At 62.0% G+C, this 57,671-nt stretch carries 47 protein-coding genes, 1 tRNA gene and 3 pseudogenes (2 of these 51 running past the window's edge); 25 read left to right on the forward strand and 26 right to left on the reverse strand.

Going from position 1 to position 57,671, the window contains the following annotated elements; genetic code table 11:
• From M2334_RS05080 to M2334_RS05090, 3 genes are all read right to left on the reverse strand, one after another.
• Positions 1 to 639 carry the beginning of a methyl-accepting chemotaxis protein gene (locus tag M2334_RS05080; RefSeq protein ID WP_264595365.1) on the reverse strand. It extends 774 nt beyond the left edge of the window, so the window shows 639 of its 1,413 coding nt (coding positions 1-639); its start codon is at positions 637 to 639; its stop codon lies beyond the left edge, outside the window.
• Between the two features lie 91 nt (positions 640 to 730).
• Positions 731 to 1,654, reverse strand: a complete 924-nt coding sequence (locus M2334_RS05085) for an EamA family transporter (RefSeq protein ID WP_181560322.1) — start codon at positions 1,652 to 1,654, stop codon at positions 731 to 733.
• Positions 1,655 to 1,679: 25 nt separating this feature from the next.
• Positions 1,680 to 3,203 (reverse strand): fumarate hydratase, encoded by a 1,524-nt coding sequence (locus M2334_RS05090; RefSeq protein WP_264594070.1) that lies wholly within the window; start codon positions 3,201 to 3,203, stop codon positions 1,680 to 1,682.
• A gap of 172 nt (positions 3,204 to 3,375) precedes the next feature.
• Here M2334_RS05090 and M2334_RS05095 point away from each other — a divergent pair, with 172 nt between their 5' ends.
• Positions 3,376 to 3,621, forward strand: coding sequence for a GlsB/YeaQ/YmgE family stress response membrane protein (locus M2334_RS05095; protein WP_181560320.1), 246 nt, complete (start codon positions 3,376 to 3,378; stop codon positions 3,619 to 3,621).
• A gap of 134 nt (positions 3,622 to 3,755) precedes the next feature.
• Here the strand turns inward: M2334_RS05095 and M2334_RS05100 are convergent, their stop codons facing one another.
• The 4 genes from M2334_RS05100 to M2334_RS05115 form a co-directional block, all read right to left on the reverse strand.
• Positions 3,756 to 4,634 (reverse strand): arylamine N-acetyltransferase family protein, encoded by an 879-nt coding sequence (locus M2334_RS05100; protein WP_264594071.1) that lies wholly within the window; start codon positions 4,632 to 4,634, stop codon positions 3,756 to 3,758.
• Positions 4,635 to 4,650: 16 nt separating this feature from the next.
• Complete coding sequence (locus tag M2334_RS05105; RefSeq protein ID WP_264587636.1) at positions 4,651 to 6,528, reverse strand: ABC-F family ATP-binding cassette domain-containing protein; 1,878 nt, start codon at positions 6,526 to 6,528, stop codon at positions 4,651 to 4,653.
• Between the two features lie 69 nt (positions 6,529 to 6,597).
• The gene (locus M2334_RS05110) at positions 6,598 to 7,017 is read right to left on the reverse strand and encodes a VOC family protein (protein ID WP_264585528.1); all 420 of its coding nucleotides are present in this window, start codon (positions 7,015 to 7,017) and stop codon (positions 6,598 to 6,600) included.
• A 166-nt stretch (positions 7,018 to 7,183) separates the two neighbouring features.
• Complete coding sequence (locus M2334_RS05115; protein WP_264594072.1) at positions 7,184 to 7,738, reverse strand: DUF3617 domain-containing protein; 555 nt, start codon at positions 7,736 to 7,738, stop codon at positions 7,184 to 7,186.
• Positions 7,739 to 7,967: 229 nt separating this feature from the next.
• On the opposite strand from M2334_RS05115, the gene uvrB reads away from it, so the two are divergent.
• The 10 genes from uvrB to M2334_RS05165 all read left to right on the forward strand — a co-directional run bounded on the left by uvrB (position 7,968) and on the right by M2334_RS05165 (position 20,908).
• A complete protein-coding gene (gene uvrB, locus M2334_RS05120; RefSeq protein WP_264572290.1) occupies positions 7,968 to 10,163 on the forward strand; it encodes an excinuclease ABC subunit UvrB in 2,196 nt (731 codons plus the stop codon).
• A gap of 288 nt (positions 10,164 to 10,451) precedes the next feature.
• Positions 10,452 to 11,645 (forward strand): efflux RND transporter periplasmic adaptor subunit, encoded by a 1,194-nt coding sequence (locus tag M2334_RS05125; RefSeq protein WP_264585525.1) that lies wholly within the window; start codon positions 10,452 to 10,454, stop codon positions 11,643 to 11,645.
• A 98-nt stretch (positions 11,646 to 11,743) separates the two neighbouring features.
• Positions 11,744 to 14,884 carry an efflux RND transporter permease subunit gene (locus M2334_RS05130; protein WP_264573348.1) on the forward strand — a complete coding sequence of 1,047 codons (3,141 nt, stop codon included), beginning with the start codon at positions 11,744 to 11,746 and terminating at the stop codon, positions 14,882 to 14,884.
• 131 nt (positions 14,885 to 15,015) lie between these two features.
• Positions 15,016 to 16,257 (forward strand): DUF445 domain-containing protein, encoded by a 1,242-nt coding sequence (locus M2334_RS05135; protein ID WP_264604923.1) that lies wholly within the window; start codon positions 15,016 to 15,018, stop codon positions 16,255 to 16,257.
• Between the two features lie 87 nt (positions 16,258 to 16,344).
• Positions 16,345 to 16,731: a DUF2946 family protein gene (locus tag M2334_RS05140; protein WP_413716137.1), complete on the forward strand. Its 387-nt coding sequence runs from the start codon at positions 16,345 to 16,347 to the stop codon at positions 16,729 to 16,731.
• 67 nt (positions 16,732 to 16,798) lie between these two features.
• Positions 16,799 to 17,269, forward strand: coding sequence for a copper chaperone PCu(A)C (locus M2334_RS05145; RefSeq protein ID WP_264594075.1), 471 nt, complete (start codon positions 16,799 to 16,801; stop codon positions 17,267 to 17,269).
• Positions 17,256 to 17,879 (forward strand): SCO family protein, encoded by a 624-nt coding sequence (locus M2334_RS05150; RefSeq protein WP_264594076.1) that lies wholly within the window; start codon positions 17,256 to 17,258, stop codon positions 17,877 to 17,879. The genes M2334_RS05145 and M2334_RS05150 overlap by 14 nt, the downstream gene beginning before the upstream one ends.
• Positions 17,880 to 17,919: 40 nt before the next feature.
• Positions 17,920 to 19,923 (forward strand): TonB-dependent receptor family protein, encoded by a 2,004-nt coding sequence (locus tag M2334_RS05155; RefSeq protein ID WP_264594077.1) that lies wholly within the window; start codon positions 17,920 to 17,922, stop codon positions 19,921 to 19,923.
• A 149-nt stretch (positions 19,924 to 20,072) separates the two neighbouring features.
• On the forward strand, positions 20,073 to 20,633 hold the full coding sequence (locus M2334_RS05160) for a type 1 glutamine amidotransferase domain-containing protein (RefSeq protein ID WP_264571009.1): 561 nt from the start codon (positions 20,073 to 20,075) through the stop codon (positions 20,631 to 20,633).
• 5 nt (positions 20,634 to 20,638) lie between these two features.
• On the forward strand, positions 20,639 to 20,908 hold the full coding sequence (locus tag M2334_RS05165; RefSeq protein ID WP_181560308.1) for a hypothetical protein: 270 nt from the start codon (positions 20,639 to 20,641) through the stop codon (positions 20,906 to 20,908).
• A 59-nt stretch (positions 20,909 to 20,967) separates the two neighbouring features.
• On the opposite strand, the gene M2334_RS05170 is transcribed toward M2334_RS05165, so the two are convergent.
• A complete protein-coding gene (locus M2334_RS05170) occupies positions 20,968 to 21,267 on the reverse strand; it encodes a hypothetical protein (RefSeq protein ID WP_264594078.1) in 300 nt (99 codons plus the stop codon).
• A gap of 120 nt (positions 21,268 to 21,387) precedes the next feature.
• On the opposite strand from M2334_RS05170, the pseudogene M2334_RS05175 reads away from it, so the two are divergent.
• Positions 21,388 to 21,510: pseudogene (locus M2334_RS05175) on the forward strand (transposase); the annotation flags it as partial.
• Positions 21,511 to 21,640: 130 nt separating this feature from the next.
• On the opposite strand, the gene M2334_RS05180 reads toward M2334_RS05175, so the two are convergent.
• A complete protein-coding gene (locus M2334_RS05180; RefSeq protein WP_264604924.1) occupies positions 21,641 to 23,080 on the reverse strand; it encodes a L,D-transpeptidase family protein in 1,440 nt (479 codons plus the stop codon).
• A gap of 97 nt (positions 23,081 to 23,177) precedes the next feature.
• Complete coding sequence (gene parE / locus M2334_RS05185) at positions 23,178 to 25,157, reverse strand: DNA topoisomerase IV subunit B (RefSeq protein WP_264573341.1); 1,980 nt, start codon at positions 25,155 to 25,157, stop codon at positions 23,178 to 23,180.
• A 352-nt stretch (positions 25,158 to 25,509) separates the two neighbouring features.
• Between parE and M2334_RS05190 the strand changes: the two genes are divergently transcribed.
• A complete protein-coding gene (locus tag M2334_RS05190; protein ID WP_264571006.1) occupies positions 25,510 to 26,361 on the forward strand; it encodes an outer membrane protein in 852 nt (283 codons plus the stop codon).
• A gap of 111 nt (positions 26,362 to 26,472) precedes the next feature.
• On the opposite strand, the gene M2334_RS05195 is transcribed toward M2334_RS05190, so the two are convergent.
• Positions 26,473 to 27,174: a GcrA family cell cycle regulator gene (locus tag M2334_RS05195; RefSeq protein WP_264604925.1), complete on the reverse strand. Its 702-nt coding sequence runs from the start codon at positions 27,172 to 27,174 to the stop codon at positions 26,473 to 26,475.
• Between the two features lie 134 nt (positions 27,175 to 27,308).
• On the opposite strand from M2334_RS05195, the gene M2334_RS05200 reads away from it, so the two are divergent.
• Entirely contained in the window at positions 27,309 to 28,148 is an 840-nt protein-coding gene (locus M2334_RS05200) for an ABC transporter permease (protein WP_181560303.1), read from the forward strand.
• A 45-nt stretch (positions 28,149 to 28,193) separates the two neighbouring features.
• Here the strand turns inward: M2334_RS05200 and hspQ are convergent, their stop codons facing one another.
• Entirely contained in the window at positions 28,194 to 28,589 is a 396-nt protein-coding gene (hspQ, locus tag M2334_RS05205; RefSeq protein ID WP_264571004.1) for a heat shock protein HspQ, read from the reverse strand.
• A 143-nt stretch (positions 28,590 to 28,732) separates the two neighbouring features.
• Here hspQ and M2334_RS05210 point away from each other — a divergent pair.
• Positions 28,733 to 28,822, forward strand: a tRNA-Ser gene (locus M2334_RS05210).
• A gap of 226 nt (positions 28,823 to 29,048) precedes the next feature.
• Complete coding sequence (locus M2334_RS05215) at positions 29,049 to 29,312, forward strand: hypothetical protein (protein ID WP_264604926.1); 264 nt, start codon at positions 29,049 to 29,051, stop codon at positions 29,310 to 29,312.
• A 48-nt stretch (positions 29,313 to 29,360) separates the two neighbouring features.
• Here M2334_RS05215 and M2334_RS16715 read toward each other — a convergent pair.
• Positions 29,361 to 29,432: pseudogene (locus tag M2334_RS16715) on the reverse strand (hypothetical protein); the annotation flags it as partial.
• A 3-nt stretch (positions 29,433 to 29,435) separates the two neighbouring features.
• Here M2334_RS16715 and M2334_RS05220 point away from each other — a divergent pair.
• Positions 29,436 to 29,750: a hypothetical protein gene (locus M2334_RS05220; RefSeq protein WP_264604927.1), complete on the forward strand. Its 315-nt coding sequence runs from the start codon at positions 29,436 to 29,438 to the stop codon at positions 29,748 to 29,750.
• Positions 29,751 to 29,939: 189 nt separating this feature from the next.
• Here M2334_RS05220 and M2334_RS16720 read toward each other — a convergent pair.
• The 5 genes and pseudogenes from M2334_RS16720 to M2334_RS05245 all read right to left on the reverse strand — a co-directional run.
• Positions 29,940 to 30,335, reverse strand: a pseudogene (locus tag M2334_RS16720) (recombinase family protein); the annotation flags it as partial.
• A complete protein-coding gene (locus M2334_RS05230; RefSeq protein WP_264604929.1) occupies positions 30,332 to 30,637 on the reverse strand; it encodes a hypothetical protein in 306 nt (101 codons plus the stop codon). The pseudogene M2334_RS16720 and the gene M2334_RS05230, both read right to left, overlap by 4 nt.
• A gap of 187 nt (positions 30,638 to 30,824) precedes the next feature.
• Positions 30,825 to 32,279 carry a type IV secretory system conjugative DNA transfer family protein gene (locus tag M2334_RS05235; RefSeq protein ID WP_264604930.1) on the reverse strand — a complete coding sequence of 485 codons (1,455 nt, stop codon included), beginning with the start codon at positions 32,277 to 32,279 and terminating at the stop codon, positions 30,825 to 30,827.
• A 71-nt stretch (positions 32,280 to 32,350) separates the two neighbouring features.
• Positions 32,351 to 33,112 (reverse strand): hypothetical protein, encoded by a 762-nt coding sequence (locus M2334_RS05240; RefSeq protein ID WP_264604931.1) that lies wholly within the window; start codon positions 33,110 to 33,112, stop codon positions 32,351 to 32,353.
• 111 nt (positions 33,113 to 33,223) lie between these two features.
• On the reverse strand, positions 33,224 to 33,655 hold the full coding sequence (locus M2334_RS05245; RefSeq protein WP_264604932.1) for a hypothetical protein: 432 nt from the start codon (positions 33,653 to 33,655) through the stop codon (positions 33,224 to 33,226).
• A 185-nt stretch (positions 33,656 to 33,840) separates the two neighbouring features.
• On the opposite strand from M2334_RS05245, the gene M2334_RS05250 reads away from it, so the two are divergent.
• The 6 genes from M2334_RS05250 (at position 33,841) to herA (ending at position 44,348) form a co-directional block, all read left to right on the forward strand.
• Positions 33,841 to 34,731, forward strand: coding sequence for a hypothetical protein (locus M2334_RS05250; protein ID WP_264604933.1), 891 nt, complete (start codon positions 33,841 to 33,843; stop codon positions 34,729 to 34,731).
• Between the two features lie 502 nt (positions 34,732 to 35,233).
• Positions 35,234 to 38,023 (forward strand): class I SAM-dependent DNA methyltransferase, encoded by a 2,790-nt coding sequence (locus tag M2334_RS05255; protein ID WP_264604934.1) that lies wholly within the window; start codon positions 35,234 to 35,236, stop codon positions 38,021 to 38,023.
• Complete coding sequence (locus M2334_RS05260) at positions 38,020 to 40,071, forward strand: DEAD/DEAH box helicase (protein ID WP_264604935.1); 2,052 nt, start codon at positions 38,020 to 38,022, stop codon at positions 40,069 to 40,071. Before M2334_RS05255 ends, M2334_RS05260 begins: the two co-directional genes overlap by 4 nt.
• Entirely contained in the window at positions 40,064 to 41,290 is a 1,227-nt protein-coding gene (locus tag M2334_RS05265) for a GIY-YIG nuclease family protein (protein WP_264604936.1), read from the forward strand. Before M2334_RS05260 ends, M2334_RS05265 begins: the two co-directional genes overlap by 8 nt.
• A complete protein-coding gene (locus M2334_RS05270; RefSeq protein ID WP_264604937.1) occupies positions 41,287 to 42,621 on the forward strand; it encodes an SIR2 family anti-phage-associated protein in 1,335 nt (444 codons plus the stop codon). The genes M2334_RS05265 and M2334_RS05270 overlap by 4 nt, the downstream gene beginning before the upstream one ends.
• Complete coding sequence (gene herA / locus M2334_RS05275) at positions 42,618 to 44,348, forward strand: anti-phage-associated helicase HerA (protein ID WP_264604938.1); 1,731 nt, start codon at positions 42,618 to 42,620, stop codon at positions 44,346 to 44,348. Before M2334_RS05270 ends, herA begins: the two co-directional genes overlap by 4 nt.
• Positions 44,349 to 44,612: 264 nt before the next feature.
• On the opposite strand, the gene M2334_RS05280 is transcribed toward herA, so the two are convergent.
• From M2334_RS05280 to M2334_RS05305, 6 genes are all read right to left on the reverse strand, one after another.
• Positions 44,613 to 44,783, reverse strand: a complete 171-nt coding sequence (locus M2334_RS05280) for a hypothetical protein (RefSeq protein WP_264604939.1) — start codon at positions 44,781 to 44,783, stop codon at positions 44,613 to 44,615.
• Between the two features lie 261 nt (positions 44,784 to 45,044).
• The gene (locus M2334_RS05285; protein ID WP_264604940.1) at positions 45,045 to 46,337 is read right to left on the reverse strand and encodes a relaxase/mobilization nuclease domain-containing protein; all 1,293 of its coding nucleotides are present in this window, start codon (positions 46,335 to 46,337) and stop codon (positions 45,045 to 45,047) included.
• Complete coding sequence (locus tag M2334_RS05290) at positions 46,334 to 46,702, reverse strand: hypothetical protein (protein WP_264604941.1); 369 nt, start codon at positions 46,700 to 46,702, stop codon at positions 46,334 to 46,336. The genes M2334_RS05285 and M2334_RS05290 overlap by 4 nt, the downstream gene beginning before the upstream one ends.
• A gap of 9 nt (positions 46,703 to 46,711) precedes the next feature.
• Positions 46,712 to 47,050 (reverse strand): hypothetical protein, encoded by a 339-nt coding sequence (locus M2334_RS05295; RefSeq protein WP_264604942.1) that lies wholly within the window; start codon positions 47,048 to 47,050, stop codon positions 46,712 to 46,714.
• Positions 47,051 to 47,372: 322 nt separating this feature from the next.
• The gene (locus M2334_RS05300; RefSeq protein ID WP_264604943.1) at positions 47,373 to 49,754 is read right to left on the reverse strand and encodes an arylsulfatase; all 2,382 of its coding nucleotides are present in this window, start codon (positions 49,752 to 49,754) and stop codon (positions 47,373 to 47,375) included.
• A gap of 430 nt (positions 49,755 to 50,184) precedes the next feature.
• Positions 50,185 to 53,298, reverse strand: coding sequence for a TRCF domain-containing protein (locus tag M2334_RS05305; RefSeq protein WP_264594083.1), 3,114 nt, complete (start codon positions 53,296 to 53,298; stop codon positions 50,185 to 50,187).
• A 573-nt stretch (positions 53,299 to 53,871) separates the two neighbouring features.
• On the opposite strand from M2334_RS05305, the gene xth reads away from it, so the two are divergent.
• Both xth and M2334_RS05315 read left to right on the forward strand, forming a co-directional pair.
• Positions 53,872 to 54,681 carry an exodeoxyribonuclease III gene (gene xth / locus M2334_RS05310; RefSeq protein WP_264604944.1) on the forward strand — a complete coding sequence of 270 codons (810 nt, stop codon included), beginning with the start codon at positions 53,872 to 53,874 and terminating at the stop codon, positions 54,679 to 54,681.
• Positions 54,678 to 55,172 (forward strand): cupin, encoded by a 495-nt coding sequence (locus M2334_RS05315; RefSeq protein WP_264594085.1) that lies wholly within the window; start codon positions 54,678 to 54,680, stop codon positions 55,170 to 55,172. The genes xth and M2334_RS05315 overlap by 4 nt, the downstream gene beginning before the upstream one ends.
• 59 nt (positions 55,173 to 55,231) lie before the next feature.
• Here the strand turns inward: M2334_RS05315 and M2334_RS05320 are convergent, their stop codons facing one another.
• Both M2334_RS05320 and M2334_RS05325 read right to left on the reverse strand, forming a co-directional pair.
• Positions 55,232 to 56,320, reverse strand: a complete 1,089-nt coding sequence (locus tag M2334_RS05320) for an ATP-dependent DNA ligase (RefSeq protein WP_264606037.1) — start codon at positions 56,318 to 56,320, stop codon at positions 55,232 to 55,234.
• Between the two features lie 1,066 nt (positions 56,321 to 57,386).
• A protein-coding gene (locus tag M2334_RS05325; RefSeq protein WP_413716431.1) for a UdgX family uracil-DNA binding protein crosses the window boundary here: on the reverse strand, positions 57,387 to 57,671 show its final stretch. It continues 1,140 nt past the right edge of the window; only the last 285 of its 1,425 coding nucleotides appear in the window; its start codon lies off the right edge, out of view; it ends in the stop codon at positions 57,387 to 57,389.

Here is a 57,671-nt window from a genome sequence, read left to right on the forward strand (position 1 = left end):
CGCGACCAGCGCGGCGATCTCGCCCGAGGCGGCATGGGCACCATTGGCCTTTTCCGCGCCCTGAGCGATTCGATCGAGCATGGTCTGCGCTTCACTGCGCAACTCGCGGATGGACCCTTCGATCTGCTGCGTGGCGAGGGCCGTCTCCTGCGCCAGCTTCTTCACTTCCGCCGCCACCACCGCAAAACCCCGTCCGGCGTCGCCGGCGCGGGCGGCCTCGATAGCGGCGTTGAGCGCCAGCAAATTGGTCTGGCCGGCAATGCCGCTGATCACCTTGCTGGTGTCACTCACGCTGGCAAGGGCGAGATTGAACCCATCCAGCCGCTCGTGAATGCGGGATACCTGATCGATCAGATCCAGCACATTCTGCGAGGCGGAGGCGAGCTGCGTGCTCGAATCATCGACCACCTTGCGCGCGGTGCTGGCCTGCGCGCGGGCCTGATCGGCATTGTCGCCTACGTCATCGCCCATCTGGCCCAGCGCGATCGCGGCATCTTCGAGCGTTTCGAGCATGGATGCCTGATCGGTCACGCGGTCGGCCAGCTCGGCAATGTCCACCTGCAGGTCGAGCGTGCGCAGGCCGAGCGCGCCGGTATGCTCGGCGACATGCAAGATCGTCGTTTCCAGCCGGTTCGTCATGTTCACGCGCTTTTGTCTCCCGCTCGACGGGCGGTTTAGGAACAAGCGGTTAAAATGACGTTGTGCAGTGCGGTATTAGTGGCGCGTCGCCCTAATCTCGGGCGCCGAGCAGCGCCAGCACCACCGCGCTCACCACCAGCAGCAGGCCGATCACTTCGCTCCGGCGCAGGCGCTCGCGCAGATAGAAATGCGCAAAGCTGAGCGTGAAGACGACCTCGCTCTGGCCGACGATCCGCACCAGCGCTACCGGTGCCGTCGCAAAGCCGGTGAACCAGCAGGCCGAGCCGAGTGCGGAGAGAAAGCCGACCTGACCCGAGACGCGCCATGTCTCGAACACCCTGCGCACCTGTTCCGGCTCGCGCCACAGCAGGTAGCCGCCCTGCATCACCGTCTGCAGGGCAACGGTGATGACCAGCACCGTGAGCGCTGCGGAAATAGGGTCGGGCGTGGTCACATCCATCGTCGCGCGCCGAATGGCGATCGCGGTGAGCGCGAAGAAGAAGCCGGATGCGATGCCGTAGCGCGCAGCGGGCTGGCCGAGCGCTCGCAGAAAATCGCCCGCGCTCATCCGCTTGCCGCCGGTCGAGAGCAGCATGACGCCCACCACGCCAATGGCGATGCCGATCCAGGCCAGCAGGCTCAGCGTTTCGCCGAGCAGCAGGATGGAGAGCAGGGCGCCCTGCGCGGCTTCCGTCTTGGAGTAGGCGGTGCCGACGACGAAATTGCGATGATGGAAGGCCATCAGCAGCAGGTTCGTCGCCAGTATCTGCGCCAGCCCGCCCAATGCGCTATAGATGACGGTGGCGCTGGAGAAGGCCGGGAACAGCCCGTCCCGCAGCAGGGCGTGATAGCCCAGCATCAGCACCGCCGCGAAGGGCAGGCCGTAGAGATAGCGCACAAGGCCAGCGGCATTCACGGACATCATCTGCCCGACGCGCCGTTGCACGGCCGTCCGCCACGCCTGAAGCAGGCCGGCCAGCAGCGTCGCCGGCAGCCAGATCGGCGAAGAAATCAACGCTGCGCCCTATGCCGGGTCAGGTTCATGCTTTCTCCAGCAGGCCTTCCCGGGCGATCTTCTCCTGCCAAACGAGCGGCGCGAGCTGGTGGACGTTGTTGCCTTCGCTATCCACCGCGACGGTGACGGGGAAGTCCTGCACCTCGAACTCGTAGATCGCTTCCATGCCCAGATCCTCGAAGCCGACGACCTTGCTGCCCTTGATCGCCCGCGCGACGAGATAGGCCGCGCCGCCGACTGCCATCAGATAAGCGCTCTTGGCCTCCTTGATCGCCTCGGTCGCCGCCGGGCCGCGCTCGGCCTTGCCGACGCAGGCGAGCAGGCCCTGGTCGAGCATCATGCGCATGAACTTGTCCATGCGGGTCGCGGTCGTGGGGCCAGCCGGGCCGACCACTTCCTCGCCGACCGGATCGACAGGGCCGACATAATAGATGACGCGACCCTTGAACTCGACCGGAAGTTGCTCGCCGCGCGCCAGCATGTCCTGAATGCGCTTGTGGGCGGCATCGCGGCCGGTGAGCATCTTGCCGTTGAGCAGCAGGCGGTCGCCCTGCTTCCAGCTCTGCACCATCTCGGGCGTGAGCGCATCGAGATCGACGCGGATCGCTTCGGCGCTCGGCTTCCAGTCCACCTTGGGCCATTCATCGAGCTTGGGCGCTTCCAGATAGGCCGGGCCGGAGCCATCGAGCGAGAAATGCGCGTGGCGCGTGGCGGCGCAATTGGGGATCATCGCCACTGGCTTGCCAGCGGCATGGCAGGGCGCATCGAGGATCTTGACGTCGAGGATCGTAGCAAGCCCGCCCAGACCCTGGGCGCCGATGCCGAGCGCGTTCACCTTGTCGAAAATCTCGATGCGCAGCGCCTCGATGTCCGTCTGCGGCCCGCGCGCCTTGAGGCTGGCCATGTCGATCTGCTCCATCAGCGCCTTCTTGGCGAGGTGGACGCAATGCTCGGCCGTGCCGCCGATGCCGATGCCGAGCATCCCCGGCGGGCACCAGCCGGCGCCCATTTGCGGCAGCATTTCAAGCACCCAGTCGACGATATTGTCAGCCGGGTTCATCATCTTGAACTTGGACTTGTTCTCGCTGCCACCACCTTTGGCCGCGACATCGACATGGACATGATGGCCCGGCACCATTTCGACATGCAGCACGCAGGGCGTGTTGTCCTTGGTGTTCCGCCGCGTGAAGGCGGGGTCGGCCAGCACGGATGCGCGCAGCTTGTTCTCGGGGTTGAGATAAGCGCGACGCACCCCCTCGTCGACGACCTCCTGCAGCGACTTGCTGGTGTCGTCGAGGCGGCAATCCATGCCCCATTTCACGAACACGTTGACGATGCCGGTATCCTGGCAGATCGGGCGATGGCCCTCGGCGCACATGCGGCTGTTGGTGAGGATCTGCGCGATGGCGTCCTTGGCCGCCGGCCCTTGCTCCGCTTCATAGGCCGTGCCCAGCGCGCGGATATAATCCATCGGGTGATAGTAGCTGATGAACTGAAGCGCATCGGCGACGCTTTCGATCAGGTCGGCGGTCTTGATGGTCACGGTCATGGCGCGCGTGAGACTCCCGGCAAATGGCAAGGAAAGGCGGTTTGGATGCCGGGCGCTATACGCCTTTGCCCTGCGCAGGCAAGCGCTCGACGCCGTTGCGGCGCGCGCCGATCCGCGCAATAACCGCTCAGCGGCGCGCGCTCATGACGCCGCAGGCAGGAAGGATGCATCAATGTTCCGGATCATCGGCTATATCGTCGTCGGCCTCATCGTTGGCGTCTTCGCGCGCTTCTTCTATCCCGGCGCCGTGGACCTCGGCTGGATCGCCACGATCCTGCTCGGCATCGGCGGTGGCATCATCGGCGGCTTCGTCGCGGGGCTGATGGATGGCAAAAGCGGCAACTTCCGCCCGGTCGGCTTCATCGGCTCCGTGCTGGGTGGGATGCTGCTGATCTTCATCGTGCGATCATTGAGCTAGGCGCGGTCAAGCCTAGGAACCGCCTTGTGTTCCTGTGAAAACAGGAACCCAGGGCGCAACCGCTGTGCCCCGAGGCCCTGGGCTCCTGCTTCCGCAGGAGCACCGCAACATTGAGACCGGGGCAAACTCGCTTATCATCCGCCGCCTTCATGGCTCTTCGGCGCGAACAGGGGCAGGCTCGTTACGTCGTCCGACGAAAGTGTGAGGCCGAAAACCTCCGCCAGCGTTGCCCGATACTCTTCCGGAGCGGCAATATCTCGGATTTCGCGGGTAGACCCCCGCGCGATCGAGAAACTCCGCTCGGTCAGCGCGGCAAAGCCGTCGGGCAGGACGATGCTGACAATGTGCAGGGTCGTAAAGCGCGAGTCCGCACGCGTGGAGGTCCAGTGGTTGCACTGCTCCAGATCGACCGGTGCCACCGGATCGAGGTGGAACGCATATTGCGGTTGCCAGTCGTCGGTCTCAGCGCTGCGCCCGTCGGTGGAGGCCGTCGGGCCGGCGCGCTCCAGCAGCCATTCGCCGAGGACGTCGCCGGGCTGGCCGGTCCGGCGCAAGCGATGGCTGGCCCCGTCGGGCGTCGTGGCCTCGGCGCCGTCCTGCAAGGGCAGGGGCGGCACGAAACTGCCGCCGAATCCGGCATCGGCTACCCAAGGCTGGCCTTCGATCTCGAGCAGCAACAGCGTATGCGTGCGCGGCGGGATGTCGCCGGGCGCCGCGCCGAGCAACACCCGCGCGAGCAGCGGCCTGGCCGGCAGGCCAAGCGTGCCCAACATGTCGGCAAACAGCCGGTTCTGCTCGAAGCAATAGCCCCCGCGTCGCCGGGTGATGAGCTTGTCGAACACGCTGTCCCCATCGATCAGGATCGGGCGGCCCAGGCGGACATCCAGATTCTCGAACGCGATGCGCCGGCGCTGCGCCGCCTGAAGAATGGCCAGGCCCTCCGCATCGAGTGCCGGCGCGGACTCAAGGCCGAGGCGGGCCAGATAGGCGTCGAGGCGGGCGGCGGCGGTCATGGCAGGCTCGCCCCGGTCAGGCCGCGTCGAGGCTATCGAGCGCCTCGCTGGCTTCCATCCAGCTCTGTTCGGCCTGTTCGATGGCGCCGTCCAGCTTGGCGCGCCGCTGCATCAGTTCGCTCATCGTCCGGTCCTTTTCCTGCGGGCCAGCCTTTGCCGGATCGAACAGGGCGAGATCGATCCGCGAGCGCTCGGCGGTGAGATCGGCCAGCGCTTTCTCTGTCTTCTTCACAGCCGCCTGCAGCGCCTTGTAGCGCTCCCGTGCCTGGGCGTTCGCGCGACGATCGGCCTTGCGGTCGTTCTTGGACCCGCTCTCCTTCGCCGGGGCACTGGCACCGCGCCCGAGCACGAAGTCGGTATAATCCTCAAGGCTGCCGTCAAAAGGCTGCGCCAGTCCGCTATCGACCAGCACCAGCCGGTCGGCGACCAGCTCGATCATGTGCCGGTCGTGGCTGACGATCACCACCGCGCCGGAATAGCTGTTGAGCGCCTGCACCAGAGCCTCGCGGCTATCGACGTCGAGGTGGTTGGTCGGCTCGTCGAGGATCAGCAGGTGCGGCGCGTGGCGGGTGATCAGCGCCAACGCCAGCCGCGCGCGTTCGCCGCCGGAGAGCGACCCGACCTTCTGGGTTGCCCTTATGCCTGAAAAGCCGAACCGCCCAAGCTGCGCCCGCACCGCGCCGGGGGTGGCGCCCTTCATCTGCCGGGTCATGTGCTCCAGCGGTGTGTCTTCCGTATCCAGCTCTTCCACTTGATATTGGGTGAAATAGCCGACGTTCATCTTGCCCGAGGCGTTCATCGCGCCTTCCATGGCTGGCAATTGCGCGGCCAGTAGCCGGGCCAGCGTCGTCTTGCCGTTGCCGTTCTTGCCGAGCAGCGCGATGCGGTCATCGGGGTCGATGCGCAGATTGAGGCGCTGGAGGATCGGGGTCTCATTGTAGCCGACCGACGCCATGTCGAGCGTGATGAGCGGCGGGCGCAGCGCTTCGGGATCGGGGAAGTCGAAGGACAGGCTGGGGTCTTCCAGCGCAGCGGCGATGGGCTGCATCTTGGCCAGCGCCTTGGCCCGCGATTGCGCCTGCTTGGCCGTGCTGGCGCGCGCGCTGTTGCGCGCGACATAATCCTGCAGCTTGGCACGCTCTGCCGCCTGCTTCTCGCGGGCTGATTCGAGCTGGGCGAGCCGCTCGGCGCGCTGCCGCTCGAAGGCATCGTAGCCGCCTGGATAGAGGGTGATCTTGCCGCCCTCCAGATGCAGGATGTGGTCCACGACATTGTTGAGCAGGTCGCGCTCGTGGCTGATCACCAGCACCGTGCCGCGATACTCCTTGAGGAAGCTTTCCAGCCACAAGGTCGCTTCGAGGTCTAGGTGGTTGGATGGCTCGTCGAGCAGGAGCAGGTCCGGCTCGGAGAAGAGCAGGGCGCCCAGCGCGACGCGCATCTTCCACCCGCCCGAGAAGCTGTCGAGCGGCCGGTTCTGCATCTCTTCATCGAAGCCGAGGCCCGTGAGGATGCGGCCCGCGCGCGCGGGCGCGGTGTAGGCATCGATGGCGATCAGGCGATCGTGCAGATCGCCCAGCCGGTCCGGGTCTTCGCATGTCTCGCTCTCCACCAGCAGCGCCGCGCGCTCGGTATCGGCAGCGAGTACGGTCTCGAACGGCGTGGCGCTGCCGCTCGGCGCTTCCTGCGCGATATAGCCCAGCCGCGTGTCGCGCGGCATGTCGACCGATCCGCCATCGGGGTCGAGTTCCCCGATGATCGTCTTCATCAGGGTGGACTTGCCGGCGCCGTTGCGGCCGATCAGGCCGACCCGCGACCGCGGCGGCAATGCCGCGCTCGCGGCATCGAGAATGACACGGCCCCCCAGCCGCACGGTGATATCATTGATGGTCAGCATGGCGCGCCGTTAGCACAAGCGCAGCGCAGGTCGTCCGGAAAATTCTGACCGCCGGCCGTGTTTGCGGATCTAGCCGGCCAGCGCAGCCGTCTCCGCATCGCCTTCGCCGGGACCGACGCAGTAGAAACAGAGCTTGTTCCCATCGAGATCCCGCACATAAGCGGCGTAGAAGGCCTGGCTCCCATCGGCGCTGCGCAGACCGGGCGGGCCTTCATCCACCCCGCCCATTTCGATGGCCTTGCCATGCAATCGCCGCACCTTCTCCCGCGTGCGCTGGCCCATGGCGACCATCGCCCCGTTTCCGGGCGTCGCCGGCCCGCCATTGAAGGGCTTGGCGACGCCGAACATCGGCTTGCTCCAGCTGGCGCCCCAGGCCGCGATATGCGGCAGCTCCAGCAACCGCCGGATGCCGACACTGCCGAACAGCGCATCATAGAAGGCCATGGCGCGCTGCAGGTCATTGGTGCCCACCGTCGTGTAGCCGATCATGGGTGCCTCTCCGCCGGGATGGACCGCTTGCCCGACTCAACGCCGCGCGAACCAGCGGCTCCATACAGTAGAATTCGGCTGGTGCTAACCGGTGGCGCTCCACGCTAGTTCTGCCGCCCCGAATTGAAACGCTTCGCATGGGCGGGTCCCTCTCGCCCCGAGGCTGTCAGCCCTGTTCGTCTCCCTTGCAGGCGCCGACCCGCTTGGCATCTACTGTCATCTTCATCGTCATCTCGCCTGCGGCGTCTCCGCCTTGGGCCTTTGAGGCCATTTCCATCCGGTAGCGGTCGGGGGCATATTCGCCGTCCATCTTCATTTCCATGCGGCCCTGCGCCCCGCCATCGCATTTGAGTAGCGCGGAAATCTTACCATTTTTCATCGTGAAGTGATCATATTTGCAGCTCTTGTCGTGCTCGCCGGTGAAAAAGGCCTTCTGCTCCTTCACATCCTCTTCGGTCACACAACTGGTGAAGCTTCGCCCGGCGCCCATCTGCGCCTTCATGTGATCACGCGCTTCGGCGGGCAGACCGGGCATCTCGATGTCCTGCACCGTCATCTGGCCTTCCCACCGGCCGGGGCTGACCATGACGCCATCGCCGCCGGCAGCCGCCACTTGCTGCTGCACTTCCTCGGGCGTCGCGTTGGTCGCCGAGACATTCGGGCCGCTATTGCAGCCGGAGAGGACAAGAAGGGTAGGGGTGATCAGAAAAACGGCGCGCATGGGCATGTCCTCTTCGCAAGGCCCGGCACCTGTGTGTCCAAGCTCGTCCGGCCGGTGATGGCGCTTTAGCCTCCGCAGGGCAAGCTCGAGAACGGCACGACGGACGGATCGGTGGCAAAAGCCTGATTGACGCTCACCCCATATCATGATGGCGGGCCCAGTCATCGTCGATCCCGCTTTGTTCTTCCGCCCCATTGCCGCCGGCGGCCACAATCGCCATATTCCCCCTATGGCGATCCAAATCCGCACAAATCTGGCTGAACCCCAGACCGACCAGTCCTTCGTTCCCCACCGTCCGGCACGCCCGGAAAAGGCGGAGGGTGGCAGGCGTTTCAAGCTGGTGAGCGATTATCAGCCGGCCGGCGACCAGCCTACCGCCATTGCCGAGCTGGTCGAGGCGGCAGAAGCTGGTGAGAAGGATCAGGTGCTGCTCGGCGTCACCGGCTCGGGCAAGACCTTCACCATGGCGAAGGTGATCGAAGCGGTACAGCGCCCCGCGCTGGTGCTGGCGCCCAACAAGATCCTCGCCGCCCAGCTCTATGGGGAGTTCAAGAGCTTCTTCCCTGACAATGCGGTGGAATATTTCGTCAGCTATTATGATTATTACCAGCCCGAGGCCTATGTGCCTCGCTCGGATACGTACATCGAGAAAGAGTCGAGCGTGAACGAGGGGATCGACCGGATGCGCCACTCGGCGACCCGGTCGCTGCTGGAGCGCGATGACGTGATCATCGTCGCGTCCGTCTCGTGCATTTACGGTATCGGTTCGGTCGAAACCTATTCGGCGATGACCTTCAGCCTCAAGAAGGGCGAGAGCGCCGATCAGCGCGAGATCATCCGCAAGCTCGTGGCGCTGCAATATAAGCGCAACGATGCCGCCTTCGCGCGCGGCAACTTCCGCGTTCGGGGCGACAATCTGGAGATTTTCCCGAGCCACTATGAGGATAATGCCTGGCGGATCAGCTTCTTCGGCGACGAGATCGAGGAGATTGTCGAGTTCGATCCACTGACCGGCAAGAAGGCGGCGAGCCTCGATTACGTCAAGGTCTTCCCCAATTCGCACCATGTTACCCCCGGTCCGACGCTCAAGCAGGCGATGGAGGCGATCCGCCATGAGCTGACCGAGCGGCTGAAGGAGCTGGTCGAGGAGGGTAAGTTGCTGGAGGCGCAGCGGCTGGAGCAGCGCACCAACTTCGATCTGGAGATGATCGCGGCCACGGGCTCCTGCGCGGGCATCGAGAATTATTCCCGCTTCCTCACCGGCCGCCTGCCGGGTGAGCCGCCGCCGACGTTGTTTGAGTATCTGCCGGAAAACGCGATCCTGTTCGTGGATGAGAGCCACCAGACCGTGCCGCAGATCGGCGCGATGGCGCGGGGCGATCATCGCCGCAAGGTGACGCTCGCCGAATATGGCTTCCGCCTGCCAAGCTGCATCGACAACCGCCCGCTGCGCTTCAACGAATGGGACGCGATGCGCCCGCAGACGGTCAGCGTCTCCGCCACGCCCGGCAACTGGGAGATGGAGCAGACCGGCGGCACCTTCTCCGAGCAGGTCATCCGCCCGACCGGTCTCATCGATCCGCCGGTGGAGATCAAGCCGGTCGAGGATCAGGTGGACGACCTGATCCATGAAGCCAAGCTGACCGCGCAAAAGGGCTACCGCACCCTCGTGACCACGCTCACCAAGCGCATGGCTGAGGATTTGACCGAGTTCATGCATGAGGCAGGCCTCAAGGTCCGCTACATGCACAGTGATGTCGAGACGCTGGAACGCATCGAGCTGATCCGCGACTTGCGCCTGGGCGTCTATGACGTGCTCGTGGGCATCAACCTGCTGCGCGAGGGTCTGGATATCCCCGAATGCGGGCTCGTTGCCATTCTTGATGCCGACAAGGAAGGCTTTCTGCGCTCGGAAACCAGCCTCATCCAGACCATCGGCCGCGCCGCGCGCAACATCGATGGCCGCGTGATCCTCTATGCCGACCGCATGACAGGCTCGATGGAGCGCGCGCTCAACGAAACGAACCGTCGCCGCGAGAAGCAGGTCGCCTATAATCTGGAACATGGCATCACGCCGGAAAGCGTGAAGAAGCAGATCGGCGACATCATCGCCCATGTCGCCAGCAAGGATCAGGTGACCGTCGACACCGGCCTCGACGATGCGCCGCACATGGTGGGCCATAATCTGCGCGCCTATATCGAGGATCTCGAAAAGAAGATGCGCACCGCTGCCGCCGATCTCGAATTCGAGGAAGCCGGCCGCCTGCGCGACCAGATCCGCAAGCTGGAAGCCGAAGAATTGGGGCTCCCTGTCGATCAGCAGGTCACCGCCAATGCCGGGCGCTATCTTGGCCGCGCAACGGAGGGCAAACCCGGCACGCGCAAGATGCGCTATGGCAAGACGCAGCGAAAAATGGGGCGCTAGCCTCACAAGCGGTGGAGACTTTTCGCGGCTCAATTTCGTTTGACAGCAAGTAGACGAAGTCTACAAGCCGGCACCGCTGTAACACTCGGATTTCATGCAGGCGCATCCGCCGAGCATCGCTTTTGCTCAGCGTTCATTCATGCTGCTGTCCTGTAAGGTCTTCAGCTTAGAAAGCGAAGTGAGCACAGGGTGTTGCGGCTGCGAGAAGGTGGGTATAATCCCGCTTGTCGATAGTGACTTATTCATGTAATACAGTTCGAGCTAAGGGGCGCCTAGGCGGCGAAACTCATGAACTATGAAGCGAACATGAAATACGGCGTGTCCAGTGTGGACCCGGAAGAGGCCGAGAGTCGGCAGAAGCGGCGGCGCCTGCTGCTGGTCGTTGGCGCGCTGGTCGCGTTGGCGGTCATCGCCATGCTGGCCTATCGATTCTTCGGCGGTTCGGGCGATCAGGGCGAGCAGGTCAGCCAGGTGGCAATCGTCACCGTCGCCGTGCCCGCGCAGGAAGCCGTGACGCGCACCGCCAATGCCACCGGCTCGCTGGCAGCGCGGGTGGATATGCCCGTCGGCGTGGTTGGCGAGGGTGGCCGCGTGGTCGCCGTTCATGTTCAGCCGGGCGACTGGGTCGGCGCGAATCAGATTCTCGCGACCATCGAGCGCTCGGTGCAGGCCCAGCAGATTTCCCAGCTCGAAGCGTCCGTGCAGGTCGCGCGGGCCGATGCCAAGTTGGCCCAGAACAATCTTGATCGCGCCAAGGCGCTGGTGAGCGACGGGTTCGTGTCCCGCGCCGACATCGACCAGAAGACCGCGACGCGCGATGCTGCCGTGGCCCGGGTCAATGTGGCCGTGGCGCAGCTCAACCAGATGCGCGCGCAGGTCGGGCGGCTGGATATTCGCGCGCCCGCCGCAGGGCTGGTGCTGACGCGCTCGGTCGAGCCGGGGCAGGTCGTCTCTGGCGGCAGCGGCGTGCTGTTCCGCATCGCGCGCGCGGGCGAAATGGAAATGAAGGCGCTGCTCTCCGAAGACGAGCTGGCCTTGCTGTCCGAAGGCGCCGTGGCACGCGTGACGCCTGTCGGCATGACGCAGAGCTTCGAGGGCCGCGTGTGGCAGATCGCGCCGGTGATCGACCAGACGTCGCGCCAGGGCATCGTCCGCATCGCCGTGCCTTATAATGCCGCGCTGCGTCCGGGTGGTTTCGCCAATGCGGAGATTGCCATGGAGCGCGTGTCGGCAGCAGTCCTGCCGGAGTCCGCGATTCAGAGCGACCCGAAGGGCAGCTATGTCTACGTCGTCGGCAAGGATAACAAGGTCGAGCGCCGGTCGGTGAAGACGGGTGCCGTGACAACGCGGGGCATCGCCGTGGTGCAGGGGCTCAATGGTTCGGAGCGCGTCGTGCTCTATGCCGGCGGCTTCCTCAGCCCGGGCGAGACGGTCAAGCCCCGGCTCGCGAAGAGTGCAACGGACGGAAGGGCTGGCGGCTGACCGGCGACGCCTGACAGGGCGACGTCTAACGGGCGACGTCTAACAGGGCGCCGCTGCTTGTGGCGGCCGTCACACGCTAGATTGGCAGGACAGACGAGATGAGTCTTCGCAACATATCGGCCTGGAGCATCCGCAATCCGGTGCCGCCGATCGTGCTCTTCATCGGCCTGCTGCTGGCGGGCATCATTGCGTTCAGCCGCATGGCCGTCGTGGACAATCCGGACATCGATTTTCCGGCCGTCAACGTCACGATCAGCCAGCCGGGCGCCGCGCCGACGGAAATCGAGACACAGATCACCCAGCGCGTCGAGGCGGCGGTGCGGTCGATCAATGGCGTCGATGAAATCCAGTCGACGGCCAGCGAAGGATCGAGCCAGACTTTCGTCCAGTTCCAGATCGGCGTCGATTCCAACGTCGCTACCCAAGAAGTGAAGAACGCGGTCGACCAGATTCGCAGCGATCTTCCCGATGGCATTCTCGAGCCCTTCGTCCAGAAGGTCGAAGTGGGCGGCGCCGAGATCGCGTTTTTCTCGGTCCAGGCGTCGGACATGACGATCGAGCAGTTGAGCTGGTTCGTCGACGATACGGTGGCCAAGCGCCTGCTCGGCATCGAAGGCATGGCGCGCGTCGGGCGCGGCGGCGGCGTCGATCGCGAAATTCGCGTGACGCTGGATCCGGCCAAGATGCAGTCGCTCGGCGTTACGGCGTCGCAGGTCAACCAGGCGCTGCGTCAGGTGAACGTCAACGCGGCGGGCGGCCAGGCGGAGATCGCCGGCTCGCGTCAGTCGGTGCGCGTGCTGGGCAATGCGCAGGATGCCTACAGCCTCGGCCAGACCCAGATATCGCTGGGCAACGGCCGCACGATCCTGCTGGCGGACATTGCCAGCGTGACCGATGGCTATGGCGAGCAAAAGCGCCTGGCGAAAGTCGGCGGCAAGCAGGTCGTCAACTTCTCCATCGAGCGCGCCAAGGGCGCGTCGGACGTCAGCGTCTTCGATGAAACGCTCAAGGTGTTGAAGCAGCTTGAGACGGAAAATCCCGGCATTCGCTTCTACCAGCGCTTCAACAGCGTGAACTATACCAAGAGCCAGTATAGCAGCTCGATGCACGCTCTCATCGAGGGTGCGGTGCTCGCCGTCATCGTGGTGTTCATCTTCCTGCGCGACTGGCGTGCGACGGTGATCAGCGCCATCGCCATTCCGCTCTCGGCGATCCCGACCTTCTATTTCATGGATTTGATGGGGTTCAACCTGAACTCCCTCTCCCTGCTCGCGCTCGGTCTGGTGGCCGGCGTGCTGGTCGACGATGCGATCGTGGAGATCGAGAACATCGTGCGGCACATGCGCATGGGCAAGACAGCCTATCAGGCCTCCATCGACGCGGCCGACGAGATCGGCCTCGCGGTGGTGGCCACCACCATGTCCATCGTCGCGGTGTTCTTTCCAGTCGCCTTGATGCCCGGCATCACCGGTCAGTTCTTCAAGAATTTCGGCTTCACGGTCGTCATCGCCGTGCTGATCAGCCTTGCCGTCGCGCGCATGATCACGCCGCTGGTCGCCGCTTACTTCCTCGAACATCATGGCGAGGAGAAGCATGGCGAAGGCTGGCTGATGGACCGCTATATGAGCCTGCTTGGCTGGGCGCTCGATGATCGCAAGGCTAAGGCTTATGCCCGGGGCGGCGGGCTGGGGCGGCGGATTCGCGCACGCTTCCTCGATCATCGCGTCTGGATGATGGGCTTTGGTCTGGCGGCCTTTGCCTTAACCGTCATCCTGCTCATCTCGATGCCCAAGCAGTTCGAGCCCAATGCTGATCAGGACTTCAGCCGGATCAATATCGAGGCAGTGCCGGGCACCACGCTCCGTCAGAGCGAGGCCATTGCCGATCAGGTGACCGAGCTGCTGAACAAGCAGCCGGAAGTCGATACCGCCATGGCGAACGTCGGCGAGGGCAATGCCCGTATCTTCATCACGCTCAAGAAGGACCGCAAGCGGACCAGCATCGAGTTCGAGCGCGAACTGGCGCCGCGCCTTGCGGAAATTGCGGACGCGCGCGTCTCGTTCGCGTCCCAGCAGGGCGGGTTCGGCACGGGACGCGATATTTCCGTGATGCTCTCCGGCTCTGACCCGGCGCTTCTGGAAGAGACGGCGACGAAGGTTGCCGAAGAGATGAAGAGCCTGCCCGGTGTGGTGGCGCCGCGCGTCAATGCCGACATGCAGCGGCCGGAGCTCATCATCCGTCCGCGGCTCGATCTGGCCGCGCAACTTGGCGTCACGACGTCCGCGCTCAGCCAGACGATCCGCATCGCAACACTGGGCGATATCGACCAGAACAGCGCGAAATTCTCGCTGTCCGATCGCCAGGTGCCCATCCGGGTCATGCTGCCGGAATCGGCGCGGCGCGACCTCTCGAACATCGAGAACCTGCCTGTCCCCACGGCGGGCGGCGGCACTGTGCCGCTCAGCCGCGTCGCCGAGATCAGCTTCGGCTCCGGGCCCACCTCCATCCAGCGTTATGCCCAGCAGCGCCGCATCTTCGTCGGTGCGGATCTGGCGCAGGGCGCGGTCAAGGGTCCTGTCATGGAGGCGATCAACAAGCTGCCGACCATGCGCAACCTGCCGCAGGGCGTGAGCAATCAGGCTGTCGGCAGCGATCGCTGGCAGGAGGAGTTGATCCAGAACTTCGTCATTGCCGTGACCTCTGGCGTGCTGCTGGTCTTCGCGGTGCTGGTGCTGCTCTACAAGCGCTTCATCTCGCCGCTGGTGAACATGTGCTCGCTGGCGCTGGCGCCGCTGGGTGGCCTGCTGCTGATGCTGGTGATGAACGAGCCGCTTTCGCTGCCGGTCTATATCGGCCTGCTCATGCTGCTTGGCATTGTCGGCAAGAACTCGATCCTGCTGATCGACTTCGCGCTGGAGGAGATGGACAAGGGCGTGCCCAAGTTCGAGGCGATCATGGAAGCCGGCCACAAGCGCGCCCAGCCGATCGTGATGACGACGGTCGCCATGACCGCCGGCATGGTGCCGACCGCGCTCTCGCTCACGGGTGATGGCGCCTGGCGCTCGCCGATGGGCATCACCGTAATCGGCGGCCTGATCCTCTCGACGCTGCTCACCCTTGCGATCGTGCCGGCGGCGTTCAGCCTCGCCGATGGCGTCGAGAAACGGATCGGCCCGTGGCTGCGCCGCCGGGTGCTGACCTATGACGGCAAGGGCGAGGCCGCTCAGCCAGCCGAATAAGCAGGGGTTTCAGGAACTCTTGTCGCTGGCGGGACTTCTTCCGGCAGCGGCTTGGTTCGCGTGCCGGGATGGACCTGCCGCGCGATGCCTTGCCGGATGACCCAGGGGCAGCACTCGGCTAGAGACGTCGCATGATCAAGGTTCCCGTCCATAGCGGCGTGCGGCAGATGCGCATCATTGCGACCGGGTTGCTGGTCGTGATGGCGATTGCCTATGTGTCGGCGCGTCGGTTCGAGGACCCGCATCCGGCTTTGGGCTTCGTCCGGGCGTTTGCGGAAGCGGCCATGGTCGGCGGATTGGCCGACTGGTTCGCGGTTACTGCGCTGTTCCGTCATCCGCTGGGCTTGCCGATCCCGCACACCGCGATCATCCCCCGCAACAAGGATCGCATCGGCGATACGCTGGCCGTCTTCCTGCGCGACAATTTCCTCACGCCCGCCGTCGTGGCCCGCCGCATGGGCCGGCTGGATGTCGCCGGAGCGGCCGGGCGCGTGCTGGCGGCGCCGGCTGCCGGTGATGGACGCTTGCGCCGAGGCGCCTCCCGCTTGCTGGCCGATTCTCTGGAAGCGCTGGATGACGAGCGGCTAGGCGGAATGCTCAAGGGCGTGCTGGTCCAGCGCATCGGGCAGCTCAATGCAGCGCCGCTGATGGGCCAGTTGCTCGCCGCTGCCATGAAGGACGGGCGCCACCAGCCGGTGCTCGATGCGCTGATCCGCTGGGGCGCGCGGACGCTGGAAGCCAATCGCGAACTCATCCGCCAGATCGTGCATGAGCGCTCGGGCAAGATCATGCGCTTCACGGGGCTCGACGAGACCTTGGCCAACAAGATCATCGACGGGCTGGACAGGCTGCTGCAGGAGGCTGCTGACGACCCCGAGCACCGGCTGCGCTCCAAGGTGGAGGAGGGGCTGGCGACTCTTGCGGACGATCTCCAGACCGACCCCAAGATGCAGGCGCGGGTCGACCGCATCCGCGACGAGATGATCGCCAACCCGGCCATGCAGCGCTGGCTGGATGGCATCTGGCAAGCCGCGCGCGAGGCCATGCTGCGCGCCGCGCGTGATCCGCAGGCAGCGCTCGCCGGGCGGATGGGTGAGGTGGTGCGCCAGCTTGGCGAAACGCTCCGCGACGATCCCGCGCTCAAGCATGTGGTCAATCGTTTCGCCCGGCGCGTCGCGGTCGGCACGGCGGCGCGCTATGGCGACAGCATCGTCCTGCTGGTCTCCGAAACCGTCCGCAGTTGGGATGCGCGAACGATCACCGGACGGCTGGAAAATGCAGTCGGGCGCGATCTGCAATATATCCGGATCAACGGCACCCTGGTCGGCGGTCTGGTCGGTCTCACGCTGCACAGCCTGAGCTATCTGTTCTAATCCGCCGCTGCGCGGGCGCTATAAGGTTTTATCCGTTCGCGGGTGACAAATGCGGCGGAGGGGATTAGGAGCGCGGCCGTGTTGCATATGCGCCGCCTTGTTCATTCGCACCGCTGCTGGGCTGCCACGCTGCTCGGCCTCGCGTTGCTGTTCAAGGCGCTGATGCCGGCGGGCTTCATGCCGGTCGTCAGTGGCAAGACGCTAACCGTCGAGCTGTGCTCGTCCGGCGGGGCGGGGCCGATCACGCTGCACATTCCCGTCGAGGGCAAGGACAAGACGCCGCAGACCCAATCGGATCAGACCTGCGCCTTCGGTGGCCTGACGGCTCAGGCGCTTGCCGCAACCGATCCGGTCGTGCTTGAAGCCGCGCTGGCGTTCATCTTCGCGACGGCCCTGCTGCAGCCCGATCTGCGGCTGCCCCGGCATGAGACCTATCTCCGTCCCCCATTACGCGGCCCTCCGGCCAACGCCTGACAATCTGAGCTGATTTGTCGGTCCTGTCGGCGCGTCGTTACGCGCGGGCATGTCGGAGTGCTTCACAATGCAAATTCCTATCCTGATCGCGGCGGGTTTCGCCGCAGCTTTGGTGGCACCTGCCACCGCGCAGGGCGTCAAGAAGGACGGCCTCACCATCGATCGACCCTGGGCGCGGGAAACCGCGCGTGGGCAGTCGGCGGGTGGCGGTTTCCTCACCATCACCAACAGCGCCCGTGCGGATGAGCGGCTCATCGGAGGCAGTACCCCCGTGGCCGCCCGCGTCGAAGTCCACAGCATGAGCATGGAGGGCGGCGTCATGCGGATGCGGCCGCTCAAGCACGGCCTGCCGATCCCGGCCGGCGGCTCGGTGACGCTCAAGCCGGGCAGTTTCCACGTCATGTTCATGGGCCTCAAGCGCCCGCTGGTGCGCGGCGAGACCATTCCCGTCACGCTCGACTTCGCCCGCGCCGGCAAGGTGCAGGTCTTATTCGCCGTCGAGGCCGTCACTTATGGAGGCAGCCATGGCGGACACTGATCCGCGCCGGCTGGCCCGCATTCGTCTGTGGCTCTGGCTGCTGGTGGCGCTCGCTGCCCTTGGCCTTGGTATTCTGCTGGCCTTACGGTTCGTCACCCAAGGTCCACCGCAAGTGATTGCGGGGGCGCCGGCCGATGTGGGCCAGCATTTCTCGCTGGTCGACAGGGATGGAAAGCCGGTCACCGCGCAGACGCTCAAGGGCACGCCCTATGCGATCTTTTTCGGCTTCACGCGCTGCCCGGATATTTGCCCGACGACGCTCAGCCGCATGGCGCATCTGCGCAAGGCGATGGGTGCCGATGGGGACAAGTTCCGTATCGTCTTCGTCTCGGTGGATAGCGGCCATGACAAGCCGGCCGATGTGGGCGCTTATGTCGATCTGTTCGGCACGCCCATTCTCGGCCTCACCGGTTCGCCAACGCAGATTGCCGACGCCGCGAAGTCATTCCGGGTCTTCTACCAGAAGATCCCGCTCGAGGGCGGCGACTATACCATCGATCACAGCGCCTTCGTCATCTTCATGGATCGTGACGGGCGCCTGCAATCCCTGCTGAGCGATCAGGATAGCGAAGATGCGGCCCTCGCCGAACTTCGCCGCCTGATCGCCTGACCCACCACATTTCAGACCCCGAACGGGGGGAGACATCATCATGAAAACGTCCTTTATCGCTCTCGCAACCATGCTCGCCATGGCCACGCCCGCTTTTGCCGAGGAGGCTGCCGATGCCGCCGCCGATGGCGAGCGCACCATCATCGTCGTGGGCCAGTCCCAAACGCAGGAAGCCGAGCGGCTCGCCCGCGCCACGCCGGGCGGCACCGATGTCGTGCGGCACGAGGATTATGCCGACAAGACCATCGTCTCGCTGCGCGATACGCTCGCCTTTTCGCCGGGCGTTTACACCCAGCCGCGCTACGGGCAGGAGGTTCGCCTCTCCATTCGCGGCTCGGGCCTCTCGCGCGGCTACCACATGCGTGGCATCACGCTGCTCCAGGATGGCGCGCCGATCAATCTCGCCGATGACAATGGCGATTTTCAGGAACTGGACCCGATCTTCTTCGAGCGGCTGGAGGTCTATCGCGGCGCCAACGCCCTGCGCTTCGGCTCGGGCACGCTGGGCGGCGCGATCAATGGCGTGACGCCCACCGGCAAGGACGCGCCCGGCCTGTATCTACGTGCCGATGCCGGCAGCTTCGAGACAGTCCGGGGGCTGGCGGCCTATGGCGGCACCAGTGGCCCGGCCGACTATTGGGTCGGCATGAGCGCCGATAGCTCGGATGGCGACCGCCAGCACGCCCATCGCGAGAGCATGCGCGTCCATGGCAATGTCGGCCTCGCTCTGTCCGACGTTGTGAGCACGCGCTTCTATGCGAGCCTCAACCGCATCCGTCAGGATCTGCCCGGCGCGCTTACCGCTACGGATGTTCTGAATAATCCGCAAAAAGGCAATTTCAGCGGCGATCAGGGGCGGGATATCGACTCGATCCGCCTGCAGAACCGCACCCGCTTCGATTGGGGGCAGACCCGGCTCGATGTCGGGGCCTTCCTCAACATGAAGGATCTGTTCCACCCCATCTATGAAGTGATCGATCAGAAATCGACCGACCGGGGCGTCTTCGCCCGGCTGGACCATGATGCCGGCATTCTCTCCTTCACCCTGGGCGGCGAGTTCCGCCATGGCGAAACGCGGGCGCGTCAGTATCGGAATGTGAATGGCGAACGTGGTGCCCTGACCTTCGATGCCGATCAGACGGCGCGCACCGCCAATGTCTATGGCGAGGCGCGCCTGCAGCCGGTGCCGGGCGTCACGCTGATTGCCGGTGGCATTTATGCCGATGGCTTCCGCAAGCGCACAGTGCTGCTCTCCACGGGGCAGAGCGGGCGGTTGGCGTTCAATGAATTCTCGCCCAAGTTCGGCGTGCTCATCGAGCCGACACCGGACATCCAGCTCTTCGCCAACTACAGCCGCTCGGCGGAATTCCCGGGCTTCGGGGAGGTCTTCCAGAGCGTCGGCACGCCGCCGGTCAGCACGCTCATTGCGGCCATCGCTCCGCAGACGGCCTGGACGGCGGAAATCGGCACCCGCGGGCAGGCGGGCATGGTGAGCTGGGATATCACCGCCTACCGTGCCACCCTGCGCGATGAGCTGCTGCAATATTCCCCCAATGGCACCACCGTTCCGGCCGCCACCTTCAACGCGGATCGCACGCGGCACAGTGGCATCGAGGCCGCCGTCAGCCTCGCGCCGACCCCCTGGCTGCGCCTGCGCCAGATCTGGCAATATTCGGACTTCCACTTCGTCAGCGACGCGGTTTTCCGGAACAACCGCCTGCCGGTCGTGCCGCTGAATGTGCTGCGCAGCGAAGTACGGATCGGGACGCCGGCGCTCAATGTCGCGCCCAATCTCGAATGGGTGCCGCAGGGGGCGTTTGCCGATTACGCCAACAGCACGCGCACGCCCGGCTATGCGCTGCTTGGCCTGACAGCAGGCGCGACGCTGACCAGCGGGATCGACCTGTTCCTCGACGTACGGAACATCACCGACAAGAAGGCCATCGGTGACATTTCCGCCGTAATCACCGCTAATGCAGCCTCCGCAATCTATTACCCGGTCGAGCGGCGCGCGGTGTACGGCGGCGTTCGCGCCCGCTTCTGAGCCTGAATGAGAGCGCTGGCGGCGGGGGTTGCTCCGCCGCCAGCGTATGATTGGTTCGGTTCAGCCTGTCTTGCACGTCCTTTGGGCTCGGAACGCCTGCCGGTGCGTTGTCCGGAATATCCCCAAACGCAAGGAAAGGCAGAGACCCCATGAGTCTGGAAGGAAAATCCATCGCGATCCTCATCGCGCCGCGCGGCACGGAAGAGCCCGAATTCGTTCAACCCCGCGACGCCGTGACCAAGGCGGGCGCCACCGTCACCGTAATCGGCATCGAGACGGGTGAAGCCAAGACCAACAATAATGATCTCGACCCCGGCGGCACCTACACCGTGGATCGCGCGGTTGCCGATGTGTCTGTCGATGACTTCGACGGCCTGATCATCCCCGGCGGCAGCGTCGGCGCAGACAAGCTGCGCGGCGATGATGATGTCGTCGATCTGGTTCGCGCCTTCGCCGAAGCTGGCAAACCCATCGGCGTGATCTGCCATGGTCCGTGGCTGCTCGTCGAGGCCGATGTGGTCGAGGGGCGCACGCTCACCTCTTACCCCACCGTCAGGACCGATATCGAAAATGCCGGTGGGGATTGGGTGGATGAGGAAGTGGTCGTCGACAACGGCCTCGTCACCAGCCGCACGCCGGATGATCTGGACGCCTTCTGCGCCAAGATCATCGAGGAATTTGCTGAAGGTCGTCATGTCGATGCGGCCTGACCTGCATGTCTGACGGCTTGCTGACAGCCTTACAATATTATGGCGCGGCCGCGGCGACGCTGGCCGCGCTCATCGTGTCGCTCAATCTCGGCAGGCTATGGACGGGCTGGGCGATGGTGATTTTCGTCACCAGCTCCATGGCGCTTATCGGCTGGGGTTTCCTCCAGCCGGAGAGCGAAGGCATCGGCGTGCAGAACATCGTGCTGCTCGTCATCAATCTCGTCGGGGTGTGGCGCTACCTGCTGCGGCCCGGCCGGCGCCGGGCGGAAGGCTAGGCGGCGAACCTTTAATCGGGACCGATCATCGAAGGAGCCCGTCTGAACTGGAGCGACACTCAGCCGTTATCTTGGCCACCGAGTACGCTGGCATAGCGTTTGCGATCCACCGCATTCATCGCACGGGTTTTTACGCTCAGGCCAACGAATGCGCCGCTTTCCGGAAGCCACGTCTTACAGAAAAGAGTGATAGAATCTGATCGGTGTTCGATCGCCCGGATAATAAATTCCCAAAGCGTTCCTTTTTCCCAGATTGGGAATATCTCGTTCACGATAATCTCGCCGTCTTCGAGAATGACATCAAACTCGCAATCTTCGAGGCCACATCGCCGACTGCCAATGATCTTGAATGTTGCCATTTCGTGGCATCTCTTTTCCTGACGGGCGCCACTCCTTTAACAATTCTCCCCCATGCCCGCTATCGGCGGATTTGCCAGAGGCGGCTTTCATATCGCGCCACATTCTGATTCAGGAGCGGCCTGAGCCAATACGATCTAACCGGCTTCGAGTGGCGCGCGATTGAACCATTGCTACCCATGGAGCTGCGTGGCGCCCCGCAGCTCCATGGGCGCCGCGTGCTGAAGGGCATCTTCTGGATCATCAACGGTACCGATGCGGCTCGGCCTGACGTCGGGCAAACAGGCCGCTCAATCATCTCTGCCCGCGCACGATCGTGCCGGCGGACAAGCCTGTGATTCAGCGCTTATGAGTCTACGGCCGGCACCAAGTGGCTCACGGCCCAATGTCGCCGCGGTCACCCCGCACCCGCCGCTCCGATCCCGAGCCGAAGCCAAGTGCGGCGGCGACGGAGTTGTTCCACCCATAAGGATCGTCACGCACGACTGGATCGCCGGCATCGTCGAAGATCACGGTCTGGTAGAGCAGCCGCACCGGGATTTCGCGGGGCAGGGGGACAAAGCTCTCCTTGCCGGTTTCGCGTGCCTTCTGCCATTCGGCCGTCACGCCTTCGTCCCGCGCGATCATATCGGCGAAGCCTAGCGCATCCTGCACGCGCACGCAGCCATGGCTGCGCTGGCGCTGCACGTCATCAAACAGCTGCTTGGCCGGCGTGTCGTGCAGATAGATGGCGTGATCATTCTTCATGTCGAACTTGACCAGTCCGAGCGAATTCTTCGGCCCGGGCTGCTGGACGATCCAGCCGTCCTTCCGCGCCATGTTGTTGCGGCGGAGATAGTCTGCGCCCTTGCCGGCCAGTTCCTTCTCTTCGATAGAGCGGGGCACGGTCCAGGTCGGGTTGGCGACGAGGCGATAGATGGGCGACCCGAGCATCGGCGTTTCATGGTCCGGTTCGCCCACGATCACGCGGCGCACATCGGCCAGCTTGCCGTCGCGCCAGTAGCTCTGCCGGGCCGCCGCGATGTTCACATCGATGCGCGTCGCAGGCGGCGTGCGTTCGAGCCAGCGCATCCGCTCCATGGTCACCGCGATGGCGCGGGCGCGGTCAGCGTCGGACAGGTTGATGATCTTCAGCGCATCGTCGCCGATCACCCCGTCGGTCGCGATGCCATAGTCCGCCTGCATGGCCCGCACGGCGGCGGCGATTGCCGGGGTGTAGCGCGTGTCCGTGCTGGCATTCGCCTTGTCGAGATAACCCGTCGCGACGAGCTGCCGGGCGATGGCCGGGATGCGGGGATCGCTCTCACCCGGCTTGAGAGGCGCGCTGGTTGCCGGAATTTCGGTGCTGGCGCCATTGCCCTGCTTGCGCAGCGCGAGATAGGTCTCGGACAGCTTGCGATAGCTTGCATCCTGCGGCGCGAGGCTGGCCAGCCACGCGCCGACCTTGCCTTCCCGCAACGCCTGCGCAAGCCCGGCGCGAAGATCGGGCGAGGGGCGAGGGACGGTATAAATCTCATACAGCTTGGTTGGGTCGGTCGCGCCCCGCGCCAGCGCCTGCGCATAAGCGAGCGCGGCCTTGGTGAGCTGGGTCTTGTCGGCCTTTTCACCCGAGCCGCCGAGGCCGAAATCCTTCTGGTCCAGTCCATGGGCGGCGCGCTGGGCCAGCGCTTCGGTCAGTTGATGGGTTGCCTCGTCGCTCCACTGCATGTCTTCCAGCGCGACACCGGCCTGATCCTGATTGTCCTTTGTTTTATCGCAACCTGAAAGAAGCAGCGCGACCGCCAGCAACGATGATCCAAAAATTCCAGTGCGCACTTATGTCTCCCGACTGCTTGGTAGGGAAACGCGAGGCGCGGGATAACGCTCCCGTTACGGGCGGTTTCAAGCGCGAAATTCCGTGGGCTCGCCCGGCTCAGGCGTCGATGACGTCCTCGTCGACCTGCGCGGCATTCTCCTGAATGAACGCGAAGCGATGCGCAGGATTGGTGCCCATCAGCCGGTCCACCAGATCCTTCACGCCCGCGCGCTCCTCATATTCCTGCGGCAGCGTGATGCGGATCATCTTGCGCTTCTTGGGGTCCATGGTGGTTTCGCGCAATTGCATGGGGTTCATCTCGCCCAGGCCCTTGAAGCGGCTGACCTCCAGCTTCTTGCCCTTGAGTTCGCCACTGCGCAATTTGGCGAGCGCGGCATCGTCCGCCGCATACCAGCTCTTGCCGCCCGCCACGAGGCGATAGAGCGGCGGCTGGGCGAGGTACAGATGGCCCCGGCGCACAAGCTCCGGCATCTCCTGGAAGAAGAAGGTCATCAGCAAGGTGGCGATATGCGCGCCATCGACATCGGCATCGGTCATGATGACGATGCGCTCATAGCGCAGATTGTCCGGGTTGCAGTCCTTCCGCGTACCGCAGCCGATGGCGAGGATCAGGTCCGCGATTTCCTGATTGGCGAGGATCTTGGCAGAGGTGGCCGAGGCGACGTTCAGGATTTTGCCGCGGATCGGCAGGATCGCCTGCGTCTTGCGATCACGCGCCTGCTTGGCGCTGCCGCCGGCGCTGTCGCCTTCCACGATGAACAGTTCGGTGCCCTCGGGGTCATCTGACGAGCAGTCGGTCAGCTTGCCCGGCAGGCGGACCTTGCGGCCGGAGGTCGCCGTCTTGCGCTTGATTTCCTTTTCCTGCTTGCGGCGCAGGCGCTCGTCCATCCGCTCCAGCACATGGCCGAGCAGCGCCTTGCCCCGGTCCATATTGTCCGTGAGGAAATGGTCGAAATGGTCGCGCATAGCCGCTTCCACCAGCCGCGCGGCTTCGGGACTGGTCAGCCGGTCCTTGGTCTGGCTCTGGAATTGTGGATCGCGAATGAACACGCTCAGCATCAGCTCGCAACCGGACATGATGTCGTCCGTCTGGATGTCCTTGGCTTTCTTTTGCCCGACCAGCTCGCCAAAGGCGCGGATGCCCTTGGTGACCGCGCCGCGCAGCCCGGTCTCGTGCGTGCCGCCGTCCGGGGTGGGGATGGTGTTGCAGTACCAGCTGGTGGAACCGTCGGACCAGAGCGGCCAGGCGATGGCCCATTCCACGCGCCCGACACCGTCCGGGAAATCCTGCGTGCCGCGGAAGAACTCCGCCGTCGCGCACTCGCGATTGCCCAGCTGCTCACGCAGATGATCGGACAGGCCGCCGGGGAACTGGAACACCGCCTCGGCGGGTGTGTCATCCGTGATGATGGCGGGATCGCATTTCCAGCGGATTTCCACACCGGCAAAGAGATAGGCCTTGGAGCGGGCGAGGCGGTGCAGCCGGGAGGGCTTGAACTTCAGCTCGCCGAAAATATCGCCATCCGGGGTGAAGCTGACGCTTGTGCCACGTCGATTGGGCGCCGCGCCCACCTTCTCCAGCGGACCCACAGGGTGCCCCTTGGAGAAGCGCTGGCGGAACAGTTCGCGATTTCGCGCCACCTCGATCTCGGTGTCGACGGACAGCGCGTTGACCACGCTGATGCCGACGCCATGCAGGCCGCCCGACGTCGCATAGGCCTTGTCCGAGAATTTGCCGCCCGAGTGCAGCGTGGTGAGGATGACCTCCAGCGCCGACTTGCCGGGGAATTTGGGGTGCGGGTCCACCGGGATGCCGCGACCATTGTCGGTGATCGTCAGCCGATTGCCCGCCTCCAGCGTCACCTCGATGCGGGTGGCGTGGCCGGCGACCGCTTCGTCCATCGCATTATCGAGCACTTCGGAGGCGAGATGGTGCAGGGCGCGCTCATCCGTGCCGCCGATATACATGCCGGGGCGGCGACGCACCGGCTCCAGCCCCTCCAGCACCTCGATCGCGGAGGCGTCGTAGCTTTCGGTTGTGCGGGCGATGTTCTGGTCGAACAGGTTGTCGGACATGCGGGAACTATAGGGCCAGCGGAGTCACGGGCGCAAGCGGCGTGATCTTATCCGGCGGGTGGTGGAACCATGTCGGCGTCCGAGCGCTCTAGCGGATCGATCATCGCAGCGCCGCACCGCGGCCAAATGCAATAGAATAGCTTGCAGATACAGACAGCTCAGCGAGCAACGAAGTACGCAAAATCAATAATCGCGACCGTTTCGTTCATCTGGCAGCAATATTCGCGGCCAAACCGTTACAAAAAAGAGACAGGTGTCGTGGTTAACAGAATTTTGTGAGCGAGTTCGCGAAACCAATTCGAGGGGGTGAACGTATTGCGGCCAGCCAGTTCAGAGGCAGGAGATTTATTGTATGAAAAAGATCGCTCTCATTTCGCTCACCACCGCCATGGCAGGCCTGCTGGCTGCTCCGGCTCTGGCGCAGGATGGCGCGGGTGATTGGACCGGTCCGTATGTCGGTGGCTCGCTCGGCATGGCCTGGCAGCCCAATTATGACCGCGACACGCTCGAGACGCTGACCTTCGACACCAACAATGATGGCAATTACGGCGATACCGTTTCCACGGCTGTCCCCGGCAATGCCTTCGCGCCCGGCTTCTGCCGTGGCCGCGCGCTTGGTGCCACGCCCGGCTCCTGTGCCGGTGACAAGGATCGTCGCGTCGCCTGGGGTGTCCATGCCGGTTATGACATGCAGATGGGCAACTTCGTCGTCGGCGCTGTCATCGAAGGCGGTCGCACGATGATCGGTAACTCGGTCAGCGGCTTCAGCACCACTCCGGCCAGCTATGTCCTGTCGCGTCGGATTGACTGGGATGCCAACGCTCGTCTGCGCGCCGGTCTGGCACTCGGCACCGGTACGCTGATCTACGGCACCGGCGGTGTGGCTTACGCCAAGATCAAGAACAACTTCGCCACCAGCAACACCTTCAACACCTTCACCGAGTCCAACGAAAGCGCGGACGAGTGGGGCTGGACTGCTGGCGGCGGCATCGAGCAGCGCGTGAGCCAGAACTTCTCGATCGGCGTGCAGTATCGCTACACCCGCTTCAACACGGATGGCTACACCGTTCGCGCCGGCCAAGGCACGCCGCCGTCGCTGACGAACCCGTTCGTGATCACGCCGGCTGGCTTCACCGACATTCAGCGCACCAACGATGTGTTCGATCATCACACCGTTCGCGCGACGGCGAGCTTCCGCTTCTAAGATCGATTGCGCCCTCCCGCTTCATAAGGCGGGAGGGTGTATGTCGCACTGGAATGCCAGATACAGAAAAGGGGCCGAAACCGGCCCCTTTTTTTGTCATCGCTTGATGCCTCAGCGCACCCGGGGGCCGCCATAAGGCATGGGCGGCGGGGGACGGCGCGTGCCACGCGGCAGCTGCGCCTGATAGGCCCGCCCGCAATGCTCCACGCAATAAGGGAAGCCCGGGTTCACCTTTTCACCGCAGAAGTGGAAGTCCGGCTCGCCCGGATGGCCCATCGGCCATTTGCAGATCTTCTCGTTGAGATCGAGCAGGCTGGTCTTGTCCGCGATTTCCGGGCTGGGCTTGGCCGGAACCAGCCGGCGCGGCGGTGCCGGCGGAATCGGCTGTTGCATCTCACCCGGACCCTGCCGCAGGAAGCCGCCGGGGCCAACCGAGACGATCCGGGGCTGGGGAGGCGGGGGCGGCGTGTCGGCGGCAGGCTGGGCCGCGACGGGGGGCTGCGGCCGGGCTTCCACCACCGGAGGCGCCTTGGGCTGCGGCTTTGCGACGCGCGGCTCGGGCACCGGCGCGGCTTCCACCTTGGGTGCGGCAGGTGCCGGCGGAGGCGCCGCCTTGCGGCTTTGCGGCGCAGCAGCGCGGCTGGAGTCCGCCGCCTTCACGGGGGAGGGGCGCGACTGCAGGCCAAGGCGGTGCGCCTTGCCGATCACGGCGTTGCGGCTCACGCCGCCCAGCTCTTCAGCGATCTGGCTCGCAGTCATGCCGCGCTCCCACATCTGCCGGAGCTGATCGATGCGTTCGTCTGTCCAGGACATGCCTATTCCTTCAAATGATCGGGTCATATGGGCATCCATGGCCCAAAGGTCAAACGGCCTGTCATCGACAAAGCCGGGCGGCACAGTATCGCTGTGCCATTGCTGCTGCGGGTGGGACGCGATAGGGCAGTTTCATGGCCGAACCTGCTTCCTCGCACACCCAACCGCTCATTCGTCATGAACCGGGCGTTCCCGTCATCCACGGCGTCAACTGGTCCGGGATGAAGGCGCTCTACCTCAAGGAAGTCCGCCGCTTCCTCAAGGTGCATCTGCAGACGATCTGGGGGCCGGCGCTTACCAGCCTGTTGTTCCTGATCATCTTCACCGTCGCGCTGGGGCGTGGCGGCCTGATGGTGATGGGCGTGCCCTTCGCTGATTTCGTGGCGCCCGGCCTCATCATCATGGCGATGGTGCAGAACAGCTTCCAGAATACCGCTACCGTGGTGCTCGCCGGCAAGCTGCAGGGCACGATTGTCGATTATCTCATGCCGCCTTTCTCGGCGGGGGAACTGCTGTTCGCCCTCGTCGCGGCCTCGGTGACCCGTGCGGCCTTTGTCGGTGGCGCGATCTGGCTGGCGATGCTGGCCTGGCCGGGCGTCCATGTGGCCCCGCATCATCTCTGGGCCGTCGTCTATTTCGGCATTGCCGGCTCGGCGATGCTGGGCTTCCTCGGCATTCTCACCGGGATCTGGGCGGAGAAGTTCGATCATGCCGCGGCCGTTACCAACTTCCTCGTCGCGCCGCTCTCGCTGCTCTCCGGCACCTTTTACTCGATGGATCATGTCTCGCCGATCATGCGGGCGATCAGCCACGTCAATCCGTTCTTCTACGCGATTTCGGGCTTCCGCTATGGCTTCCTCGCCGCAGCCGATTCGCCCATCGCGGTGGGCGCGGCGCTCCTGCTCGCGCTCAACCTCGTGCTGGCCGCCGTCTGCTATATCGGGCTACGGCAGGGGTGGCGGATCAAATCCTGAAGAGGGACATAGCCCCGGCTGCAACAGCCGAGGCGCCGCAGTCATTCAGTGCCAGTAGCTCGGGTCGAGCGCGTAATGCCCGCCGCGATGCTCGCCGAACAAGGCGGTGACAGCCGGATGATCGATCGGCTCGTCGGTTCCGTCGGCCACCAGATTCTGCTGGCTCACATAAGCGACATAGGTCGCTTCACCATTGTCCGCGAACAGATGGTAGAAAGGCTGGTCCCGCTCCGGCCGCATCGCCTCGGGAATGGCCTCATACCATTCCTCGCTGTTGGAAAAGACCGGATCGATATCGAACACAACCCCGCGAAACCCCAGCAGGCGGTGCCGGACCTTCTCCCCAATACCGAAATGCGCGTGCGACACGCGATGGGCGGCACTGATCGTCGGAATGTGCGTCACGGAAGAGAATGACTTGCGGGCTTGGGCTTGATTCATGAGACAGATTTAGTGTCGCTGGCACCGAGTGCAAGTTTTCCCGCACCGACTGCTTGGCAAAGCCCCGATCATCCGCTAACAGCGCGCGCTCGACTACCGCAGCGGCGCCCTCTCTCAGGGCACTGCGACGCGAAAACCTCTGCGGAGAGGTGGCAGAGTGGTCGAATGCGCCGCACTCGAAATGCGGTGTACGGGCAACCGTACCGTGGGTTCGAATCCCACCCTCTCCGCCATTACATCTTCCCGGTCGCAAACATCCTGCAAAAGCCTGAACGGCAAGGATAATTCAGCGGTTCGAACGCTCGCATTCCAGTCATATACCAGATGAGAGCCTAGAGTGAGATTCAGCACGGTTCGCTTATCTGCAAAAGTGCCGTTTTCCCAGAGATTCCAAGGGTCTGCGATAAACTCGAAAGCGGTTCGAAAACTCGCGTCATAGTCCTTCGCAACAGTGCCGCATTGCGCGATCTTCTCGGCGAAAACGAGCTTCTCGCGCTCCAGTTTTTCAACTTCGCTTTCGTAGCGGCTGATAACCGTCTTGCTCTCCGCATCCATGATACGGTCGAGAAGTTGGACGATCTTCTTCTCGATCAACACCGTCTCACGCTTCATAGCCGCAGATGTTTCATGGACCTTGGCCTGCGCCTCATTCCACCGCTTGCGGAACAATTTGGAGAACAGCGCGAACAGTTCCGAACTCGGAACGAGCTTGCGGAGCATTGACTCGAACGCGCCTTCCACAGTGTCGCGCTTCACGGATTTGCCGAACTTCGCGCAGCCGCGATGGCGGCAGACATAGTAAGGATATTTGCCGTTGCGTCCCTTCGTCCAGTTGGCCGTCATGGGATGATTGCAGTCCCCGCAAGCCACGAAGCCCCGCAGCGGGAAATCGACATGAATGTCCGCCCTCACCGGCGCGAGAGGCTTCCCGGCAAGCCGTTCTTGAATTTGGTGGAAGGTGGCGAGCGATATGATTGCTTCGTGCTGACCGGGCCGCAGAGAAATGTCCCATTCCTTGCTCTCGACATAGCCCGCATAGATCGGGCGCGTCATGATCCGGCTCGCCTGTTCATTCGTCAGATAGCCGTGACGACAGCACGGGAATTGCGGATGCGATTCGAGGAAGCGCTTGACCTCCGCCTTGGAGTTGAAACGCCCTGAGGCGTACCCTTCCAGCCCCTCCTGAATGATCGAGGCCACGGGTTCGTCGCGGACGAGGATCGAGCCGCCAGCCGGACTTTTTTGATAGCGATAGCCCAGCGGTGCATTGAACACCCAATAGCCGCCGAGCATCCGCGCCCGCATCCGGTTCTTGGCTTGCTCGCCGTTCTTTTGACGTTGGTGCTGTGCGACGCTCGCCAGCAGGTTCTCGATTAGGAGGCTGTCGGAATCCTCACCGAACTCGATGGACGGAGATTCCAGCGTTGCCCCGGCGCGGAAGATCATTTCCTTGAGATCGAAATGGTTGCTGCGCTCCCGCGCCATTCGACTGATGTCGTCGATGATGACGACCATGCCGAGCTTGCGGTTCTTGCGGATGAAAGCGAGCATATCGTCGAACCCGCGACGATGGGCGAGCTTGCCGGACACGTCGTCTGCGAAGACGCCGATCACATCATGGCCGCGATGCCCGGCATATTCGCGGCAACGCGTTTCCTGTGAGGTAAGGCCGTTTCCTTCTCTCGCCTGCTTCTTGGTGGAGACGCGGCAGTAGATCACCGCTTTCTGATTTGTTTTTCTGGTCATGGCGCTGGTCGCCCCTCCGGGCTTCTCATCGTGTTGATTGCCCCCTCGTCACAATCGAGGTCAACAGGTCCGGCATCGCCGGAAAGCCGCAAACTAGCATGGTTTTCGGCGCGTTTGGAAGCATAGTTTGCTCGCTGGGCGAGCGAAAGCTGGACCGGATGCCAGCCGAATTGCTGATCCACGATGGACACGGCGATATTATCAAGAAGATGAATAACAGCAGTAAGACGGTCCTCTGAAAGACCGAGGCTGGCGCAGTCTGCGCGTAGTTCCTCTAGTTCTTGCGGCGTCAACGCCTTCATGTTCCCCGCTCTGCGCAATGCTTCGCCTCGAAAATCCGAGGCGCGGGGATTTTTCTAAAGTGTTGCTTTGCGCTCTTTGGGAGAAACCTTGTCGATCTTGCCCCTTTCCCCCACAAAATTCCGGCAGCAAAGCCCAATAATTTTATTATACGCGAACGCAGTTAAGCATTGCAAATATTGCGCTTTTCTAGCCCTGATGAAGCTCGCGCACGTCGCGGATTTGAGACCGCCACGGATCGACCGCGAAGAACGGAAGCCGGTCGCAAACGACCAGCGGAGACAATCCCGCCACCTTGACGATCTGGCGGCCCGCACCGATGGCGCGAATGTCTTCGGACTGGAGAACGGCGCGGCGGCTTTCGCCGCGATTTCGCCCGGACGTTTCAACCGCGCCGCCGCCGACGTTTTGCCCGTGCGTGACGATGGTGCGATTGCCCGACCATTTCTCAACGTCGCGCAATAGGTCCGGGTCTTCAACGCCGGTCATGGTGAAGATCGCGGCCTGATCCTCGATCTCCTTGACCGCTTCCTTTGACCACCGGCCTTCCATCGAATAGCGGCCTTGGCTGAAAAACCAGAGTTGAATACCGCGCCCGCGATAGAGGCGTAGCGCTTTCAATATCGCTGGAGCGGGCGGGAGCTGTGGGAACTCATCGAGGATGAAACAGGTCCGAACCTTACCGCGCTCCCGTGCAATCGCCTCGATAGCATAATTGACGATGAGGCTGATCCACAGCGCGACGACGCCGAGCTTTTCGGACGGCGCGATCAGATAGACCGTATGCGGCGCGTGTTTGAGCCTGCCGAAATCGAAGTCGTGCGCAGCGGTAGCGCGTTCGAGTGTCTTGCCCGGCTCGAACGAGTGCACGGCCTTGATCGCGTCGGACTTGTAAGCCTCGAACTGCTTTGGCGCGTCGATGAAGGTCGCGCGGAGAGCGCCTGCACGGCGTTCGATCCCCTCGATCCCGCATGTCTCCATCATCGTCATCGCCGTTTCCATGTCCTCTGGCGGAGCGTTGACGAAGCGCCACAGCCCACCCAGGTTGCATTGGTCCGGTTCGCGATGCGCGAGATATTCCATGCGCAGTGCCAAGAGGCGCAGAGCACCGTCGCGCACCCAGCTATTTTCGCTTTCTCTCGGATTGGGCGGCAGAAGAATTTGCGCGATCTCGTCGGCCTGCGTGTCGATCTCGCCGCCCGCAGCGATAATATCGACGAGCACTTGCAGCGGATTGATCCCCGTATTGGGGAGACCGAGAAGCCCGAATGGATTGAGATAGATGCAGGTTTGGCCGAGCGTCTTGCTGCGATGCTCGTGCGAGGCGAAGCAGTTTTCGCCGTCCTTCACGTCTACGACGAGCAGCGAGCGGTCGCGCACATGCGCGAGGTTTGGCAATATCCAGTCTCGGCCCTTGCCGCTGCCTGCGCGGGCATAGCTGAGCATCTGGCCGTCGCCGTTGAAGAACAACATGCGCCCATTGAGAGCGCCATAGAAGAGGCCGCCGGGATCGCACAGCCCGGCGGCCTCCATGTCGTTTACGTTCGCCAGTCTCCCGTCGCCCAGCTTTCCCGAGGGCGCTGTGATCGACATGAGATATTGCTGATAGGCCGCTTGCCGCCCTGCATCCGCTTCACGCTGCATCCGGTCTAATTGGATCGTTGTCGTGAAGAGGCGCGGCAGCAAGCCTATCAGCGTTTCAAGGCGCATCCCGTTTATTCGCCCTTCGCATCGCGGCTCATGCGCGGCAGAGGCGGCAACTGGATGGGCGGCACGTTCGCCAGTTCCGCCTGCACTTCGTAGGGCGAAGGCAGATTAGTGTCCCAGCCATCGACCTTGATGAGGACGCCCGACTGAACTGCCTGATTCAGCTCCCGGTTCAGCCGGTCGCTGATATTATCGGCGTAAGCGTGAATCTGCCGCCCGGTTTGCTCGTCGCCAATCGAGAACAGGTCGCCGAGGATGCGGGCCATATTGATGACCGTATAATCGCCGCCCTGCTGTGCAATGACTTGCCCCATCTTCTGCTGGAGATAGGCTTCCTGCATCCGCGCAGTGGACCCGGCGAACATCTGCGCCCGTTCCATAGCGGCCTGATAATGACCGCCTACCGCCTGAATCTTCGTGCGATAGGCGTCCACCTGCTGATTGACGCTAAGCTGCACGCCCTGCGCCCAATTTTGGTATTCGGCCTGCGTCTCCAGATCGTGCGCCTTAATTTCGGCGGCAAGGCGACCGTTATAGGAGCCGAAGACAGAGGACGGTTTCCAGTCCGTCGGCGCGGCCATTTCCAAGCTGATGACCACACCGAGCGTCCCGACAGATGCGACAAATGCCATGAGCACCGCCGAGATGCCGCGCTTGGGCGGAGCCATGTAATAGTGCGGCATCGGCGTAAGCGGCGGCAGGACTTCCTGCGGAGCCGACGCCTGCGCAGCCGCGCCCTCATAGTTCATGCTGTATTGTGAGTTGGTCACACACTTTCTCCCTGATTGTCACCGAGCGGATTTCGGCAGCGCACGAGTGGCGCGGTTCGATTTGCGATGCGGGGGAAAGACGGGCCGCGAGCATCGCGGCCCGTCGCAAATTTAGCGGATGACCAGTTCGGCCTGCGTCGGATTGTGAACGGCGAGCGCCGCCCACAGCAGAGCGAGGCGAACCGCGACGCGATCCTGCGCCTGCTGACGCGGCGGATGGACCGCGAAGCGCAGGAAATCCGAAAGCCAGCGCTCGGACGCGTCCAGATCGAACAGATCGTCCACGTCATCGAGGATCACGACGTGTCCGTTGAACAGGAATGTGCCGTGAAAGACGGTCACATGTTCGGACACGAAATCGAGGATTTTCCGGCGCGGTATTTCTTTGGCCCGGTAAGCCATTGCGAGGCGATTGAGGCTCGACTGACGCCGAAGAATATCCTTGGGAGGAATCCGAATGGGGCTGACCTTCGGCAGCTCATTGTCGTTCGCGAGATCGACATAGTCGGCAAGGCCGTGTTTGCAGATAAGGCAATTTGTCACGCGATTCCTCCCTTTTTGGCTCCCGCAAAGGCGCAGGAGCGTTAGAGGCATCGTCATGGATTCGCGTGGTTAATTGGAAGCGGGCGACAAGTCGGCCCGCGTCGGCAGCGTGTCGGCGGCGCTGTATAGCGCGATCAGCCGACCATCCTTGACAGAACGCCGACGAACCCCGACACGCCGCCGACATGACGGGGGAAGCAGAATCGGGAGTGCCGCCATTCGACGGTACTCCGAGAACAATCGGCGTAATCAAATCGGCAGCGAAGAAGCTCCAGCAAACCTTGTCGCTCACCGCGCAGGCGAGCGATTTCAAAGGTTGGGCTGATGAGAACGCAGCGCGGTTGAACGCGCAGACCTTCGAGAAACTGGATAAGCAGCGCTGGACGGATTTCGTCAATCGGCCTGTCAGTTATGTTACGAGGGAACCGGACTTGCCGCGCCTCGCGTGGCACTGGCTTTTCGAGGAACATCCACATGCGATTGAAGGGGTATGGCTGACCGCTCCCGACGCCTACCCGTCTATTCCGAACCCCATAGTGCCGACGCTCCACGCCTTTCTCTCGCCGAAAGAGAAAGAGCTGAACCTAGCGCGGCTCAATGACCTTGAGGGCCATTATGCGGCTTATCGGCCTTCGTTCGTCAATACCGCCGACGTGATGGTGATGGCGATGCAATGCGGCATCGACGGCGACATCAGCCGGTTCGCCATCACTATGAAGTTCGTCAGCGAGGACGGAGAAGACTCAACCGAGCATGTCGAAGGGTTCGCATTGCCCTATCAGGGTTCGGTCCTGTTTCAGGGACGACTGATAGAAACCGCCGCGCCCTTCATCTTCATCCTGTCGCGCTTCCCGGTCGATAACAAAACCGGCAAAACGTCATGGAGCGAAGGGACGCTGTTGGTAGGCGCAGACGGCACAATGTCGAGCGCTTATCCGATCACCATTCGCCGGGCTGCAAAAGAAGTGACGCCACAAACCTATGACGTGGAGAGCTTCAAGAAGGCAATTCCAGCACACAAGACGATCTTGAAGTTATTGAAGCGCGGAGTTGTCGGCTGGCGGGACGAGGATTGAGAGCGAGAGCAAGGGGAAGAAACGTCGCTTACGCTGACCGCAAGATGTTCGTGGTAATACCACGACACCTTGGCAAGGGAGACGTTCCCGCTTCGCTGGCACTCTCCCGTTGCATCCCTCTAGCCGGTGGCGCTTTCCGGCATCGAGCCAATCAGCACCATCGGGGAGCCTTCGACGCTCCCCAAACCCCATCGACCAATGGGCGTGCCTGACCCCTTGGAACCCAGCCGCCTCCGGCGCGGCAATGGGGCGTTCCTGCTCCCCTCGACCCCATGACCATAAGGGCTTTCAGCGCCCCTCTGGACACCCTCGACCTACCCTGCGCGGATTGGATGCCGTTAGGGTTTTCTCCCCCCGCCCTGTGGATAGCTCGACCGCCGCCGACTCTTTGAGATGACACGAAAGAGCGGCAGCTTTAGTGATCTATCAGGGGGCAGGCAGCGGTTGATCCGTCGCCATCCGCGCACATCAGCATTTGACGTAAACAGGAATCCGAGCGCGTATGAACGCAGTCGAAATTGAAGAAGCCGTAACCGCCCTCGCGGACGCCCCTTTCGACCGCGACGAGTTTCCCTTCGCGTTCCTTCAGGCGTTCGGGAACAAGGAAACCACGCTCAAGAAATTGCGCTCGGGCGCGTCGAACAAGTCGGACGTTGGCGGCGTTCTCCAGACCAGCAATATTCACATTGCGACCACCGACACGGGCGGCGTGACGGCGAAGCTCGACGCGCTCCGGGCCAGCCCCGCCACGACACGCGCCAAAGCCAAGTTCATTCTGGCGACTGACGGCGAGACGTTCGAGGCGGAGGATTTGACGAGCGGCGAAACCGTCGCCTGTGCCTTCGCCGAGTTCCCGGACCATTTCGGCTTCTTTCTGCCGCTGGCCGGGATCACCACCGTCAAACAGGTGCGCGAAAGTTCGTTCGACATTCGGGCGACGGGTCGCCTCAACAAGCTTTACGTCGAGCTACTGAAAGACAATCCTGATTGGGGGACTGCCGACCGGCGACCGGACATGAATCATTTCATGGCCCGGCTGATCTTCTGCTTTTTTGCGGAAGATACGGACATATTCAACGGCACTGGCCTGTTTACCGCCACCGTCGATCAGATGAGCGAGCGGGACTCGTCCAACACCCATCAGGTGATCGGCGAGATTTTCCGCGCTATGAATACCGCGATCAAGGACCGCACCAGTGCGGCGCTTCCTCGCTGGGCCGACGTGTTTCCCTATGTCAACGGCGGGCTGTTTTCCGGCAGCCTCGACGTGCCGCGTTTTAGCAAAATCGCGCGGAGCTACCTGCTCCACATCGGCAGCCTCGACTGGAAGAAGATCAATCCCGACATTTTCGGTTCGATGATTCAGGCCGTCGCCGATGACGAAGAGCGCGGGGCTTTGGGGATGCACTACACCAGCGTCCCGAATATCCTGAAAGTCCTGAATCCCCTCTTTCTGGACGATCTGCGCGACCATCTGGCCGAGGCAGACGATAACCCGCGCAAGCTCCTCAATCTCCGTAATCGGATGGCCCGCATCCGAGTTTTCGATCCGGCCTGCGGCTCCGGTAATTTCCTCGTTATCGCCTACAAGGAAATGCGGGCCATCGAGGCCGAAATCAACAAACGACGCGGCGAGGAAAGCCGCACGTCGGACATTCCGCTCACCAACTTCCGAGGCATCGAGCTTCGCGACTTCCCGGCAGAAGTGGCGCGGCTCGCCCTCATCATTGCCGAGTTCCAGTGCGACGTTCTCTATCGCGGCGAGCAGCTCGCCTTGAACGAATTTCTACCTCTCAACGCTGAAAACTGGATCACTTGTGGCAACGCGCTCCGGCTGGATTGGCTGAGTATCTGCCCGCCAACCGGGACCGGTGTTAAACTAGTTGGCGATGATCTGTTTCAAACTCCGCTGGATCAAGCCCAGATCGACTTCGAGAACGAAGGAGGTGAGACTTATATCTGTGGCAACCCGCCATACAAGGGAACGAAGAATCAAACTTCTGCGGAAAAGGATGATCTAAAAACCCTATTCGGGCGCTTTACGCCGCGAAGCGGAACGCTTGATTATGTCGCAGGCTGGTTCATTAAAGCAGCACTATATTCCAACTCTACAAGGGCCGATTTTGCCTTTGTGACTACAAATTCCATCTGCCAAGGCGGTCAAGTTCCTGTCCTTTGGCCTATAATATTTAGACTCGGATGTGAGATAAAATTTGCCTATCAGTCATTTAAGTGGCGCAATCTGGCAAGTCAAAATGCGGTAGTTACTGTTATAATTGTCGGATGTTCTCGAGAGCCCGGCGGAAACCGGCGTTTGTTCCACGTCGATTCTCTTCAGAAAGATATCGAAAGAAATACCAATCTCATTGGACCTTATCTCATTCCCGGCACAAAAGTCATTGTCGACGGGCGGACTGTCCCACTTTCGGAACTCACTCCAATGCAGCTTGGAAATGCGCCGTATGACGGAGGACACCTAATTCTGGCAGGTGATGAAGCCAGCCGCATTGGACTTAGCCATGCCGACCAAGAAAAATGGCTGCGCGATCTCTGGGGGTCGACGGAAGTCATAAACGGAAATGCGAGGAAGTGCATCTGGATAGAAGATAAGTCACTGCCTGAAGCCACTGCAAATCCGATTATTCGCGCTCGCATCGAAGCTGTAAGAGAGATGCGAATGGGCAGTAGCGATGCAGGAACGCGCGCGATGTCGATCAGGCCTCATCAGTTTCGGGAAATGTATGAAGGGAAGCAAAATACGATAATTATTCCCATACGCAGCTCGGAATTTAGGCCTTATCTCCCGGTAGACTTGTTTGGTCCAAAATGCTGCGTAACTAATTTAGCCTATGCGATTTACGATGGCCCTTTGATGAATCTGGCCATAATTGCATCAAGAATTCACTTGGTATGGATTGGATCAGTTTGTGGTCGTATGAAGACTGACTTTAGTTATTCAAACAAAATGGGGTGGCATACGTTTCCTGTCCCGAATCTTACTGAGAAGAATAAATTTGACCTCACCCGCTGTGCACAAGACATCCTGTTAGCGCGGGAAGCACATTTCCCGGCGACCATAGCCGACCTCTACGAGGTCAAGGACGGCGAAAGCAAAATGCCCGCCGATCTGCGCGAAGCGCATGAGCGTAACGACGAGGTGCTGGAGCGCATCTATATCGGGCGCCGGTTCCGGAACGACACTGAGAGGCTGGAAAAACTGTTCGATCTTTACACAAGAATGACCGCATCGGCGGGTGCAACGAAAAAACAAAAGGCGGGGGCAGCAGCATGACCATCGACAAGAAAACAGTTCCCTCGGTTTCGGTTTCCTATGCTCGCACTGGCAACGCGACGAAGGCGAACGCCCTTGGCATGAGGCCGATGCAGGAACGCGCGTTTGAAAAGCGTGGCGAGCAATATCTGCTCATCAAATCACCGCCCGCGTCGGGCAAGAGCCGCGCTCTGATGTTCGTTGCTCTCGACAAGCTCGCCAATCAGGGCTTGAAGCAGGCGATCATTGTCGTGCCGGAAAAATCCATCGGCTCCAGCTTCAACGACGAACCGCTCACCAAGTTCGGATTTTGGGCGGACTGGATTGTGACCCCCAAATGGAATCTCTGCAACGCTCCCGGAGAGGACGGCGGCAAGGTCAATTCGGTCGGCGCTTTCCTCAAGAGCGATGACAAGGTGCTGGTTTGCACCCATGCGACATTCCGCTTCGCCGTGGACAAGTTCGGCGTCGAAGCCTTCGACGATCGCCTGATTGCCGTGGACGAGTTTCACCACGTCTCCGCCAATCCCGACAACAAGCTCGGCGCTCATCTGGGCCAGTTCATTGCCCGCGATAAGGTGCATATCGTCGCCATGACCGGGAGCTATTTCCGGGGCGACGCCGAGGCCGTTCTGGCCCCGACCGACGAAGCGAAATTCGATACCGTCACCTACACTTATTACGAGCAACTCAATGGCTATGAGTATCTGAAAGCGCTCGACATCGGCTATTTCTTCTACTCCGGCTCCTACACCGACGACATTCTGGCCGTTCTCGATCCCGCCGAAAAAACCATCGTCCACATCCCCAACGTCAATTCGCGCGAGAGCACGAAGGACAAGATCAGGGAGGTGGAACATATCATCGAGGAATTAGGCGACTGGCAGGGTATCGACCCCGCTACGGGATTCCAGTTGGTCAAGATGGGCGATGGCCGGGTCCTGCGCATCGCCGATCTGGTCGATGACGACCCGACCAAGCGGGATCGTGTTTCCGCTTCGCTCAAGGATCCCGCTCAAAAGAACAATCGCGATCATGTGGACATCATCATCGCGCTCGGCATGGCCAAAGAGGGTTTCGACTGGATTTGGTGCGAACATGCGCTGACCGTCGGTTATCGCGCCAGCCTGACCGAAATCGTGCAGATCATCGGTCGCGCCACCCGCGACGCGCCGGGGAAAGTTCGCGCCCGCTTCACCAATCTCATTGCTGAACCGGATGCCGCTGAATCCGCCGTGACCGAGGCGGTCAACGACACGCTCAAAGCCATCGCCGCCAGCCTTTTGATGGAACAAGTGCTGGCCCCGCGTTTCAACTTCACGCCGAAGAATCCGCAGAGCGGTCCCGCGCCCGGCTTTGACTATGGCGAGGATGGCTACCAACCCGACAGATGTAATGTCGGTTTCAATGAACAGACCGGCCAGTTCCAGATCGAGATTAAGGGTCTTGTCGAACCCAAAAGCCCCGAAGCTGCCCGCATCTGCAAAGAGGATTTGAACGAGGTGATCGCCAGCTTCGTTCAGGATAAGCCCAGCATCGAACGCGGCTTGTTTGACGAAGAATTGATCCCCGAGGAACTAACGCAGCTTCGCCTCGGCAAGATCATCAAGGACAAATACCCGGAGCTGGACGAGGAAGATCAGGAAGCGGTACGCCAACATGCCATCGCGGCGCTCAATCTCACCCAGCAAGCGGCTCGGATCGCCGCCGGCGACGATAAGGAGCCGAGCGCCAATACCGCGCTAATCGACGGGGTGCGTAAATTCGCAATGGACGTGCGCGAGTTGGATATTGACCTGATCGACCGGATCAATCCGTTTCAGGAGGCTTACGCCATCCTCGCCAAGACCATGAGCGAGGAAAGCCTGAAACAGGTCGCAGCCGCTATCTCCGCCAAGCGCACAAGCCTTTCGCCCGAAGAAGCCAAACAGCTCGCTGTTCGCGCAGTCCAGTTCCGGAAGGAACGCGGACGCTTGCCGTCGATCACATCAGCCGACGCTTGGGAAAAGCGCATGGCCGAAGGTGCTGCCGCGTTCGTTCGCTTCAAGGATGATGGTCGCTATGAGTGATATCGACCTCGACGAACTCCGCGCCGAACTCGGCGATTTCGCGCAACCGGAAAAGAAAGGTGGTCGCACCGCCCGCGAAGAACGTATCATCGCCGGGTTTGAGGAAATCCAGCGTTTCGTCGATCAGCATGGCGGCGCTCCGCAGCATGGCGAAGAGCGCGACATATTCGAGCGGATTTACGCCGTGCGGCTTGACCGCCTTCGCGCCCTCGAAGAGTGCCGTTCCCTCCTCGCGCCTTTAGATCGTCAGGGCTTGTTGTCTGGCGCGGAGAGTGTCGCGCCCATGCCTACCGCTGACGAGATGGATGATGACGAATTGCTGGCCGAACTGGAAGGCGCAGCAGGAACATCGGACATCACAACGCTTCGCCACGTTCGCACCGCCGCCGAAAAACGCGCCGCCGAGGAAATCGCTAACCGCGAGAAATGCGAGGATTTCGAGCAATTTCAGCCACTGATAGAGCAAGCGAAGCGCGAACTTAAAGATGGCATCCGCTCGACACGCGTGATCGACAACAACGAGAATAGCCTCGCCGAGATCAAACCCGGCGCATTTTTCATCGTCGGCGGCCAGTTTGCGTATGTCGCCAGCGAGAGCGAAACCTTCACCACACAGTATGAACGCAATGACCGACGCGTTCGTACAATCTACGACAACGCCACCGAGGCGACGGTTCTTGCGCGCTCGTTCCAGAAGTCGCTTTATCGCGACACGTCCGCCCGGCGGATTTCGGACCCCGAGGCGGGGCCGCTGTTTGTCCGAGAAGAGCGTTCGCCCTTCACTGGGCAGACTGAGGAAGATGACCTCGCCAGCGGCACGATTTACGTCCTTCGAAGTAAATCGGACAATCCGACCGTCGCCGCTCACCGCGACATTCTGCACAAGATCGGCGTCACAGGCGGCGACGTGAACAAGCGCGTTGCCAACGCCAGGCTGGACCCGACATTCCTGCTCGCGGATGTGGAAGTCGTTGCCACCTATACGCTTTTCAACGTCAATCGCGTGAAGCTTGAAAACGTGATCCATCGTATTTTCGCGCCTGCGCAGCTCAACATCGAGATCAAGGACCGCTTCGGCAATCCGGTCGTGCCCCGCGAATGGTTCCTCGTTCCCCGCTTCGTGATCGACGATGCCGTGGAGAAGATCAAAGACGGGACGATCACGGGATACATCTATGATGTGCAATCGGCGCGGCTGACACCAAGGGGGACTTCATGACCTTTTTCGCGATCAGGGGAAGTCGACAGCTAACATCCGAAGAGTTCTTGGCGCACCTTGCCCTTGCGATCCGGCTTGAAAATGTCGGTGTTTTGCTTGGGGCAGGAGCTTCTAAAGGCGTCGGCGGCATGGTGATGGGCGATGTCTGGACGCTCCTAGAGAATGAATATGGCGATCAGGTTCAATTCCTTCGGGACAATAATTTTCTTTCGGATGGTGAGCTGGGCAACGTCGAATTATTGCTCGATAAGCTGGAAATCGCCTGTCTGGATGGCGAACGGGTTGGCGCTGACCTTACCCAGCTAAAGGCGGCGCGGCACACTCTGCGAAAGGCTGTGCTGCGAGCGGCGATCCTTGACGAAAAGCTATGGTCAGAACCGGATCAGGCAATTTTGCACTCCAAGCTATCGAGCCACATTAGGCTGGTGTCACGACTCGCCGGGAACCGTCAGCCGGGTCAGGCAGCGCCTTGGGCGTTTACCACCAATTACGACCTTGCGCTGGAATGGTCTGCAGAGGCGCTTGGCCTGCATTGCGTCAACGGGTTTTCGGGAACACATGACCGGGCCTTTCGCCCAAGTAGCTTTGACCTTGGCCTTCGTAATGTGCAAGCACGCGGCGAGGCGCGTTTCGGCACATACAATCTCTATCTTGGGAAGCTTCACGGCTCAATTTCATGGACGGCGAGCAAATCGGGCAGTGTGTGCGAACTGCCCTGCGCCACAGTAAAGCCGCTGGTGGATCAATTTATCTCGTCGGATGAACCGGATGATTGGCCCGGATTCATGATTTTCCCCGGCGCATCGAAATTTGTCCAGACGACCGCCTTTGTTTACGGTGAGGTTATCCGCCGCTTCACCGAATTTCTCTCGCGTCCGAACGCGTGCCTCATCGTCAACGGCTATGGATTCACGGACGACCATATCAATCGCCTTGTCGTTTCGGCACTACAGAATCCTACACTGCAACTTATCATCTATCTTCCTGAAGTTGACCGCTTGGGCATATATGACTCGCTCGCCGCAACAGGCGACGCGATCAAGCCCAACGAGCAGCTGGAACGCCTGCTGTTGGCGCAACTTCCACAGGTGACAGTGCGCGGCTTCGGAGCAGATGGCTTTTTTGACGCATTGGCGAATGATCTGCCTGAACCTGCTATGCTGGATGACGTGTCGGAACGCGCCCGGCAGCTCGAAACACTACTAAAGCAGGCCACGAATATTCAGGTCGCAAAAAAGACCACCGAAACGGCGGAATCAGAGGAGGCGATTGGCGGCGCTGCCGAGTTTGCCCCCGCGCAAAATGACGGCTTCGAGAGCTTGCTGGAATGAGTTCCCGCCGCCCCATAGGATATGTAGTCGAGATCGACGGGCCGCAACTGCTGGTCAACTTGCTCGAGGATTCCAGAGGCCACGTCGCGGGACACCGGGACGGCCTATCGACCGTGGAACAACCCGGCGATTTGGTTGGAATCGATGCCGGGGCTGAAACGATTATCCTTCGGATAATGTCGGTTGCGTTTGCCGAGCCGCGAGAGGTGCACGTCGGGCGTGGACGACCCTCCAATATCCCGCAAGAGCCGCTTCGCCAGCTTCGCGGTCGGGTCGTCGGGTTTCTTGCGAAGCGCGACGGCAAACTGGCCTTTTCGCCGCAAGAATGGCGATTGCCCGTTCTTGGAGCGAGTGTTTATCCGCTTTCCGATATTGAAACGGTTGCAACCATTGGCGCGAGCGGAGTGCCGGACGAACAAATCAGGCTAGGTGCGGATTCGCGCAATCGCGCCGTCGAGGTCAGCGCGAATATAGACCAAGTGTTAGGCCGACACATGGCAATCCTTGGCTCGACGGGACAGGGCAAAACCCATTTTGTCGCCGCCGTGCTGCAACAGCTTGTGCGCTTACCCAAATCGCGCATCATCGTTTTCGACGTAAACGGTGAATATACGCCTGCTTTCGCCAATCTTGGGCAGCGTGCGAAGATCACGCGGCTAGGTGGACCCAATGGCGGCCTTCGGATTCCATATTATGCCCTTGGTCGGCACGGCCTGTCCCGTTTGTTGATACCGAGCGAGAAAGCTCAAATGCCGACATTGCGCTTCGCGATTGAGCATCTTCGTTTCGTTGAAGCGGACGCGCATGGAGCGAAGCTGGTAGGCGGTCAGGGTAATGTCCTGTTCGATGACTGCCACAGTGGCAACGCCGCGCACGCCAATCAGGCGATGGCTGCTCTAAGAGCAGGAACATCGCCCGCCGCCAATGTTTGGCCCCACATGCGCGCGTTGTCTTGCCTTGCCACTGAATGGTATGTCCTGAAGCCAAATAATCAAGGCTGGACCCGCGATACGTTCCAATACGGTCATATCCAATCAATGATTAATCGCATACGCGGCTTGATCGAAGACCCGCAATTTACTTCCATTGTTGAAATCGCGGGCGGCGCGGGATTAGCCAATCCCCTGAGTATGTCGGATGAATGCGCCGCGCTCGTTCGGGAAGTTTTTGGACCGCCCGCTTTCGGCCAAAACGACTGGTCCGTTCACATTGTTGACCTCAGCCGCCTAGCGCAAGACCTAATGCCGTTTGTCTTGGGATCGCTTCTTGAGATGTTTGCTGCCGAGATATTCAAGCGTGGCCCGGGCAACACGCACCCAACTATGCTGGCCTTGGAGGAAGCCCACCACTATCTGCGTCAGCTACCGGGCGAGTCAGATAGCGGGCAACAGGCACTTGCCTATGAACGACTGGCAAAAGAGGGGCGCAAGTTTGGTTTGTCTTTGCTAATCAGTACGCAACGCCCGTCTGAGGTTTCGCCGACCGTGTTGTCGCAATGCGGCACTTGGGCCGTATTCCGCCTTAACAACGAGGCAGATCAACGCGCCGTCGCGTCGGCGGCAGAAACCGCAGGCGTCAATGTTTCACGTCAGCTTGCCGGATTAGGGAGAGGCGAGGCAATTATTTTTGGTGCTGCTTTGCCGGTCCCTACGAGGTTGTCAGTTTCCCGTCCAAACCCCGAGCCGGATTCAAAAGACCCGCCCTTCTTGCAGCAGTGGTCGAATTAGCCCGCTGGTGGACGCCCCCGTTGTCGGTCGCGGAAAAGGGAGCCGTTAGGCTCCCTAATCTTGAGGCTTAGCGCTTGATCGCTTGAATCAGCACGGTTGCGACAATCAGTAATGTGACTGTGGTCATGGGCCTGTCTCCTACGGTGAGAGCCCGTCGCACCAAACGGGTAAGACTTGGATTGGTCATACCGTCTATTTATCATTTCGCTGATTTTGACTGCGCCGCGCCACCCGGCGACCGTGGCGCGGCGCTGGCGAAAGTGGTTAGCGCTTGGGGTCACGTCTGCCGATTTCAGCGCGGATCAACGCGAGAAGCGACTGCGCCGAAGCGAGGTTCGATCCGGTAACGGCGAGACCGTTGCTCGCTTCCTGAAAGAGCGCCGCAAGCTGCGCATCGGTTTTCTTCGCCAGATCGTCTTTGGTTACCTTGAACATGGATTCCTCCTTTTGTCGCGCCGCCCCCGATGGGCTGCGTTGAGGAGGCCGGAATCCCGAACGTGAAGGATGTGCATTGCCCGCCAATCGCAACGTACGTGGAGAAGGCCAAAGCGCCTTGCACCGGAATCGTTCACGGTCGCGGATAGAACAGATCAAAAGCAGCCCGTCGGGGCCACGACGACAGCAGGAAAACAGGGAAAGCCAAAACGACCGGCAAACCGGCGAAAGATTTGAAGCTCTGAAATGGAGAAAGACGGCCTAACGCCCAAGTTCGAGGCCGCGTGATGCCGCGCTCCGCTCGCGTCCGCGCTCCGAACCATCGCGGGTCAGTTCACCCTCTCGTGTCATGCGACGATAGCGGGCAGCGTTCTGATAGAGGCCAAGCATTTGGCGGGCATGGCGTTCGCGGGTTTGTTCGATTTCCCGCTGGAGGCTCTGGCGATCCTTCATCTGCGCGGCGATAAGATCATGCCGCTGCACCCGGTCGCGCTCTATGCCGAACGCGGCTTCCATTTCGTTCCGCTTGCGCGTCTTGAAATACCGACCCGTCAGAATGTCCCACGCTCCGGCCACGCCTTTGCGGAGACGGCCCGAGCGTTCCGCTTGTTCGGATACATGCCGCTCGCGCTGTTTATCGGCGAGCGTCTTTCTCTCTTGGCTGTGCTGTTCCTTCATCATCTCTTTCCGCTCGGTGAGCGGCTTCATCGCATTATGCGCGATGCGCTTGGCCTCATTGATGTAGCGCGTCAGGCGCGGCGCGACCGTCTCGCCGATATGGCGCATCGTATCGCCGACGCTGCGAAACTCTTTCGGATCGCCCAGCTTCGCCGTGACTTCTTTTGATTTGAGGCCCGCCATGCGGGCGACGGCGAACACGTCGCCGTCGATGGTGAGCGCGACATGGCCGCGCCGGTCGCCCTGCGCCAGAAACAGGCCGCGTTCTTCAAGCGCCCGCGCAAAGGCCGGGCCGTTATCAGACATTGCCCATGCTTGCTGGATCGCGCCTTTCACTTCGCGGGGATCAACCCCGGCCCGCTTCGCCTGCTGCCATTCGTCGAGCGTGAAATTACGCGGATCGCGCAAGCGTGAATCCCGAAATCCATCCGGCATGGCCCAGCCGTTTTCGAGATAGAGTTCCTTGGCGATGCCGTTGAGCGCCCGTTTGAAATATGGCAGCGGCCTCGCCGTCATCGAGTCGGCGTCAATGCGCGACCAGACCGCGTGTGCATGACGGCGACCTTCTTTCTCATGGAACACAATCATGCGAGGCTGGCCTTCAAGGCCCAGCCGCTTTTCTATCGTGTCGCAGGCTCGCTCGAACACTTCCGCCCGCACTGACTCGTCGGCGGGCGGGTTGAGCGACACCGAGAACAGGTATTTGGTGCACTTCGTCCCCCGCGAGAGCGCATAGGCTTCTTTCATTGCGCCCATCACATCGTCGGCAACGAAGCCCCGGACTTCGTGAATCTCGACATGCTCGTTTTCTTCCGTCTTGAGAAGGTGGAGCCCGAGTTGCTTGCCGCCGCTGCGCTGCGAACCCTTGAGGATCATGGCTCGACCCCGAGGTTCAGGGCTTCAATCAGCGTACGGCGCATCTCGCGCACCGCCTCAGCGGCTTCGTTCAAAGCCGCTTCCGTATCTGGCGTGACCGGCAGGCTTCCCGTGTTTGCCGACTTAGCCAGTTGGTTCAGATTGGCGGAAAGCCGGGACTGGCCCAGCTTGCCGAGCAGTTTAGCGAGCGCCTGATGATCCTTGACCGGATTTTTGCCCCGGCGGCGCGGCGGCTTAGTATCGTCATTGAACAGGCGGTCAAGAATATAGGCTCCGAGCGGTATGTCGCCCGCCTCTTTTTCCAGACGGGCGCGTTGCTCGAAGGTGAGCCGGAGCGAAAACGGGGATGGGCGCTTCTTTCCCATAGCGCCCCGTCAGCCCGTCTTGCGCCTCCGCACGACGGCCCGGATGGCGTCGCGCGGGGCGCTTCCATCCTTGCTTTCATTCAACGGCTTGAGGTTGCCCCGACCGAGGCTGCTATCCCGAAGAACGTCATTCCAGTTCTTCAAAATATCAGTAAGATGGTTCGAACCTGCACCCAGCAGGTCCGCCAGTTCCTGCACCTCAGTGATCAAGCCCAGTCCCGTTTGCGGCAGATCGCGTGCGACACGGCCGACTTTACGGCTTAACCCATTGTAATAATGGCGGCTTATGCGCACTCCACACAAACTCAACGTCAACCCGTTGGAGAGACTTGCGAAGCGGGGATCCATTCCGACGGCGGGCTTCTATTTGCGCGTCCGCAACTCTGGCACTCGGTCGCCCTTCAAGCGCGCCCGCCGTATATCTTCGCTCTCTCTGAAACCTATCATTGGCACGTGCTTGATCAGGCGCGTGGAAGCCCCGGCATAGCCGACATTCACTGCTCGAATGGTCGCTGAAACCTGCCCTTTGTTCATTAGACGTTTCCTAAAACTCGGGACCGATGTTGCGACACCATTTTAATGGAACGTATCGGCTGACGTGTTGCATGCGCTGTTGGCCCTTGTCCTACGAGCGACGCGCGACACCCCAAGCGTTTTGCAAATATCCAATCTATTCCGGCACCACCTCGATCGTCACATTGTCCAATTGCCCATTGAAGGCGAAGGGGGCCGTGAAGCTGCCGTCCAGCGTGTCGAAGCTGCGCCCGATGGCGCCGCCGCCGCGAATGATGGCGGGAATGGTCCGCGTGATCGGACCCTGGCCGACGGCGACGCCATCCACGTGCAGCACCGCATCGCCGGGCTTGCCCTGCCCATTGTCGGTCACCGCAACCGAGATGCGGTGTTTGCCGGCGGGAAGGGCAGGGCCCTGCAGGCGCAGAATGTCGCCGGGCGAATCCGAGGCCTTGTAGAGGAAGGTCGGTCGGCCGCCTGTCATGTAGAGGCTCCAGCCGCCATAACGGCTGCCGTTCATGACCAGCGTGCCCTCGGCGCGTATGCCATTCGCAAGGGCGATATCAGCCTCTGCCCGCCAGGAGCGGCCGGCCAGATCCGGGAAGCCGGGGCCGGTGATCGGCCGTGACGTGGGCTGGTAGGTGAAGCGTGTCTCCCCGGCCAGCAGCGTAGGGCGATTGCGGCTCGACCAGCGTGCGAAGGAGCGGTTGTCGAGCGGCAGAATGTCCCCGCTCTTGGCGTCCGCCCAGAACTGGTCGATCATCGATTTCAGCCGCGCCGGCTCTTGCGCCGCCAGATTGCGCGACTGGGAAAAGTCCTCGGAGAGATTATAGAGCTCCCAGCCATTGTCGGTGGGCAGGCCGCCGGGGCCGGCGAAATCCCACGGTGCGCGGGTCGGGGTGCTGCTCAGGAACCAGCCGTCGCGGTACAGGCCGGCATTGCCTTGCAGTTCGAAAATCTGCTCGTGGCGGCGGTCCGGCGCATCGGCCTGAACGAAACTATAGGCCATGCTGATGCCATCGAGCGGCATCTGCGTCACACCATCCACCTGCTCGGGCGGCGTGATGCCCACCGCCTCATAGATGGTCGGGACGATGTCCGCGACATGGTGGAATTGCGTGCGCACTTCGCCGTGCGCTTTGATCCGCGCAGGCCAGGACACCACCAGGCCGTTGCGCGTGCCACCGAGATGAGAGGCAACCTGCTTGGTCCACTGGAACGGGGCGTTCATCGCCCAGGCCCAGCCGACGGGGTAATTATTATAGAGTTCCGGGCCGCCCAGCTTGTCGATCTGGCCGAGCATTGTCTGGAGATCGGGGCGCATCCCGTTGATCGCCGCGATGTCATTAGTCGATCCGTTCAGGCCGCCTTCGCCGCTCCCGCCATTGTCGCCCTGAATGTAGATGACGAGCGTGTTTTCAAGCTGGCCGGACGCCCGCAGCGTCTCGATGACCCGGCCGATCTGGTGATCCGCATAAGAGAGGGCGCCCGCGTAGGTCTCCATCATCCGGGCGTAGAGCCGCCGCTCGTCCGGGCCGAGCGTGTCCCAGGCGGGAATGGAGGCGGGGCGCGGCGTCAGCTTGGTGCCGGCCGGGACGACGCCGGCCGCGATCTGCCGCGCCAGAATCTGCTCGCGCATCTTGTCCCAGCCCTGATCGAACTGGCCCTTGAACCGCGCGATCCAATCGGCCGGGGCATGATGGGGGCTGTGCGAGGTGCCCGGTGCATAGAGCATGAAGAAGGGCCGACCCGGTGCCGAAATCCCCTGCATGCGGATCCATTCGATCGCGTGATCGGCCATGTCGCGCTCAAGATGATAGCCCGGCGGAAAATTTCCGCGGGCGAGCGGAAGCTGGTTCTCGAACAGGGAGGGGTTCCACAGGCTGGTCGCGCCGCCCATGAAGCCATAGAAATAGTCGAAGCCCAGCCCGTTGGGCCAGCGGTCGAAGGGACCGGCGGCACTCTGTTCCCATTCCGGGGTATTGTGGTTCTTGCCGAACCACGCCGTGCCGTAGCCATGCTGGCGCAGCACCTCGCCGACCGTCGCCGCGCTCTTGGGCAGGATCGTCGTGTAACCGGGATAGCCCGTGCCCATTTCGGTAATGGCGCCAAAGCCGACGCGATGCGGATTGCGGCCGGTCAGCAGCGAGGCCCGGGTCGGCGCGCAGAGCGCCGTCGTATGGAAGCGGTTGTAGCGCAGCCCATCCTGGGCGAGTGCTTCGAAGGTCGGTGTCGGCACCGGGCCGCCGAACGGGGTGGTGGCGCCGAAGCCGACATCGTCGGTGATGATGACCAGAACGTTCGGCGCGCCGGCAGGCGGCTTGGGCAGCGGCGCATATTTGGGCGGATCGGACTGCGCGAGCGTGCGGCCGATCTTGCCTTCAAAGCGCTGTTCCGGCGTTGGCAGGATCGCGCCAGCCGTCTGGGCCGGTGCGGATCGCACCTCTGCTTGTCCAGCTCCTGCAGACTGCGCATGCACCAGCGCCGCGCTGCTCGCGCAGATGAAGGTGAGGCAGGACGTCGAAATGAGTCGGCTCATAATCATGTCGTGCATCCCTCAGTTCGCTGACGCCGTTCCGCCTCACATATAATCACAGGCCCGTCATCAGCACGGCTATGGCAGCGACGTCCAGCAGGTTGTTTTCACACTGTAGGACGTAGGTGATCGTTCACTACTCGTCACCAGCAAGCCTGTCGTTGGAAAGCAGCATGTGCCTTCGCCTTGGTTGCGGTCGTGCGGTCTGCGTTGCCCGCGTTCCGAAAGCCGCCATTCGCTCAGGTCGATTGGCATCAGTTCCGGGCCGGTCTGGCTGGCTCAGTTGGCGGGGCGGTAGTGGCCCCGGGGGGAGCGCACTCGTCGGGCCCGATTAGTCAAGGGCGCCCAAAGGATGAAAAGTTGGCAAGCGTCCCTCTGGTTTTATAAAGCGCGTCGCAGAGGGTGTAAGAAACACAGCGATAGACCAATGCGATTATGGCGCGATGGCGTGCAGCACGCCTGCCAGCCGCTCCAGTTGCTCTTCCTCAGCGATCCGCTCCTTGAGCAGCCAGCGCCCGTCTTTAGGGACCAGCCCGGTCGGGACCTTCCTGCGTCGCCCGCGCGGGGTCAGCGCGATTGCTGCAGGTCCTGCGTCGACCCTCTCTATCTGGGCCAATCGAGCGAGCAGCCTGATCCGCGCGACCGCAAGAAGTCGCTCAGCAGCATCCGGGAGCGAGCCGAACCGATCGATGAGCTCTTCTTGTAAGGCTTCGAGTTCTCCTTCGTCGCTCGCCCTGGCGATCCGCACATAGAGACCCAAACGAATGTCGACGTCGGGAATCCAGTCCTCGGGCAACGCGCCGGCCGTTCCAACATTCACCTCCGCGAGCCAAAGCCCGTCATCCTCGCCGCGTGCGGCCTTCAACGCCGCCTCAAATAAATGCTGGTAAAGGTCGACGCCCATGAGCTTCATATGCCCCGCCTGAACATCGCTTAACAGATCGCCGGCGCCGCGCTGATCAAGGTCTGCTGCACTTATCTCGAATCCCGCGCCAAGTCGGTCGTAAGTCGCAAGCGTTCGCAGGCGCTTCATCGTCTGCTCGGCAATCGTCCCACCCTCGGTGAACAGCATGACCTGTCCCCGCCTATTGCCCCGGCCGACCCGTCCGCGCAGTTGATGAAGCTGGGCGAGGCCGAAACGGTCGGCGTGCCAAACGAGCATGGTATTGGCGCGCGGCACGTCCAGACCCGCCTCGATAATATTCGTTGCGAGGAGCACATCGCCCTCGCCATTGGCGAAACGGACCATAGCCGCGTCAATCTCCGCCGCCGGCAGCTTGCCATGCGCCTCAATCAGCACAAGATCGGGCGTGATGCGCCGCAATCGCTCCGAGAGGGGCGCGAGATCCTCGATCCGTGGCACGACGACGAAGCTTTGCCCGCCCCGCGAGCACTCGCGTAGCAACGCCGTTCTGATCTGCGTGTCGTTCGGCTCGGCAAGGCTGGTGCGGATCGGCTGGCGGCGCGCTGGCGGCGTTGCGATGACGGAAATCTGCTGAAGTCCGATCATCGCCCGATGGAGTGTTCGCGGGATCGGGGTTGCGCTCATCGCGAGCAAATGAATGTCGGCCCGGCCGCGCAGCTTCGCCTTGTCAGCTGCACCAAAACGCTGCTCCTCATCTATGACAACGAGACCCAGCTTCGCATAGCGCACGTCCTTCGCCATTACCGCGCTCGTTCCGATGACGATGTCGATCGATCCGTCCGCCAAGCCCGCCTTGACGACCTTTTTCTCTGCCGCACTCGAAAGGCGGGATAGGCTAGCGACTTTGACTCCCAGCCCTGCGAAGCGGCGTTCGAACGTTTCGAGGTGCTGGCGCACAAGCACGGTAGTCGGCGCTGCCACCACGACTTGATGCCCGGCAAGGGCAGCCAATGCCGCAGCCCGGAGGGCAACTTCGGTCTTTCCATAGCCTACATCGCCAATGATCAGTCGGTCCATTGGACGACCGCTGGCAAGATCATCGCGCACGGCTGCGATGGCCCGCGCCTGATCAGCCGTCTCATTGAACGCGAAGGTCGCAACGAAGCGCTCATAGGCAGCCACCTCCGGCTCCAGTGAAGGGGCTTTTGTATTCATGCGCTGTTGCGCCAGCTTCAAAAGCGCCTTTGCGCTCGCCGCGACGGTCTCGTCGATCTCGCCACGCCGCTTTGCCCAGCTCGTGCCATCAAGCTTGTCGAGCTTTACTGCGTCCGCATCGGCGCCATAGCGCCAGATACGCCCCGCCTCTCCGGCAGGCACCAGTCGGCGGGTACCGCCGGCATATTCCAAAATGATCGCTTCCGATCCGCCCTCGGCTGGCGCAGCATTGAGCCCGAGGACTCGCGCGACGCCATGGTCTTCATGGACGACCACATCGCCCACGCGAATATCGCCGCCTGCGCGCGCAATTTCTGACGATGCCGTCTCCGGGGCCTCGTTCAGCAACGCCCGGCTGCCCAAGAGATCGGCGGCCGCCAGCATGATCAATCCGTCTCCGACAGCGCCCGCGTCGATCGGCGCAATTAAAGCGCCACCGCTCGACTTTGGACACGCGAGAACGGAACCGAGATCGGCCACGTCCCGCAATTCGAGACCCAATTTGCGCGCGATGCGAGACCGCAGGAATCGGACATCCCGCTCGCTTCCAACGAGCAGTAATCGGTCGCCGGAATCAAGTCGCGGCTTCACAAACCGGACCATCGCGTTGAGTGGTGCGCGTTGCTCAGCGAAACGGGGGAGTGCTTCGATTTGAGCATCGGTAATCTCACTTGTGTTCCAGCCTTCTTCGCCCGCCCTCCACTCACCTTCCGCCACGGCGTCCGCCGGCTGTTCGCCCCCTGTCTCAGCTGCCAGTCGAGCAAATCGACGACGGCGCTGGTCGGCTTTTCCACTTTGAAACAGGCGCCCCGGCCGAAGATGAGCGAAAACGCTGCAACGCCGACCATCCGTTGGCTCCAGCGCGCGGCCGATCTCCAGCGCTTCGCAATCTCCAGTGCTAAGCTGGGTCGCCGGGTCGTAATGCCGGATGCTGGCGATCTGCCCATCAGAAATCTCGATGCGAGCGGGCGCACCGGCATCCGCCGGATAGATATCAATGACTTCACCCCGCACCGCGATCTCGCCCGGTTCGTCTACGCGGTCGTCACTGACATAGCCAACCGCGTTCATGTCCTGCGCAAACCCCGCAGGATCGATCTTGTCGCCCTCCCTCAGCGTAGGCGGCGCGGCGTCAAAGGCGGATGGATCCGGATAAAGCCTTGCCGCCGCTTCGCCGCTCATTACCACAGCGATGGGCTTGACGCCGCCCGCCTGCATGGAGCGCCTGAGCATGCGCAGCGCGGCAACACGCTGCCCAATGTTCGCAGGTGAAGCAGGAGCACTGTCGCCGGGCAGTGTGTCACTTGATGGTAAGAAGATGACAACGTTCTCGGGCGCTAGCTTGCCGAGGGCGGCGGCCAGCGCCTCCGCTTCCTGTTCATCATCGGCGAGATAGAGAACGTCCTCGGCTTGCAGCGCTTTCCATAGTGTCAGGGCCCGTACACCCACTCCATGCCCGCCGCTCATTTCGCGTTCTCTCCGGCAAGATCGACCGCAGTTCGCGGCCCGATATTGGCAGCGGCCATCGTAGCGGCGATCATAGTGGCCGCGGCCGCAATCCGGCCTGCAAAGTCTTCCAGGGTCTGCTCCTGCACTGGACGATAGGAAGCCTGAAACGCGCACGTTCGCCCCTGGTCGCAGGGTCGCGAGCAAATTTAGTCTGATTTATGTTGATTGTCCTGATCGGAACTTCCGACGTTGGTCAACGATGCGCCGCCTTCGCTGCATCAGCCCCTAGCTTGTCAATGTTGAGACTGCCCCCCTGATCCATCGACCGGCAGATTTGCGTCCCCGCAAGTAAACGCGTCCTTAGCGGCGGTTGCACTCGGCTCAACGAGCATTTCCGCGGGTGAGCGACGTGCGTTGGGCCGCTGGAACCTTCCTTAGACCAAGCTGGAACGACTCTCATGCCAAAGGATTTCGTGGATATGCCATTGGCGGGATTCATGATGTGGCGCAGATGAAGCGCGTCGGTCCAGAGGTCTTCATAGGCTTGGGCGGCCGCCGACGGGATGCTGCCGGACATGCGGGTGCTCGGCGGTGAAGATCGCGACCTACAATGTGAACGGCGTCAACGGCCGGCTGCCTGTCCTCCTCCGTTGGCTGGAAGAAGCTGAACCCGATGTCGTCGTGCTCCAGGAGTTGAAGGCGCCGCAGGAGCGCTTTCCCGAAGGCGCCATCCGCGATCTTGGTTATAATGTCATCTGGCACGGCCAGAAATCCTGGAACGGCGTCGCGATGCTGAGCCGCGTCGGAGAAATTCACGAGACCCGGCGAGGGCTTCCCGACGACCCGGACCCGAGCCAAAGCCGATACATCGAGGCGGCGGTCAACGGTATCCTGATTGGCGGGCTTTATCTCCCGAATGGCAATCCCCGACCTGGCCCCAAATTCGACTATAAGCTGCGCTGGTTCGAGCGGCTGATCGATCACGCTGCCGGGTTGCTCGAAACCGGGCTGCCAGTAATGCTTGCTGGTGACTTCAATGTCATGCCCACCGATCTGGACGTCTATAAGCCCGAGCGCTGGCTCGACGACGCCCTGTTCGCGCCTGAGGTGAAGGCGGCCTATTTCCGGTTGCTGGACCAAGGTTGGACAGATGCGCTTCGCACGCTTCATCCCGGCGAAGTCATCTACACCTTCTGGGATTATTTCCGGAACGCCTACGGCCGAAATGCAGGCCTTAGAATAGACCATCTGCTGCTCAGCCCGGCCCTCGCCAGCCGACTGGTCGATGCTCACGTTGACGCCCATGTGCGTAGCTGGGAAAAAACGAGCGACCATGCGCCAGTTTGGATCGAACTTGCCGATAAGCCCAAACGCAAAAGAACCCCGAAAGCTATGTCATGATGGAGACTGAAAGCTTCCTCCTGGGCAAAAACGGCTGGGTGCCGAACAACGATCGGTTGCCCGTAATCGTCTATCGCGGCGTATTGCAGGGCGGTAACTCGGATTTGGCCGAACGGTTCGAAGCGCTGTTCGCGGAGAACGGCTGGTTGCCCGACTGGCGTGACGGTGTGTTCGACTATCATCATTATCATTCGACCACGCATGAAGCGCTCGGCGTGTTTGCCGGAAGGGCGATGCTCGAACTCGGCGGACCCGATGGCCGGCAGGTCGAAGTCGTGGCGGGCGATGCGGTGATGTTGCCCGTCGGCACCGGCCACCGCTGCGTCGCGTCCAGCGAAGATTTTCAGGTTGTTGGCGCGTACCCGAAAGGGTTGAGCTGGGACATCTGCCGGGAAGGGCCCGACGATGCCGCCGAGGCCCGAATGGCCGCTGTGCCTGAACCCCGTCGCGATCCCGTGACTGGCGAAACGGGCGCGCGGATCGGGGCATAAGAAGGTCAGTCGCGAGACAGCTCTGCTTTCAGTGCGTCGATCCGCGTCGTCCCCTTCGCTTAGGTCAGGTCTTCGGGCGGAAGTTTCGTCCCGATTTCCTCGCTCTTTTCGACGAGTTGAATGAGTTCGGCAGGCTTCAACTCTCGCACCAACTGATCGAACGTGCATTGCGCGGGCGCTTTGTCAGGGCGCCAGCGGTGGAAGCGGGTGCCGTGGCGGAACCGGCCTGCGGTGATCTGATCATAGATGACCTCGGCGATCAGCCCATGATCGAGCGCAATATAATCACCGCTCTTGTCGGGATTCCAGCGGCTGGGTCCGCCGGGCGCCTTTCCGGTAAACCCCGGTCCGCCTTCATGTGGCTTGAGTGTTTTGATCAGGGCCTTGCGCTCGGTGGCGGGGAAACCCGAGCTAAATCCGACAAGATCGAGATGACCAGTCTCAGTATAGAGCCCAAGGAGCAGTGAGGCGACATCGCCCTTGGCAGTCTTGCGATATCCGCCAACCACGCAATCGGCCGTGCGCAATTGCTTCACCTTCCGCATCGCGCGTTCCCCTGGTCGATAGGGCTCGTCGAGCGACTTGGCGATCACGCCATCAAGGGCGCCGCCGGTTTCGGCTAGCCAGGTTTTTGCTTGCTCCAGCGATTCTGAGGCCGGCGACAGGATCAGTGATGAATTGGCTATCGAGCTGTATAGCGCCTCAAGCGCGCCCCGTCGTTCCGCCAGCGGCTTGTCGCGAAGGTTGCTGCTGCCGATTGCCAGCGCGTCGAACAGGATAAGCTGCGCGGGTGTCTCCCTCGAGAGCTTGGCGATGCGCGAGGCAGCGGGATGGAGGCGGGCCTGAAGCGCATCGAAGGAGAGATGATCGCCAATCGGGATCACCAGTTCGCCGTCAAGGAGCAGGTGCTTCTCAGGAAGGTTGCGAATATGTGCAATCATTTCCGGAAAGTAGCGGCCGAGCGGCTTGCCCGATTTGGACCATATCTCGATATTGTCGCCCTCGCGCGCAGCGATCGCGCGAAAGCCATCCCATTTGGGTTCATACTGCCAGCCGGGTGACTCGGGCAGTTCCTCGACCAAAACCGCTTCCATGGGCGCAAGCGGAGCCTTGCTGTCGTCAGTATGGGTTGATTTCGAGCGAGCCATGCCAGGATAACCCCTGGCGGGGAGAGCGGTTGCCCGGGCTGGCAGTCCATTCAGTCGGCAGACCGGCGTACCTTTCAGCATATGCGGTGTTACGAGCCATGTGCCGATTGAGATGGGCCGCTCCATCGTTCCATCGCACGGGACCCCGCCACCGAGCGCTCTCTTGGCTATGTCCACGGCCTTAGCGGAGGGTGGGGCAGGGGGCATTGGTCGTGATAGCGTTGTTCAAATGTCGATGGGCGGTTGCTGAAAGCTGTCATCGATTCAGACCTAAGCGGCCATACGGGCATCCAACTCTGAATGGCGTAAGTTGGTCAGGAGCGGACAGGGTAATCCGGTGCGGGGCGCAGTGCAGGCTAAGCAGATGCCGTTGGCGCCAATGGGCATCCCGACTTCCGGCTGGTCGTGCTGCTGCCTGCGGAAGGCGACGCTTAGGCGGACCAGCTAGTGAAAAAACGGACAGCTCGCTATTCGTTGGCGCCGTCAGGTCAATCTCGCAGCTTGTAATGTCATCTCTGAAGGCGGCAGTTGCGCGAACACTTTCCCATCGCTCGCTGCCAGGTTCGATTCCCGGCCAGCCGGTTTGCTGGCGCACGACGGGATCGGGTTGGAGGACTTTCAGGGTCCCTCCAGCGGACAATCTCGTCGGGCAAGGCTTCGTTGTCCTCGCCGCGAAATTGTTGCGGGGCGGCCTTTATGGGGGCGGGAAGCAATGCTCGCGCGTGCTTCCCTTGCTCGGCGACACGAAGCGCATGATCGCGGTTGGTCGCATCCTTTAATCGGCGTCTTAAAGAGGCGTCGCGCGTGGCGGCCGTGAAGGATCTTGTCCTTGGTCAAAGCCTTATGGACACAAAAATTTCGGCGTACACCCTCCGCCTTTAAAAATGAGCGCAGTACCGATGTCGCGCGTCTCTCGGCTCCGTCGTTCCCGATTTCGGCCTGTACTTGCGTTCGCTGCGATCGGGAGATGGTCAGTTCGATGGCTCTCTGCTCCCCTTTTATTCCAAGTGATCTCCGCAGGCCTGTGCGCAACATCAGCGGCCGTCGCACCGCGTCTCTTGCGCTCTCAACCTTGCAGCGCCACGCGGACCGCCGCCAGATCGCGGGCGAACAAAGTCTGTTCCCGCGTTTGCGCCTCGCCGCTCAGGCGCAGCAGATAGCTGGGATGGGCGCTCAGCCAGAGCTGGCTGCCGTCCGCGAGCTGATAGGGTTGGCCACGCTCCTTGGCGATGCTGGGTGTTCGGCCCAGCAGGGCGCGTCCTGCGCTCGCGCCTAAGGCTAGCACGATTGTTGGCTGAACGATCCGTCTTTCGGCATCGAGCCACCAGCGGCAATAGTCGATCTCCCCGGC

It is taken from the genome of Sphingobium sp. B11D3D (assembly GCF_025961755.1).
GTDB lineage: Bacteria > Pseudomonadota > Alphaproteobacteria > Sphingomonadales > Sphingomonadaceae > Sphingobium.

What these genes read in the sequence shown, in the direction of transcription:
- M2334_RS05110 (WP_264585528.1), bottom strand. Translation starts at nt 7,017, where the DNA reads ATGATCGGCTACACGACGGTGGGCACCAATGACCTGCAGCGCGCCATG.
- M2334_RS05125 (WP_264585525.1), top strand. Translation starts at nt 10,452, where the DNA reads ATGAACTATGAAGCGAACATGAAATACGGCGTGTCCAGTGTGGACCCG.
- M2334_RS05145 (WP_264594075.1), top strand. Translation starts at nt 16,799, where the DNA reads ATGCAAATTCCTATCCTGATCGCGGCGGGTTTCGCCGCAGCTTTGGTG.
- M2334_RS05295 (WP_264604942.1), bottom strand. Translation starts at nt 47,050, where the DNA reads ATGGATCCCCGCTTCGCAAGTCTCTCCAACGGGTTGACGTTGAGTTTG.
- M2334_RS05095 (WP_181560320.1), top strand. Translation starts at nt 3,376, where the DNA reads ATGTTCCGGATCATCGGCTATATCGTCGTCGGCCTCATCGTTGGCGTC.
- M2334_RS05135 (WP_264604923.1), top strand. Translation starts at nt 15,016, where the DNA reads ATGATCAAGGTTCCCGTCCATAGCGGCGTGCGGCAGATGCGCATCATT.
- M2334_RS05260 (WP_264604935.1), top strand. Translation starts at nt 38,020, where the DNA reads ATGACCATCGACAAGAAAACAGTTCCCTCGGTTTCGGTTTCCTATGCT.
- M2334_RS05230 (WP_264604929.1), bottom strand. Translation starts at nt 30,637, where the DNA reads ATGAAGGCGTTGACGCCGCAAGAACTAGAGGAACTACGCGCAGACTGC.
- parE (WP_264573341.1), bottom strand. Translation starts at nt 25,157, where the DNA reads ATGTCCGACAACCTGTTCGACCAGAACATCGCCCGCACAACCGAAAGC.
- M2334_RS05190 (WP_264571006.1), top strand. Translation starts at nt 25,510, where the DNA reads ATGAAAAAGATCGCTCTCATTTCGCTCACCACCGCCATGGCAGGCCTG.
- uvrB (WP_264572290.1), top strand. Translation starts at nt 7,968, where the DNA reads ATGGCGATCCAAATCCGCACAAATCTGGCTGAACCCCAGACCGACCAG.
- M2334_RS05270 (WP_264604937.1), top strand. Translation starts at nt 41,287, where the DNA reads ATGACCTTTTTCGCGATCAGGGGAAGTCGACAGCTAACATCCGAAGAG.
- M2334_RS05220 (WP_264604927.1), top strand. Translation starts at nt 29,436, where the DNA reads ATGATTGCAGTCCCCGCAAGCCACGAAGCCCCGCAGCGGGAAATCGAC.
- M2334_RS05130 (WP_264573348.1), top strand. Translation starts at nt 11,744, where the DNA reads ATGAGTCTTCGCAACATATCGGCCTGGAGCATCCGCAATCCGGTGCCG.
- M2334_RS05235 (WP_264604930.1), bottom strand. Translation starts at nt 32,279, where the DNA reads ATGCAGCGTGAAGCGGATGCAGGGCGGCAAGCGGCCTATCAGCAATAT.
- M2334_RS05115 (WP_264594072.1), bottom strand. Translation starts at nt 7,738, where the DNA reads ATGCGCGCCGTTTTTCTGATCACCCCTACCCTTCTTGTCCTCTCCGGC.
- M2334_RS05090 (WP_264594070.1), bottom strand. Translation starts at nt 3,203, where the DNA reads ATGACCGTGACCATCAAGACCGCCGACCTGATCGAAAGCGTCGCCGAT.
- M2334_RS05250 (WP_264604933.1), top strand. Translation starts at nt 33,841, where the DNA reads ATGACGGGGGAAGCAGAATCGGGAGTGCCGCCATTCGACGGTACTCCG.
- M2334_RS05255 (WP_264604934.1), top strand. Translation starts at nt 35,234, where the DNA reads ATGAACGCAGTCGAAATTGAAGAAGCCGTAACCGCCCTCGCGGACGCC.
- M2334_RS05320 (WP_264606037.1), bottom strand. Translation starts at nt 56,320, where the DNA reads ATGGCTCGCTCGAAATCAACCCATACTGACGACAGCAAGGCTCCGCTT.
- M2334_RS05105 (WP_264587636.1), bottom strand. Translation starts at nt 6,528, where the DNA reads ATGCTGACCATCAATGATATCACCGTGCGGCTGGGGGGCCGTGTCATT.
- M2334_RS05150 (WP_264594076.1), top strand. Translation starts at nt 17,256, where the DNA reads ATGGCGGACACTGATCCGCGCCGGCTGGCCCGCATTCGTCTGTGGCTC.
- M2334_RS05280 (WP_264604939.1), bottom strand. Translation starts at nt 44,783, where the DNA reads ATGTTCAAGGTAACCAAAGACGATCTGGCGAAGAAAACCGATGCGCAG.
- M2334_RS05100 (WP_264594071.1), bottom strand. Translation starts at nt 4,634, where the DNA reads ATGACCGCCGCCGCCCGCCTCGACGCCTATCTGGCCCGCCTCGGCCTT.
- M2334_RS05195 (WP_264604925.1), bottom strand. Translation starts at nt 27,174, where the DNA reads ATGTCCTGGACAGACGAACGCATCGATCAGCTCCGGCAGATGTGGGAG.
- M2334_RS05315 (WP_264594085.1), top strand. Translation starts at nt 54,678, where the DNA reads ATGATGGAGACTGAAAGCTTCCTCCTGGGCAAAAACGGCTGGGTGCCG.
- M2334_RS05170 (WP_264594078.1), bottom strand. Translation starts at nt 21,267, where the DNA reads ATGGCAACATTCAAGATCATTGGCAGTCGGCGATGTGGCCTCGAAGAT.
- M2334_RS05155 (WP_264594077.1), top strand. Translation starts at nt 17,920, where the DNA reads ATGAAAACGTCCTTTATCGCTCTCGCAACCATGCTCGCCATGGCCACG.
- M2334_RS05300 (WP_264604943.1), bottom strand. Translation starts at nt 49,754, where the DNA reads ATGAGCCGACTCATTTCGACGTCCTGCCTCACCTTCATCTGCGCGAGC.
- hspQ (WP_264571004.1), bottom strand. Translation starts at nt 28,589, where the DNA reads ATGAATCAAGCCCAAGCCCGCAAGTCATTCTCTTCCGTGACGCACATT.
- M2334_RS05140 (WP_413716137.1), top strand. Translation starts at nt 16,345, where the DNA reads ATGCGCCGCCTTGTTCATTCGCACCGCTGCTGGGCTGCCACGCTGCTC.
- M2334_RS05160 (WP_264571009.1), top strand. Translation starts at nt 20,073, where the DNA reads ATGAGTCTGGAAGGAAAATCCATCGCGATCCTCATCGCGCCGCGCGGC.
- M2334_RS05200 (WP_181560303.1), top strand. Translation starts at nt 27,309, where the DNA reads ATGGCCGAACCTGCTTCCTCGCACACCCAACCGCTCATTCGTCATGAA.
- M2334_RS05285 (WP_264604940.1), bottom strand. Translation starts at nt 46,337, where the DNA reads ATGATCCTCAAGGGTTCGCAGCGCAGCGGCGGCAAGCAACTCGGGCTC.
- herA (WP_264604938.1), top strand. Translation starts at nt 42,618, where the DNA reads ATGAGTTCCCGCCGCCCCATAGGATATGTAGTCGAGATCGACGGGCCG.
- M2334_RS05290 (WP_264604941.1), bottom strand. Translation starts at nt 46,702, where the DNA reads ATGGGAAAGAAGCGCCCATCCCCGTTTTCGCTCCGGCTCACCTTCGAG.
- M2334_RS05265 (WP_264604936.1), top strand. Translation starts at nt 40,064, where the DNA reads ATGAGTGATATCGACCTCGACGAACTCCGCGCCGAACTCGGCGATTTC.
- M2334_RS05305 (WP_264594083.1), bottom strand. Translation starts at nt 53,298, where the DNA reads ATGAGCGGCGGGCATGGAGTGGGTGTACGGGCCCTGACACTATGGAAA.
- M2334_RS05165 (WP_181560308.1), top strand. Translation starts at nt 20,639, where the DNA reads ATGTCTGACGGCTTGCTGACAGCCTTACAATATTATGGCGCGGCCGCG.